This window comes from Geomonas sp. Red276 (genome assembly GCF_054784495.1).
On the sequence record NZ_BLXW01000005.1, the window covers coordinates 1 to 55,607 of the forward strand.

Here is a 55,607-nt window from a genome sequence, read left to right on the forward strand (position 1 = left end):
CCTGACTGGAACTGGAAACGATTCTTCACGGCAGCCTCCTCGGATGGAATGTGCCGTGATTATATGAACCACCTACGACGTAATATGTCGCGCTTGTCTTCCAGCGGAAGATTGGCGCTAATCAGGTAGATATGTAACTTATTAATGCTGTGAGCGCGGAATTGCGCGAATGGAAAAGGGAGGAGCCGTGGAATATGACCCGAAATCCCCATCTGATCCTGCGGAATGGCTCGCATTGGACGAGCAGATTCGGATCAAGCTGGTGGAAGATTATCACAACTCTGCAAACATAACCCTGCCGAACGTGACGCTCCATGCGAGTTTCCACGTCATCGTCGAGAACCGGATTGCGGAAGGTGATGCAGCAACTGTGGGTGCGATCACTCGCCTAATGGGAGCGGGCGTCCTCCGTCATGACGCTGTCCACGCGGTCGCCTCGGTACTCGCCGAACAGATCAACCTCCTTATGAAGAGCAAAAACCCCGATGCGGGAAGCTTCGAGGCCAAATTCGCGACCGGAGTGGCGCGACTAAAACCAAAGGACTGGATAAAACCAGGCAGGTGAATCTGTGGGAGGCGGAGGGGGATGTTCTTGAGTCCGTTAAGTTGGGGGCGGGAGTTTTATGTTGGGAGGTAAAGAAGAAAAATGGAAAGCCACACCTGGATGATTGGGCCCGCAATGTCGGTGTTGGGTGCCTACCTTACATACAGGCGAAAAGACGTTGGGCGATGGATGCAGCAGAGGCGAATCGACGGCCAGAGATCGGTTGATTTAGGTACCTGCGACCTGTGCGGCCAGCCGATGAGAAGGATCAAGACGCTGACCGGAAAAAGGGCAGGTCAGGAAGCTGCCGTTTGCAGGCATTACCCTGAATGCTCCTTTGTGCGGTGGGGGAAATGATCAGGATCGCGAACTTCAAGGGGGGGCCGGTCCGGAAACCGGAAACAAAGCTATCCATATCCTCCTTTCCCAACGTGGGGTGAAGGGAATATCGGGCGAACTTTGTGATAATTGGGGGGGTGTTGAATGAGGTTGGCAAGTAGCGCGGTATATACAGTTGGTCTCCTAGTTCTCCTCATCATCGCCGGTTGCGGAGGTTCTGGCAGCTCGCCAGCTTCCACCTGGCAGGGGGCCGCTCTGGTAGCAGACTCTGCCCGTTATCCGGTGATCGGAGTGGACGGAAATGGGCGCGTACTATCGGTATGGGCCCAACCGGATGGTCTCTACGCCGGCACCTGCACGGCGAATTCCAGCTGGACCGGACAGCAGAAGATTGCCGACTCGGCTCCCGAATGGTCGAATTTGATGCTCGCGGTGAGCCCGAGTGGACAGGCTGTCGCTGCCTGGCTCCAAAACGAGTCGGGGAGTATGAATCTTGAGGCCGTCAGATACGTCCCCGGCTCCGGATGGGGAGCAGTCGAGCATTTGGGATACGTTGGCACCCTCCGAAGTGTCGCTATTGCGGACAACGGTAATGCCTTTATAGCGGCAGAATCTTTTGGAAGCCCGTTAACCGGGTTGACTATAGAGAAGTATTCCTCGACGGCGGGATGGACAAGTGCCCAGATTCCGTACCTTAACAGCACTACCAATGGGTTTCCTAAGCTGTCGGTAAACCGTTACGGAAACGGGTTTGTTATGTGGGAAGAGGGAAGTTCGGGCTTCAACAACGTGTACGTCAGCGCAGTAACCGAAAGCGAGCAAGGCGTGCCCGTGCCAATTGCGAGCATTTACGGGATCCCTGGAACGACCGATATTGCCATTGATGGCAACGGCAATGCCGTGGCGCTCTGGAGTGAGGTTGTTGGTTCCTATTGCCACACCTATGCCTGTGCCTACACCGTTTCCGAGGGATGGGGCGCCGCCGTGCGTCTCGACGGCTTAACTTTCAGTTCTCTGGACCCGGCCTTGGCCGTCGATCAGGCCGGAAACTTCTACGCCGCGTGGGCCCAGGCCGCCGGCGCGGGGCTCTCCGACATTTACTGCACAGTGTTTCGCCCCGCCAGTGGATGGCAAAGCCCTCAGCAGGTGGGGACCCATGGCATGGCTAGGTACCCGCAGTTGGCAGCAGGCCCCGATGGGAAGGTGTGTTGCGCTTGGCAACAATACGACACCGACACCGCGTATCGGGGAGACGCCACTGTGTACGGCAATTATTTCAACGCGGCCAAGGGCGGATGGGGGACGCAGCAACCGCTGAAAACCGTCATCGGCAGTGCCGATGCCCCAGCAGTTTCGGTGGACTCCTCAGGAAATGCCACGGTGATCTGGGCGCAGACCATGTCTTCGGGCAGCACCAGCGGTTACGGCATCTTCTCTAGCAGATGTAACTGAGATAGTAGAGGGTTCAGGCGCTGCCTGGGGGGCATCTTCAAAATTACAATGGCAGCCTCAAATGTGGATTGTGTAGACGTAACCCCTCTGCCCTTTCAAGCCTGGCCCATCGTCCTTCTAAGACCATTCCACTGCAATAATACCGGCTGGAGGAAATCTCCGGCGTCTCACAATATTCCGGGTTGGCATAACCAGAAAGGAGTGTCATTTTATAATTGCCTGCCATCCGGACCGCGGGAAAAGTTTTAGATGGTCAGGCGGAGGTGGCATGTATGACAATGACATCTATCAGTGAAGATTTGGTCATTAAACTGCCAGACAGTACTGTGATTTCGACTGTGAGCCATCCGTGGACCCGAACCCTGAAGGCGCTCATCGAGGACTTCGGCTTTAGATATCTTGAAAGGCCGAAGGTCCTGTGGATTAGAGGCGGCAACCCTGACTTATTTTCCATGTTTCTTAGCTTGATCGAGTCGGTAGGTCTGTATTTCGGGAAAACCAGTGACCTCCCGAGTTTAATTCTGCAGGACGAAGGCCGGGATGGCCGTTTATGGCTGTGTGAAATCGGGACGTGGAAGTGCGCGGTGACGGAAGCGAGAAAAGAGGCGTTGCTGAACCTGGTGAGGATAGCTGATATCCCGGAAGGCAACGTCCGGTTTGTTACCGCTTTCGAGGGGCGGGAGTCACCCGCATTTCTGGAGTTCATAAGTACCATGGCGGTAGATTCCATGGTCTGGTTCCGAACGGAGCCAGACATGCTGGTTACTTTGCAGAGAAGCACTACGAGACAGGGCGCCGTCTGAAGAGGGGCGGCGGCTTGAAAGGAGTTGGTTATGGCAGTCTTGGTTGAAGGGATTTCAGGACGACGCAGGGGGACGTAGCGAAGCAGGTTAAGTTAATCTTTCGCAGTTACTAAACTTTGGACGATCACCAATTATTTAGGTGCCGTGACGATGACTCCCTACCAACTCATATTCCCTGAATCCGAAGATGCGAACATGACCTTGGTTCTTGAACGCAAAACCGGCCGCATTCCCAAAGGAAGATACACCTTCGTAGAGTGCTATTGCACGGACCCAGGCTGCGACTGCCGGCGTACCACGATTTTCGTCATCAACGACAAGTCCAAGCCCAAGGCGGTGATATCTTTTGGTTTCGACCCGGACGAACCACTGGCCGGTCCGTTCCTTGACGACGTCAATGAACAGGCTCCCTACGCTGACGAATTGCTTGACAGTTTCGTGGAGGCTATCAACGGCACACCGGAGTGGCTGTCCCAGATGTACGCGCAGTACCGTTCGGTGCGTAAAAAGGTTGACGGCAAAACCTACCGGGGCAAGCCCTTTCCGAAGCCCGGCTCGATCAAGAGAAGTCCCGTGCCGCCCCCCGCTCTGGATTTCGACATCCAGAGGATGCGGGAGGCGTTGGCGCCCTCGCCGGGGCCATCCCGGCCTGTCGGGAGGGATAAGCAAAAGGTTCCGCGGCAGGTCGAACTTTTCGACGACTTGTTGGACGGATCAACTCCGGATTCGGCGGAGAAGGAAAGCGCCGCCGGCCTTCTCGAACGGTACCTAGCCGGCAGGCACGGCGCTTATGCTGAGGGCGACCGGATCCAGAACGACCTGCACCGCTATCTGCAGACTTGCCGGGAGGCGGGTGACGAACTGGCGCGGCTGCTAGTCGCTTCCTTCCAGGATGAGCGGCGAGGCGAGGCTGCGCTTCGACTGGTATTCGATACCCTGGAAATCCTGCGGGTGGACCTTGAGCGGCACCGGCCGGATTCGAGACGGAGGATGGAGAGCCTGCAGGAGGCGCTAGCCCGGCGGGTATTCCTGGAGCAGGAAGACGCCGACCTTTGCGCCTCAGTCACGGACCTGCTTCGCCAGAGCCGTGTCGAGATTCTCCCCGTGGTCCACCAGGCGAACACCCGACGCATGATGGAAGGGGCAGATGAGACTGATTTTTCCTCCGTGTCGCCCGAGGAGGTCCATGCCGGATTGTTTAAAATCATCGAGGAGGCGTCGGGTTCCTCCCCGTTCGAGGGGGTGGAGGCGCTCCTCAATCTTTTTGGTCTTGGCGAGGCGGGAGTGCAGATATCTCTTGCCGGCGAGATGATCACCGCCCCGAGGCCGCTCATTCGCGAGGTGGGAGCCCTGATGCTGTTCCACCCATCCCCTGAGGTGCGCCGAGGGGTTTCGGGAGTGCTGGCAGGGTGCGACGGTGAATCACTGTCTCCGGAGATATTGCGCAGGCTGATTCTTTCGCGTAACTGGTTCCCGGACGAGGTGAAGAAGAACCTCGATCTTGCCATTGGCAACGCACGGAGGGCGCGGGTGGAGTGCGCCCCGTTGCCCCGCACGCCGTCTTCCCTCAAAGTCTATGCATCGGCGGTAGACGGCGCGGGTGCGCAGTCTTTCCAGGCCATCGTTGCGGACGGCAAGGGGTTCAGCAGTTGTTCGATACTGCTCAAGGACGGTGTTGGCGTGGCCGATGCCTTCGTGATGCCGTTGCCGACCAAGCGCGCCTTGAACGATTTTCTGGCATTGATGAAGGACGAGGCCGGGGGGCTGGAATCGACCGTCGAATATCTCGACCTTCGGTTAAACCATGCCCTGGCTGACGGGATGCGGCAGGGTAACGCGCCCAGCCATTGGCTCGTACGGATTGCCGAACTGCTTGGCCGCAACCAGTGGATGGCGGCGCACCTCGATCCCCGGCGTGAGCTTGCCGCCCTGCGGAAGGAGTTGGCATCGTCGGCGTCGGGCCTGCTGACCCCGCGTGAAGTGAGGGAGTCCCTGGAGGATTCGGCGGACTGGCCCCGCTTCGAGGTATTCGCCTCGTCGTGGTTCGAGGACGACGCCGAGGCGGACGGGGAGATCGAGGCGGCCAGGCAGAATCGGAAAAAGGAGATCGATCCCTGGCTCGCCATCGGGGGGATTCTCAACAATCTGCTTGAGAAGCGCCGGACCCGATGGCTGCAGAGGCTGGTGGCGACGGCCTTGTGGTTGAAATCAGCCAGGAAGGCTCCCGTCCCGTGGCACCAGGTGTTCCACGTTGCGGAGGCCGTAGCGAACGACGCGCTTCCTTTAAAGGAGATCCCGCTTATGCTCTCGGTAGCCGAGTTGAGCCTCACCGCGTATATGGGCCGCCAATCGCAACGGCGCTAGGGACCTCCTGAGGGGGCAGGGCTGTAATCGGACATCTCGAGGGGGGGAGGGCGCGGCGGACGGGGAATCAGTTGAGCACTCGTTCACCGTCTATGACGATCGGCTTTCCCGAGGCGAATGAGTAGAGGACATCGGGGCAGACATCGGCTCCATTGGGCCAAATGATGGTGCCGATCTCGCGGTCCACCGTCACTCGCCGGAAGAAATCAGGTTCCAACAAGGGAGCAAAAACTCCCTCGAATTTGCCTGTCACGAGATCCACGTTGACCGTCGCCGTTAGTCCGTCCTCAAAGGTGATCTTGAGGTTGCGATCTTCCAACGGTTCGACTGCAGTAACGTCGATCATAAACATAGCTTACTCAAGAGGAGGTATCCTTCTCAGGCATTTCGCACTGCTGGTTGGTACGCCAAGGCGGGGCAAGCCGGACTGAAGAGGCTGATCGCCGAGGTAAAGAACGGCGGTGATTTTCCTGCCGCGATGGAATCTACCCTGGCGGCAGATACCGGCCCCTCTGTCAGCGGCAACTAGGATGCCCTCGGGCGTCCCTTCCGAGCCTGTAGGCCGGCAGTCAGCGGTGCCGGATGATGGTCAGCCCTTCCTCGGGGGAGGGGGGGACGAAGTAACGGGTGATTTCGTCGAAGCCGTCCTCGCTGAGGGTGAAGGGGTGGCTGCCGGAGGCATTACGATCACTCAGGCGCGCCTTGCACGTCTCATCCGGGACTTCGAGATAGTGAAGCTCGTGCGGGGCCCCGGCCTGCTCGCTAAGGCCCCTTGCCCACTGCCGGTATGCCGGCGTGTTGGCTGGAAAATCAAGAACCACCGACATCCCTTCCCTGAGGAGGGCGACGATGTGATCGCCGAGTACTTCCCGGACTTTTGCCGTGCAGCGGACGTAATCAGCCAGGTCCCGGATCTCTCCCGGGTAAAGCCGGGCCAGCCAGGCGTCTTCCTCAACCAGCACGGTTCGCTGCTTGGCGGCCAGTCGCCGGGCGAGGGTCGATTTGCCTGCCGCCGCCTTTCCGCAGACCAGGTAGAGGGTGGGAGCGGAGGTGTCGGCGAGGAGCCGGGTGCCGTATGAATTGTCCACCACGCAGCGCCATCTCCCTTCGTCCGTTCGCCTGAACACGTAGGTGGCCTGCCGCTCCTCGACAACCTTCTCGCCGTTAGCGACCCTTCCGTCCAAAAGCGTCTGTGCCAGCACCAGTGCGGTGTCTCCCCCCTCGATAACCACCATTTCCCCTTCGCTCACCTTGAGGCTGTGGTCGAAGTAATCGGCTATTGCGGCAAAGGCCCTGCCGATCTGCTCCTTGCCGGTGGCATTGAGGCCGGGACGGACGACCAGGGTGGCATCCTCGGCGTAGAACTCCATAAGGGATGAGAAATCCTCACGATTGATGGCTTTATCCGCCGCGGCGATGACCTGGGCAAGTTCATGTGACGACATGTGTTTTCCTCCGGTAGGGTGAAGTCTCCCCGGGAGGCGGAAATAAAAAAACCCGCCTCGGTGGGGGCGGGTTGCTGTTTGTATATGGATCGTTACAAACGCGTGCTTATCCCGCCACTCCTCGAATGGCGATAATAATCACGGCAATGTAACGTTCGCGACGGGTCATGCTCGCCAATTTGTCCCAGATCGGTTATATTGTCAACCCTTAACGCGGCTCACCCATCAACGGCTGGTCCACCAGAGGAAACTCCCGCGCAAAGCCGGCGGGATTCTGGGTGGTGCCTTGATAACTTCTAAGGCCGGAGGAGTTGAAACCATGACTGAAGTCGCCTGTGATTTCTATTGCGATAAAATACTGTCCGGAGTCTTGCAGGTTCCGCTATGTTTCGAAAACGAGCGGGTCTTCGCCTTTCACCACACCAATCCCCTCTGGGAGAATCACGTCGTCCTCCTCCCCAAGAAACATGTCGAATCCCTCATCACCCTGGAGGAGGCGGACAATGAGCTGTTGCTGGAGCTCATGCGGGTCGCGAAGATGATCGCCGGGGATTTCATGGACCGCTTCGGGGCGGCCCGGGTATATACGAACCTCGGGGAGTACCAGTCTTCCAAGCACCTCCATTGGCACATCGGGAGCGGCAAACAGCTGAGACCCTACTGATCGCAACTCCTAAGAGCAGGCCATAAGGCCAGGCTCTGGTACCCCGGCGGCAACCGGCGTGCTCAACTTTCTCAAGGATAACCATGACCAATAACGATCTGTTGCGCAGGCTCCGTTACGCGCTGAACCTCAATGGCGAGAGCATCGCCGGCTTATGTGCCCTCGGTGGGCATGAGATATCGCCGGTAGAGGTGCTGAAGTTGCTGAAAAAAGAGGAGGAGCCCGGCTTTGCGGCTTGCGATGACCAGGTGATGGGGGCCTTTCTGGACGGCCTCATCGTCTCCCGCCGGGGGGCGCAGGAGCCCAAACCGGATGCCGCCCCGAAGGTGGCTGTTGTCTTGAACAACAACCTGATCCTGAGGAAGCTGAGAATCGCGCTCGAGCTGAACGAGGAGGCGATGCTGGCGGTAATGGCAAAGGCGGGGGTGAAAATCTCCAAGTCGGAACTGTCCGCGATGTTTCGTGCCAAGGGGCAGAAGAACTACAAGCCGTGCGGCGACCAGTTTCTCCGCAATTTCATCCGGGGCCTGACTCTGGGGGCGTAAAGGAGTGAGCGTGCACTACCTGCTTTTCTATGCTCCCGCGTCCGGCTCGGCAAGTTCTATCGCCAGCGCTTTCTGCCCGGCCAGGGCATTGGCGACCTTGCAGCGTCCGCTGGCCAAAAGCCTTTGCACGGTGCCGCGGGAAACTCCCATGCAGGCACCGGCTTCCTCCTGGGTTTTCCCCTCGCCGTCGCAAAGGTGGAGCGCCTCCATCTCGTCGTGGGCGAGCTCAATAATCTCCAACTCGCCGAGGGGCGTGCCGGCCGGCTTGAATACCACCGGACGGCCGGCACGATAGGGGCAGGTGCAGTTCCTCGGTTTACGGGGACGGGTCATGATCAGTGGGAGCAGCCGTGACCGTGGGCGTGACCGCCGCAGGTGTGTCCCGGCATGAACTCGGGCAGGGCGTTCCTGCTCAACAGCTCGACGTTCTCGGCAACGGTCCCCTGGCTCGCCTGAAAGACCCGGATACCGGCGTTGTTCAGTTTGAAAAGGGCGCCCCCGCCGATGCCGCCGACCGCGATGGCATCGACCTGTTCACCCCCGAGGCCGGCAACCGGGTTGCAGGCTCCGTGCTGATGAATCTGGTCACCGTTGTCGATGGTACGAATCTCGTTGCGGGAAGTGTCTACTACCAGGAATTTCGGGGCGGAACCGAAATGGCCGAAAACGGCGCTCTCCATCCCAAGGTCTTCCAAGACCGGAAAACAGACTTTCATCGATCACCTCCATCAGTAATGTGTATATGCACAAAATATTGCATTCAAAATTCTGAATGTCAATAAAAATTCACAATCGGACCTTGCCCCGGATGAAAAGGTGAACCATGGAAAAAATCGGCAGGAACGACTGCTGCCCATGCGGCAGCGGCAAGAAGTATAAGAAATGCTGCCTCCCAAACGTCGAGGCCAGAGAACAGGCCCGACGCGATGAGGAGTCGGCCGCTCGGCGGGTGCTCGATTGGCTCGGTAAACGCTACTCGGAGGAGATGATGGAGGCCGTCCAGGAGGGATTTTTCGGTGGCTTCGAGGAGGACGAGCTCGCCATCCTGGACGAAATGGGCCCGGAGCTCAATGCCATGGTCGACATGAACATGGGGGAGTGGTCGCTCGCCGACGCGATGATCACGGTGGGTGGGAAGCGGGTTGCCGTCCGCAAGCTGGTCCTCGGAGCGGGTGGTCCCCTGCTACCAGCGCCTGCGCGCCTGTGGTTTCAACAACTGGTCGAGCATCCCATGGGGCTCTACGAGGTGCGAAGAGCGGAGCCCGGCCGGGGACTGGAACTTGCCGACCTGTTGCGCCCGGGGCAGCCGAATACCTGGGTGGACGAGGAGGCCGCCTCGCAATCGCTGCTTCGCTGGGACACGTTCGGGGCCCGGCTCGTCCACAATGGGGACGGATGGGTACTCTCCGGCGCACTGTACCCCCTCGAACGTGAGGACGCGCATGCCTGTCGAGCCGAGATCCTGTCCGAAACGGAAGGGATCGATTGGGATACGGACGAGGGGCGGGAGATCATTTCTACCACCATAATTGATTACTGGCTCTCCCCTTACATCGCGGAGGGGGCCGCTGCCGGCCTTGAGCAGTCGGCAGAGGCGCACCCGCAGTTCATCGACCGCTACCGGGTGACGGACTGGGACGCTTTGGAGGAGGCTTTGGAGGCGCAGCCAGAGGTGCGGGGAAACCGTGAGGACGGGTGGTTGCGGTTGAAAAAGCCCTACGGGTTGGCGGTCGGTTTAAATGAAACCGATGCCGGCGGGATCAACCTCTTCGGAGGAGAAGAAAGCTCGGCAAACGAGGCCCGTGGGTGGTTCGAAGGGCTCGCTGGGGACGCTGTTGTGCATGAACGACGCGAGGTACTGGAATTGGAGGAAGATCTCTTTCCGGAAACGGGGATCTCCTGCCTCCCGCCCGAGGTCGAGTCCTCGGTGGTGAATGACATGATGGCCAACCGTTACCGGCGGTGGATCGACGAGAAACTGCCGTCCTTGGGCGGCCAGAGTCCGCGTGAAGCGGTCGCAACGCCGGAGGGGCGGCGGGGCGTGGTCGAAATGCTGAAAGAGTTCGAGCTGGCCGAGTCCCGCAGGGCTTGGGACGAAGACGCTGAACCCTTCGATTTCGGCTTCATCTGGGAGATCCTCGGCTTGTCCCCCGATGAGGACATCAGAGCCTAAAACGTCGGGAAGCAAGACGTCTCGTGCGCCCTCTCGGGCACTGAACGATACCAAAGCGCGGGGCGATGGTCCGTAGATTGGCGAAAGAGGCGCGTGGGGAACGGAAGCGAGGTGTCGGAGTCGAAAACGTCATTTTCTGAGACGAAGTGACGTTTTTTTCGGCGAAAGTGCATTTTTGTTTCAAAAAACGTCACTTCGGCTCAAAAAGTGTCATTTTTTTCCTCCAAGTGCAATTTTTTTGGAAAAAAATTGCACTTCAGTTCAAAAAGTGACGTTTTTTCAGAAAAAACGTCACTTTTGATTTCGAAATGACATTTTTGAGGGAGAGTTCGCATCCAACGTGAGCCGTTCGCGCGGGAAACATCTTGGATCGGCGGACGCGGGGGGACCCGGCAAAGGTGGCAGGACGGTAGGGGATGCTTCCGGAGGGGGCGGATGGTGCGTGGGAGGGAAGAAGCCCCCAACGGGCCGAATGTCTGCCAGCTGGGGGCTTCAGGTAAAGGGGCTATCAGGCCGGAGGGAGGTTGATGAAGTTCGACCAGGGGCCTGCCTCAGCTTTTCCGCGCATGGCGCGGATTTTGAGCCAATTGTTCTTTGTGCGGTTCAAAAGTCCCTGGAGCGCCATCCCCTTGCAAGATGGGGACGAGGCGATCAGTCTCCAGTTGGCTTCGACGTTGGGGTCCTCGTCGCAGCACCAGACCTGGTAACCTTTGGCCTTGGTGACCTTGTCGACCGAGGCGAACGGCTGGCCGTCAGAAGCGAAGGTGACCCTGAATCCGGTGGGGGACGAGAGAGGGGTGTAGGCCGTCCTGCTTGCCGGGGGGGCGAGCCCCAGGGTGGCGGAAACCGTGGGATCCTTGATGGTGAGGGCCTTGGCAAGCCCATGGAGGATGGCGAGGCCCTGGTAGACGGCATTTCGGTGGGCTTCAAATTCTTCGGCCTTGTCGGTGTTCCCCGACAGCATAGCCGTGTAGCTCGAGGCGTAGTTGTCGTGGATGGCCCGGTACGATTCCGGGGTGGGGACCAGCGCGACGAGGTGGGCGTAAAACTCAGGCGTGAATACCTGGGTAACCCCTGCTGACTTGGTGATAAGCTCGGGATCGCTGTCGTTCTTAAATGGCATGGGCACCTCCATTAAGATTTTTCAATAATGCTAGCTCGTGCGGGGCAATTAGCAACCGGAAAGTTAAACCCGCGGATAAAATTTTTAACGGGACGCCCGGCTCTTCGGGTGGACACAATTTCAGCTGGTTAGGGAGTTTGCCATGGAACTTGAAAATCCTGCAGTCCCGATTGACCATGAAGTGATGCTGGCCGCCATCCGCAGACGCAGGTGGTATCTGGGGGGACTGATCCTCCTTTACCTCCCGGTGACGATGACGGTACTGAGGTTGACGGAATCGGTCAAGGCGACCGGCGCCTTTTTCGGCATCTGGGTGTTGTTCCTCTGCATAGCCATGGCGCTTTATGCCAGCGCCAAGTGCCCGGGATGCGGCAAGACCTTCCACATGAAGAACTCGACCCTTTCGTTCTCCCGCAAGTGCCGCCACTGCGGCCTCGAACTTTGCCGTGGCGACGATAGGAAAGGCTAAGGGGGCGATACGGATCGATCTTCTCGTAACAGATTGAATGAAAGAATGGCGCCGTTATTTCCCGGCGACACTCTCTTTGAGCGGATCGCCCGGGCGGTCTGCCGTGCCGGGTGCCTGCCTCGCAAGGAGCTGTATGAGGCGTGGGAGGTGGCTCGCCGTGTTCACCGGAGGTTTCGGGGCGGGAGGATGGTAGATCTCGCCTCCGGTCACGGGCTGGCGGCGCAGATCCTCCTGATCCTGGACCGGGAGCTAACGGCGGCGGTGGCGGTGGACCGGCGGATTCCCGAATCGGCCGCGAGGCTCGCCACCGAACTTCAATCGGAGTGGCCGGCGCTGACGGGGCGAATGACCTTCAGGGAGATGGATCTCGAAGAGCTTCCCCTCCAACACGATGACCTGGTGGTTTCCGTCCACGCCTGCGGTGGGCTCACCGACCTGGTGCTGGAGCGGGCAGTGGCGGCCCGTTGCCGGGTGGCCGTTCTTCCTTGCTGCCATGACGTAAAAAACGCGGATGACGGCGGGCTTAACGGATGGCTGGACGGCCCGCTGGCGGTGGACGTCACCCGCGCGGCCTATCTCCGCTTGCAAGGATACCGCGTCTACACGCAGACCATCCCCGGCGACATCACCCCTAAAAACCGTCTCCTTATGGGGGAGCCGGTTTCCGTCAGCCGATAATCCAAAAGAACCATTGAAAGCACCGATTGGTAGACGGGAGCTGCGGGGGATTGCCCTCGGCGCAAGGCAGGGAAAGGAAAGCAGTATGAAAATATGGGTGGATGCAGACGCCTGTCCGCGGGTGATCAAGGAAATACTCTTTCGGGCCTCGGAACGGCTGGAGTTGCCGCTCTGCCTGGTGGCCAACCATAGCCTGACCAAGCACGAAACACGCTTTGTCACCTCGGTCCAGGTGGGCAATGGCATGGATATCGCCGACGACTACATCGCCCAGCACGCAGAACTTGAGGATCTGGTCATCACCGCGGACATTCCGCTGGCGGCAAGGATCGTCGAGAAGGGTGGGGTGGCGCTCGATCCGCGGGGGGAGCTCTATACCGACGAAAACGTCGGGGAGCGGCTTGCCATGAGGGACTTCATGACGGAGCTTCGGTCAAGCGGGCTCGCGACCGGCGGCCCGCCCCAGTTCAGCATGACCGACCGCCAGCGCTTCGCCTCTTCCCTCGATCGCATTCTGACCAAGATGCACCAAGGAATTCGGCCTGATTAGGGGGCGTGTCGAGCCGTTGAAGGCGGGGGGGGGAGAGACCGAACCCCGATATTTGACGGCATTCATTGACTGCATCAAGGAGTTATGCTAGGAGGGACGGTCAGGAATCTCACGTATACGCGATGATCTGGTGCTAAGTCCCCCATCCTCACCCCGACCCTCCCCTTGAAGGGGAGGTGAAGTTGCGGAAGAAAGTGGATTCGGGTTGGGGGTTGGTGAGGGCAGGGCATGATGTAAGGAGTGCGCGTTTGCAGGTGGAGGAGACGAGATTGACGGAGCAGGATGCCTATGTGCATGGCCTCCTTTTTGCCGGCAAGGTGTGCGCGTTCGCCGCTTCCACCCCCGACGAGGTGCTGCCGGTCCTCCGCATGGTCGAGCAACGGGTCGCCCAGGGGCTTTTCGCTGCCGGTTTCGTCTGTTATGAGGCGGCGGGCGCCCTCAACGAGGATCTCGCCTGCGCGGCTTGTGATGCAAAAGAGGAGGTGGCCGGCGGATTGCCGCTACTCTCCTTCTCCCTTTACGCATCCTGTACGCCCGCCCCGGTCCCCCCTTGTCCGGATGCTTTCCAGATCTCGGGATGGGAAAGTTCGCTCGACCAGGAGGGTTTTTCCGCCGCCGTCGGGGCCGTGCGCGACTTCATCAAAGCGGGGGATTGCTACCAGGTCAACCTGACCTTCCGCCAGACTTTCGACTTCTCCGGATCCCCTCGAGCCTTCTTCAGGGACCTTTGCCTCGGTCAGCCCACCCCTTACAGCAGCTACCTCGAGTGCGCAAACCACAGGATCGTCTCCGCTTCGCCGGAGCTGTTCTTCTCGCTGGGGAAGGGGGGGCTCCTCACCACCCGCCCGATGAAGGGGACGGCCAGGAGAGGGAGATGGTCCGAGGAGGATGCCACGCTGAAGGAGGCGCTCAGGGAGAGTGCCAAGGACCGGGCGGAAAACCTGATGATCGTGGACCTGCTTCGTAACGACATGGGGATCGTGTCGGAGGTCGGGAGCGTGCGGGTGACCTCCCTCTTCGACGTGGAGAGCCATCCCACCGTGCACCAGATGACTTCCACCATCGAGTCTCAAGTGAGAGAAGGCGTAGGCTTCACGGGAATCCTGGCCGCCCTTTTCCCCTGCGGATCGGTGACCGGCGCTCCCAAGAGGAGAAGCATGGAGATCATAGCCGGTCTCGAGGGACGGCCCCGGGGAGTCTACACCGGCTGCATCGGTTACCTCCTCCCGGGCGGCGAGGCGAAATTCAGTGTCGCCATCCGGACCGCCGTCCTCGACCTCGCCTCCGGGCGCGGGGAAATCGGCGTCGGCAGCGGCATCACCTTCGACTCCGGTCCGCGCTCCGAGTACGCCGAATCACTGTCAAAGGGGCGCTTCGCCCGCGAGCGCCGGCCCGATTTCCACTTGATCGAATCGCTGCTCCATGACGGTAGCTTCTTCCTGTTGGAATCCCACCTGGAGCGCCTGGCCGACTCCGCCGGCTATTTCTCCTTTCCATTCGAAGCGGACAGGGTGCGACAGGCCCTCCTCCACCTGGGGCAGGGTCTCGTCGGAGCCCACAAGGTGCGGGTCGTGCTCTTTCGTGACGGCAAGTTCGCCTGCGAGGCGGCCCCCATCGTCCCGCTTCCGGAGGCGAAGGTCACTTTGTCGGACGCGGCGGTCGGCTCTTCCGATCCGTTTCTCTACCACAAGACCAGCAGGCGGGACCTTTACGCCAAAGAAATGGCGGCCCATCCCGAGGTTGACGAGGTCATCTTCGTCAATGAGCGCGGGGAGGTGACGGAAGGAACGACCAGCAACGTGGTGGCCGTGATCGGTGGCAGCTACCTCACGCCCCCCCTTGCCAGCGGCCTTCTGCCGGGAGTCTTTCGGAGGGCGCTGCTGGAGGAGGGGACCATCGCGGAAGCGCTCCTTACCCCGCGGGACCTCGAGGAGGCTGAGCGCCTCTACCTGATCAATTCGGTGCGGAAATGGCGCCCCGCCCGTCTGCTCCGCTGACCGGAGCAGACCTTTCAAGGTAAAGGGACGCCTGCAGCGCCCTCGCCGTTCCCCCATCCTCACCCCGACCCTCCCCTTGAAGGGGAGGGAGAGTCTGGCTAAGCGGATGATCGGAAGATAGTGAGGGACGAGGCGGAGGTAGTGAGTAATGCAGCGGCCGGCCCGACTCGGCACCGGGAGAGGCACCGACCCCCTTTTATCGAAGGGAACGAGAGAGAACGAGGAGAAAACGAGACGATGCAGACTGGCACCCCCCGCTTCAAGGTCATCCTCGCATTCACCGTAGGTTTGCTGTCCCTCGCCGGACTTGCGGGCCCTGTCCGGGCCGCCGGCGCCCCTTCCTGGGAGGAGCCTTTCTTTTCCCTGAGCGGCAAGAAGCTGGTCGCCGCGGCCAACGGCGCCACCCTGAAGGAGAAGGGAAACATCTCGGTGCTCCTTGACGAAGGGAGCTTCTCCTTCGACAACCAGGGGCGCTGCACCACCCGCTTCCGCCTCGTCTACCGGATCATGAACGAGACGGGACTCGAGCGCTGGTCCAACATAAGCTCCGGGTGGTCTCCCTGGCACCAGGAGCGTCCGGTCTTGCGGGCCCGCGTGGTGACCCCGGACGGCGTCGAGCATCTCCTTTCGCCGCAGACCGTCAGCGACGCCCCCGAGCGGGAAGATTCTCCCGAACTTTTCACCGACCGCCGGGTGGTGCGCGCCCCCCTGCCGGCGACCACCGTCGGTGCGGTCGTCGAGGAGGAGGTCACCACCACCGAGAATTCTCCCTACTTCGCCGGCGGCCAGGTCAACCGTTTCGTCTTCGGCCGCAGCGTCATCACCCACAAGACCCGGCTGACCCTGGAATTCCCCACCGACCATCCCGTGAAGTACGTGGTACGCCTGCTTCCCGAAATGAAACCCGACCAAAGCGAGGAGAACGGCCGCACCCGTCTCGTCTTCGAGACCGGAGCCCTGGAGGCCGACAAGCCGATCGAGACCGACATGCCTGCCGACCTCCCCCGCTGGCCCGAAGTCGCCTTCACCACCGGGCGAAGCTGGGGCGAGGTGGCCACCGAGTACGGAAAGGTGGTCGACCGCCAGCTCGGCGGTTCCGACATCTCTCCCCTGGTCAGGAAGCTGATCGGCGATACCAACCGGCGCGAGATCATCGTCGAAAAGCTGCTCGCCTACGTCCGTAACGATATCCGCTACTCCGGCATCGAGTTCGGCAACGGCACCATCGTGCCCCGGCTGCCGGAGGCCACCCTGGAACAGGGGTACGGCGACTGCAAGGACAAGGCGACGCTCCTCGTCAAGATGCTGCGGGGGGCCGCGGTCCCCTGCTTCGTGGCGCTGATCCGGGCCGGCTCGGCGGATGACGTCGATCCCGCCCTTCCCGGCTTGGGGGCCTTCGATCATGCCATCGTCTACATCCCGGGAAGCCCCTCGCTCTGGATCGATCCCACCAACCAGTTCAGGCCGGCCGGCGAGCTCCCGCTGGAGGACCAGGGACGGTGGGCCATGATCGCCGGGCCGGGGTTTCCTTCCCTGATCGCCACCACCGCATCGAAATCCCAGGACAACCGGGAGATGGAGACCAGGGAATTCTTCCTCGCGGAAGACGGCCCGGCGCGGGTGATCGAGACCACCCGGGCCTACGGTGCGGTGGCCGCCGGCTACCGCGACGATTACAGCGCCGCCACCGAGCAGGTGCTCCGCAAGCAGATGGAAAAGTACATCAACGAGACCTACCGGGCCTCGAAGCTGGACGACCTGAAGGTTTCCGACCTGAAGGATCCCGCCCGGCCGGTGACCATCCGCCTGGAGATGAAGCAGGCCGACCGCGGCTTCACCGACGACAAGACGGCCGCGGTCGCCATCTCCCCGTCGATCGTGACCACCCGTCTGCCGGGGACCCTCATCGGCGAGGAGAAGGAGGGGCGCCAGGGCCCGGATCAACTCCGCGTTCACGACTTCCAGCTCCCCGAGCCGCACATCTGCGACATCAGGTACCGGATCATCCCGCCCCCCGGGTACCGGGTGCAGAGCCTTCCCGATTCCGGCGCCGTCGCGCTGGGTACCATGACCTTCACCAAGGAGTTCGCCCAGGAGGCGGACGGCAGCGTCACCGGGCGCCTTCGTCTCGACACCGGGAAGCGCCGGCTGACGGCGGCGGAATTCGAGGCCACCAAGAAGGCGGTCATGGACCTGCGCGGCGAGGACTCGCTCTACGTCCTCTTCGAGCACACCGGCCAGGCGCTCATCGCGGCCGGTAAGGTGCGCGAGGCGCTGGCCGAATTCCGGCGGTTGATCAAGCTGCACCCCGAGGAGGCGCTCCACCGTGCCCAGCTGGCCCACGCCCTGATCAAGCTCGGCATGGGGAGCGAGGCCCGCAAGGAGGCGGAACGGGCGGTCGATCTCGAGCCCGATTCCTACCTCGCCCACCGCACCCTCGCCTACGTTCTGCAGCACGACCTGGTCGGGAGGCTGCGCGGGAAAGGTTTCGACCGCAAGCGTGCCATCGCCGAGTACCGGCAGGCCAAGAAGCTCAACCCGGCCGATCTCCTGACGCGGGCCGACCTCGCCATCCTGCTGGAGTTCGACGACAGCGGGAGGCGCTACAGCCCGGACGGCGACCTCGCGGGGGCCATCAGGGAGTACCAGGCGATACGGAAGGAACTGAAGAAAAAGGAGTTCGACAGCAACCTCGTCGTCTGTCTTTTGAAAGCGGGGCGGTGGAAGGATCTGAGGGAGCTGGCGCTCGCCCTCGAACCGACGGAGGGGAACGAGGCGCTAGTGATCGCGGCAACCGCGGTCGAGAAGGGGACCGCCGCGGCCCTGAAGGAGGCGAGGAGCAGGGTCGCCAACGCGACGAGCCGCCAAAGCTGCCTGGACGGGGCGGCCATCGAGCTGGCCAAGCACCGCCTGTACCGCGACGCGGCCCTCCTGCTCGACGAAGCGGCCAAGGGAAGCCCCAACGCCGCGACCCTGAAGAGAAAGAGCGCCACGCTGAAAAAGGTGAAACTCTTCGATACCTCGCTTACCGCCGCCAAGGGTCCCACCTCGGTGTTCGACGAGCTCTTCGCCGTCATCAGCGACCCGAAAACCGGGAAGGAAGCCATCCTCTCCCTCTTCTCGCAGGTACCCTACGACGAGCTGAAGAAGGAAAGCGGCAAGGCGCTCGACGAACTGGTCAACGCCTTCAAGGGGAAGGTCTGGGAGAATGCCGGCGGCAGCGAGCGCTACCTGGCCGAAGTCGCGGCGGCGGTGATGGATTACCGCGTCGAGGGGGACGACCGGAGCGGCTACCGCATCGACGCGACCGGTCCCGGCGTTCCCGAGGAATCCCGCTTCCGTCTCTACGTGGTCAGGGAGAAGGGACGCTACCGCATCCTCGCCGCGGAAGGTGAGCTCCCGGTCCTGGCGCTGGAGGCCCTGGCGCGGCTGGATCGCGGCGATCTCGACGGCGCCGGGGTCGTGCTTAACTGGGCGCGGGACGAGATCACCGCCACCAGGGGGGACGATCCGCTGGGCGAGCATCCTTTCCGGCTGGTCTGGGGGCGGGGCGGTTCGGGCGGTAGCGATGGCGAAGCGATCCGGCTCGCCTCGGCGGTGCTCCTTTCCAAGGCCCCCGGCAAGTGGGTGATCCCCTACCTCGTGTCGAGACGGGGGACGGCGAAGGGAGACACGCTCAAGGCGATAGACGAGGCACTGCTCGTCGCCTATGCGGTAAAGGATAAGGACAAGGATCTCATCGCCCTGAGCGACCGGCTGGCGGCGAGCTATCCCGCCTCGAGGGTACCGTACTACTACGCCTCGATGGCCGTCTACCACCAGCGCCGGTGGGATGAGCTGCAAGCGAGGGCCACCCGGGAGTTACAGCGGGACCCGAAGAATACCCTGGCCGTCAGCCACCTGGCCAGGTGCGCCTCCAGGCGGGGGGATTTCGAACTGAGCGCCAGGCTCTACCGGACCCTCGACGAGACCGGCCTGGCCGGTTCCACCGATTACAACGAGCTCGCCTGGCTGGGGCTTTTCCGGAAGGCGGACCTCGCGGAAAGCGTGAAGTACGGCGAACGGGCGGTAACCCTGTCGGGCGGAAAGGTGAGGCCGCTATTGCACACGCTGTCGTCGCTGTATGCCGAGGCCGGAAAGCCGTCCGAAGCCCGGGAAACGATCATCAAATCCATCGACGGCGACGACGACGAGCTCGAGCCGGGGGACTGGTACGTCTTCGGGCGGATCGCCGAGGAGTACGGAGAGATCGAAGAGGCCAAGGCCGACTACCGAAACGTCGTCGAGGCCGACCCCGGCTCCATCATCGGCAACATCTCCTGTTACGTGCTGGCCCAGAAGCGGCTCGCCCAGATGGAAGGGCGGTAAATTCCCAAGGGGACCGGATTCCCCATAACGCAGCTACGGCGCCGGCAATCTCCGCAGGAAAGGGGAAGATTGCCGGCGCATTGTATTTAACAGCCTTTCTCCGCTACCTCATGCCACTCCACCCCGTCCCGTCTCCCGCCAAAAGGCTTCGAATCGGGAGGAAACCTGCAGCGCCTTAGCCTGACCTTCGTCTACTGATCTCCCTGAAGCTTCCCCAAGCCGATCATCGCGCTGGCTTTTTTGCGGGATTTTGGCTAATTTGCGGAGGAAGCGCCGGCGGCCCGGAAGGCGGCCGGCAACATCGTGGGGAGACCGTTACCGATCGGGCCAGGAGAAGGCGTTGCCAAAGGACGAGGAAGCACCGAAGAAACATCCCTGCCCCGACTGCAAATTTTGCCAGTGGTGCTCGGATGACCGCTGCAGGATCTGCCGCCCCGGGAAGGGGTGCGCGCGGAAGCTTTCCCTGGCGGAGCAGATCGAGCTCTACGAGAGGCTCAACTCCGAAAAGGAAAAAAAGCGAACGGAAACGGGGGAGGAGTAGCGGCGTTATGTGCAAGCATTGCGGGAATCCCGGGACGGTGCATCGCATCCCGACCATGGTTGCCGGGGTGGACGGCTGCGGGGCGAAGTGGCTGGCGATCGCACAGGAGCCGGGAAGGCGCCGGTACGTGGCGAAGGTGCTTCGCTCGGAGGAGTTGGCCGACCAGAGCTGGGACCTGATCGCCATCGACATCCCGATCGGCCTGCCGGATCACGGCACCCGGGAGGCGGACTGCGAGGCCCGCCGGTTCATCAAGCCCCGGGGCGGCAGCGTCTTCCCGGCCCCCATCCGGCCGGCATTGGCGGCCTCCTCCTGGCGGGAGGGGTGCGACATCACCGAAGCGGTGGACGGGCGCCGCATCTCCCAGCAGACCTTCGGGATCCTCCCCAAGATCCGCGACATCGACCGCTTCGTCAGGTCCACCAACCTGCGGGACCGGATCTTCGAGGTGCACCCGGAGGTCTCCTTCGCCGTCTGGAACCAGGGGCCGATGCAGTTTGCCAAGCGCGATCCCCAGGGGCACCAGGACCGGCGGGCCCTGATCGCGCGCCACTTCGGGGAGGACGCCTTCGAAAGTGTCGAAGCCCAGGTCAGGGGGGAGAAGGTCGCTCCCGACGACATCGCCGATGCCTTCGCGGCCCTGTGGTCCGCCAACCGGATCCTGATCGGGGCCTCGGGCCGCTTTCCCGCCGGCCCCCGCTTCGACTCCCACGGTCTTCCCATGCACATCTGGTACTAGATTCTAAGAGTAGCGTTGCCGGCGGCTTGTACGATTTTGGTGGACCGTTTGCTACCGTGAGGAGGGGAGACGTGCCGGACGAGGGTTTGAGGCTGCTATTCAGGGGGGAGATTGCGGCGGGGGCCGACCCGCTGCAGGTCCAGGGCCAACTGGCCCGCCTGCTCAAGCTGGACCCCGAAAAGGTGAAGTTACTGTTCGACGACGGCCGGACCACGGTCGTCAAGAGCAACCTCACCCGCGACGATGCCGAAAGGTACAAGGGGATGTTCGATGCGACCGGCGCCGTCTCCATCATCGATGAGCCTCACACTCCGGCTCCTCTCTATCCCCTTCCACCGGTAACTTCCACCCCCTACGCCGCGGCCTCGGCCCCAAGGGAAGTTGCCTCCGCCTCAAAGGACGTTGCTCCCCCCTCAAAGGAAACGGTCTTTCCTGGCCTAAAGGAAGCTGCCTCCGCCCCAAAAGACGCCGTCTCACCCGGCCCCCCGCCGGCGTCCCTTCTCCACCAACCGCCTCCGGCTCCCCCCTCCGGCACGTCACCGATCCTTCTCGACCGCTCCAACACCGTGATACCGGGTACCCGGGCCTACGGGGTCTTCTCGGTGCTGATCCTGCTTTTGGGCGGAGGTCTTCTCTGCTTCGGCCTCTTCAAACTCTTCGACACGGTAAAATTTGCCACCGTTTCGGCCAGCGCCACGGGAACGGTGACGGGCTTCAGCGCAAGCAGGGGGAGCGGCACGAAAGGCTCGACCACCTTCGCACCCGAGGTCGCCTTCCGCGCCCCGAGCGGCAGGTTGATCAGGTTCCGCTCGCAGCTCAGCACCAACCGGATCACCAACAAGGTCGGCGAAAAGGTCCCCGTCAAGTACGATCCGGGTGACCCGCATCACGCCGAGATCGACGGTTTCCTCCCGATGTGGGGGCTCCCCATCATCCTGCTGGCGATCGGCATCGCCTGCACGTGGGGGGGGAGCACCATGGCGGTGTGGCAGCGGAGGGCGAGGCAGCCGCTCTTCGGGGCAGCGCACCTGGAAACGGTGGCCTGCCCGCGCTGCGGCTTTACCCAACCGGCGACCAAGTTATGCAGGGTCTGCCGGGCCGGCATCGTCCACTACAACGAGGCCCTCCGGCGGGCCGCCGGCTTTCCGGGCAATCTCACCGGCAAACAGCGGGTGGTGTTCGCACTCGTCATGATGGCGGTGGCGCTTTTCGCGATAGGAAGCTGCGCCGCCAGGTGGCAGCAGTTTTCCACCGGGACGTCCGGCGGCGACGTGCCGTACGCCTGGAGCGACAGCCGGCACCAGTACGAGATCACGGTGCCGGTGGATTGGCAGGCGCACTCCACCGCCGATGTGGCTAACGCCTTTCCGATCCTCAGGTCGGAGCCGGCCCCCATGTACCAGTTGGTGATCACCTCCAAGGCCAACCCCGCCACGGTGATCGCCCTCGGGCCTGCAGGGATCCCGGCGGAACGGCTCGGGACCGACGGCTGGGAGGGGATCGGCGCGGAGGTTACCGCCAACCGGAAAAAGGTCTTTGCCGATGTGGTGCAGCACAACGGGCTTACCCTGCATCGGTTCGGCTACGAGACTACGTTGGGCTACCGGGAAGACGCCTTTTTCGAGGCGGAGAAGGACGTCATCCTGGTCCGCTTCGCCGTCCCGAACAACGCCGGGAACATCGAGGCGGAGATCTCGCGGGCGCGAAGCGCAGTGATGACGAACCTCACCGGCACGTAAGGAGTCCGAGCTCCCTCTAAAGGTGGCCGGAGGCATCTCATCTATACCCCTCGCCCCTTCAGGGGAGAGGGTGGCCGAAGGCCGGGTGAGGGAGGTTTATCCCCTGCCTGAACCGCCCCCTCACCCTGGCCCTCTCCCCCGATGGGGGCGAGGGTACATGAAAAGGGGAAAGGGTGGCCGAAGGCCGGGTGAGGGAGGTTTTTCCAGGGGTGAGAGCTGGGAATAGTGGTGGATCAGGCGTAGACGGAGAACCCGCCCTGCTCCTTGGACTGGGCGGCTTGCTGGGCGATCATGTTCACCATCTGCATCTGGGCGTCGGCGGCTTTCTTCACCATCGACATGGTGGCGGCCTGCTGGGCCATGGCGAGCTGGTTGGCTACGCCGGCTGCTGCTATCTGAGTGACATCCATGGTTGGACTACCTCCGTTACTGTCGGTATCGGCAGCAGGCGGTTCCAGCTTTAGGCGGATTCGGTGAGGGGCGGCGGTGCGAAGCCAACTCTGGCTAAAATCCCCCCCGTCCCCCCTTCGTTAAAGGGGGGGACAGGGGGCGGGGCATTGGTCGCGTGAATGGGCCTCGAATGGAAGACGGGGCATTTGACAGGGTGTGAAAGGAGCTTGCCATGACGGTGAAAACGGGATGGACGGGGCGGTTTTTCGAGGATTTCGAGGTGGGGGACGTCTACCGCCATCCGCTGGGGAGGACGGTGACCCAGACGGACAACATCTGGTTCACGCTGCTGACCCAGAACACGGCTCCCATTCACTTCGACGAGTACTACGCGGGCCAGACGGAATGGAAGAAGCCGCTGGTGGATTCCACCTTCACAGTGGCGCTGGTGACCGGGCAGAGCGTCACCGACATCTCCCAGAACGTCTTCGCCAACCTCGGGTGGGACGAGATCCGGCTTCCCGCGCCGGTCTTCGAGGGGGACACCATCTATTCCCAATCGGAGGTCCTCGAGAAGCGGGAGTCGAAATCCCGCCCCAATATCGGGATCCTAACCGTGAAGACCATCGGCTTCAACCAGGAGGGTACCGTGGTGGTCACCTTCAAGCGCACCCTGATGGTCTTCAAGCGTGGCTTCGGGCCGAGCATCGCCCAGCCCAAGCTGGCAACTCCGGCCTCCCGGTAAGCCTTCTACGTTATCCGGGGCGAACTGTGACAAAGGGTGGGGAAGCTGGGCGTAAGAGTTAAAGAGTGTCAGAAAATAGCAACGCAGGTGGAATAGGGCGATCCATCCGGGCGCCCTTTTTCTTTTTCAAGAGAAAGAGTGAGGTTTAACGGCACGCATATTGGTAGCTATTAATCTCATAATATTTCCTGAAAGTATCTGAGCACTGACTGTAAAAAAATTCACAGTGTGAATTATTTTACAATCGTATGTAAAGGCCTGTATTTCTGAAATAAAGTCCAGACTGAAAGAGTGCGCTGTAAAAATTCTCACACTGAAGAGGCAATCCGGCCCGGCTCCTATCATACGTAAAAACGATGAGTTAGCCTCTGGCACGACTATTGTAACTAACAGCCATTCTTTCTTTCATTCCACACCACGCATTGGAGAGCGCCGTGAGAAAATCACTGACGTTGCTGAGTACCCTCCTTACCGGATTGTTCCTGTTCCACTTCTCCGTATTCGCGGCTGACACCGCAGCTCCCGAAGCCCCCAGGCCGAAAGGGGCGATCGCGGGGACCGTTACCGCGGACTCCGGCACGCCCGCGACGGGTGTCAAGGTCGAGGCGATCACCTGTGCGGACGACCTGGTCGCCGCGTCGGCGCTCTCCGACAAGGAAGGCGCCTACACCATCCCGGCGCTGGCCGACGGCTGCTACCGCGTGAGGTTCAGCGGCGCCGGCTTCGAATCGTCCTGGCGCGGCAAGCCCCAGTACCGTGACACCGCCGAGGAGGTCAAGGTCAACGGGGGACCGGTCACCGGGATCGACGCCGCGGTCTCCCCCTCGGACACCACCATCGCCGGGGTGGTCAAGGCGGCGGACGGGACCCCGCTGCCGGGAGCCTGGGTGACCGCGGTGCTCCCTTCCGAAAAATCGGAGGTGTCGTTGAGCGACGGGATGACCGATGCCAAAGGGGCCTACTCGGTCAACGTCTCTTCCGGCAAGCACGTGGTGCTCTTCGCCAAGAAGGGGTATTCGACCGAAATCTACGGGGGCTCCCTGACCAACCCCGCCAGGGTGGAAGCCCTCGCGGACAAGCCTGCCGTCGGGATAAACGGAACCCTTACCCGCGGCGGCTCGATCACCGGGAGCGTAAAAAACGAGGCGGGAAAAGGTTTGGCGGGGATCATCGTGGCGGCCATCGCACCGGGTTCTACCTCTCTTCCGGTCGGGAAGCGAACCGACGGGGAGGGTAACTTCGTCCTCGACGGCCTCGCGACGGGCAAATACTGGCTGATGTTCAATGACCAGGAGGAGACTTACCTTCCCCAGTGGTACGACGGCAAGACGGGCCCGGACGGGGCCACCGTACTCTCGGTAACCGCACCGAATGCCACCACCGGAGTCCGCGCGGTCCTCCGTATCGGCGGCAGCATCTCCGGCAGGGTCACCGACCCGGCCGGGAACCCGGTGGCGGGGGCCTCGGTAACCGTCGAGTCGACCAACGCGAAGGAGAACGGCTTCGGCTACGCGGTCACCGACCCCTCCGGCAACTACACGGTACATGGACTCGCCGGAGCGAAGTACCAGGTATCCTTCCGGGCGCGCGGGGGAACTCTCCTTTCCCGCTACTACCGCGACTCGGCGACCAAGGATGCTGCAACCCCGGTCGAAGTGGTGGCCGGCCAAGCCACCTCCAACATCGACCAGACGTTGCCGCAGGGAAGAACGATCACGGGGAGCGTGAAGAACGGATCGGGGGAGCCGGTCCCCGGGGCCGCGGTGCAGGTCCTTCCCGCCGAGAAGGAGAGCAAGGTGGAGCCGGTCTTCGGGCAGGCGGACCAAAACGGAGCCTTCACCGTGGCGGTGCCGGACGGCAACTACCTGGTCCAGGTCAGGGCCCAGGGGTACCTCCCCCAGTGGTCGGGAAACCGGGCCGAGAAGAAAGACGCGGCGATCATCACCCTCTCCAAGGATCAGGCCACCAGCCAGGCCGATTTCGTCCTGGTCCGCGGCGGGTCGATTGCCGGTACCGTCAGGAACCGGGCCGGGGCCCCGATAGCGGGGGTGAGGGTCTCGGCCGCCGATGCCGCGACCGGCGAGCGGGGCGATTCGGCGACCTCCGATGCGGAGGGGAAATACGCCATCCTGTCGCTCAAGGTGGGGAATTACCGCCTCACCGCCGACGGATCGTCGGCCGGGTACGTCGAGACCAAGCTTCCCCAGCCGGTGGCGGTCGCCGAGACGGGGGCCCAGGCCGACAACGTCGACTTCGTCCTGGTCCAGGGCGGGGAGATCTCGGGGAGGGTGACCGACCCGGACGGCAACCCCATCCTCTGGATGTCGGTGGCCGCCTACGACCCGACCACCTGGGACGAGATCGGGAGCACCTCCACCGAGATGGACGGCCGCTACCGGCTGGCCGGCCTGCCGGAAGGGAGGTACAGCATCCGTTTCGAGCAGTACGGCTCGAAGTACCCGGTGCAGTGGTACAGGAAGAAATTCAAGCGGGAGGAGGCGGCCCAGGTCGAGGTCTCCGGCACCGCGGCGGTCACCGGGGTCGATACCGTGATGGTTCCCGGGATGGCCCTGAGCGGAACGGTAACCGATGCCAACGGCGGCGCCCTGGCCGACGCCAAGATCGAGGTCTACGGCGGCAGCGAAGACGAGCCTTTTGCTACCACCAACACCGACGCCAGCGGAAAATACACGGTGGGCGCCCTGGCACCCGGATTCTACCGGCTCCGCTTCAGCCACGACGGGTTCGTCCCGAGGTGGACGGGAGGGAGCGACCGCAGGTCGGCAACCCCGGTGCGGGTCGGCGATTCCGACCTGGCGGGGATCAATGCGGCGCTGGTGAAGGCCTCCGGGACCTTCTCCGGAAAACTGATGAATCCCGAAGGGCACAAGGTCGGGCAGGCGTGGCTCACCGTCTTGGACGCCGCCAGCGGGGCGGCGGTGGCCGACGAGCGGATCTGCGAGTGCAACGGCCTCTTCGATACCCCGGTTCCCGGCGGGTGGTACCGGATCCGGGTCGAGCGGCATGGGCAGGTCTTCTGGTACCGCGGGACCAGCCAGGAGGACGCGGCGACGCTGCCGGGCTCGGGGGAGATCGCCGGGCTCGACATGGTGATCGACGATGCCGGCGTGAAGAACAAGCAGGCGCAGGATCAGAGCCGGCAGCAATAGGCCTGGCCTCACGCGGGGATGCCCCGCTATCTGAGAGGGAGGGGTGAATGAGGATACGATTGCTGGCGGCCGTGGTCACGGCGGCACTTGCGGTCCCCCTGGTGGCCCAGGGGGAGATGTACAAGTGGGTGGACGACAACGGGGTGGTGACCTTCAAGGATTATCCGCCCCCGGCGTCGAAGAAAAAGAAGCGGAAGGTGAAGACCTACTCCGACAGCGATTTCGATCCGGCACCTGCCCACGCCCCGGCGCCCGCGCCGCAGCCGCCTGCGTCCGCTCACCCGGTGCAGGCCGCCGCGCCCGTCAGGAAGCTCTCGCCCACCCCGGCCGCCTCCCACCGGTTCACCGGCACCGTCGAGATGTACGTCACCTCGTGGTGCGGGTACTGTAAGAAGGCCCGCCGGTACCTGGACAGCAAGGGGATCCCCTATGTCGCCTACGACGTCGAGAAGGACTCCGCCGCCGCCCAGCGCCACCGGGAGCTGGGGGGGCGGGGAGTGCCGCTGATCGTCATCGGTTCGAAGACGCTCTCGGGGTTCTCGGAACAGGCGATCGACTACTACCTGGAGAACAGCATGTAGTCCCGGCCGTTAGGGGGAGGGCCGGGCAGCGACCAGGAACGGGGAATTATTAGATGTTTGAAGGCATTCGTGATAAAGATGGAGCCTTTGCTGCTCATTGACGGGAGGTGTACTTCATGACAGGTCTCATCGTTGTCGGTGTCATTGCAGTTATTTTGGGGTTCGTGCTGGTATCCGCGTATAACCGCCTGATCTCGTTGAAGGGGCAGACCCAGAATGCCTGGAAGCAGATCGACGTGCAGTTGAAGCGCCGCCACGACCTGATCCCGAACCTGATCAACTCGGCCAAGGGGGCCATGGAGTTCGAGAAGGAGACCATGGAGGCGGTGATCGCCGCCCGTAACTCCGCAGTAAAGGTGGCCGCCACCGCGACCCCGGAGACCGCTTCCCAGCTGGCTGCCGCCGAGGGGACGCTGACCACCGCGCTCAACCGGTTCATGGCGGTGGTGGAAGCCTACCCGGACCTCAAGGCGACCGGGAACATCTCCCAGCTCCAGGAGGAGCTCTCCTCGACCGAGAACAAGGTGGCCTTCGCCCGCCAGGCCTACAACGACACCGCGACCGAGTACAACGTCACCCAGCGGCAGTTCCCCACCGTCCTCATGGCCGGCGTGGCCGGCGCCGCCCCCGCCCAGCTCTGGGAGATCACCGAGGAGTCCGACCGCGCCGTCCCCACGGTCAATCTCTCCCTGCACTAGTCCGGTAACGACGCATGGCAACTTTTACCGATCTTCAGGAGAGAAACCGCCGCAAGACCAGGGTCATCGTGGTCTGCTTCGTACTGTTCTTCATTTGGCTCGGGGCGGGACTGGATCTGGCGCGCTATTACTGGAGCGGCGGCAACACGAGATTCATCCAGCACTATTACGGCCTCTTTTTCCGCTCCCATCCCCAGGTCACCACCGGGGCCGGGCCGGTGCACCAGGAGAAGCATTTCCAGCCGCTCTTCACGCTGCTCGTGGGGGTGGCCGGGATCGGCATCGCCTGGTGGAGCCTTTCCAACGCCTCCGAAAACGTGCTGACGGCGATGTGCGCCCGCCGGGCCGACAAGAAGATTTCTGGCGAAGAACAGATGCTGATCAACGTGGTGGAGGAGATGTGCATCGCGGCCAGCATGCGCCCTCCCAGGGTCTGGATCATCCCCGACCCCGATCCCAACGCCCTCGCGGTGGGGCTTAAGGAGGGGGACTACCACGTCGCAGTCACCGAGGGGCTTTTGCGGGTTTTGAACCGTGACGAGATGCAAGGGGTGATCGCCCACGAACTCGCCCACCTGAAAAACCAGGACACCAGGCTGATGACGGCACTCACCGTGCTGGTCGGGCTGGCGGCGCTCATCTCGGAGTTCGTGTCCAGAAACCGGTACTGCTCGGTGGAGGTAAGGGGCGGAAACGACGACGACAACAAGTTGGGGGGGCTCATCTTCGGCCTCTGGTTCTTCACGGTCCTGCTGGCCCCGCTGGCGACGCAACTGATGGCCATGCTGGTGAGCCGCGAGAGGGAATACCTGGCGGACGCTTCCTCCGCCCAGTTCACCCGCAATCCCGAGGCGCTGGCGGCCGCGCTGGACAAGATATCTTCGGCGGTTGGCCCGACCTCCCTGGTGAAGCCGGCCAGCGCCCATCTCTGCATCGCCTCCCCGACCGCCGCCGACCTGAGCTACGACTGTGAAAGCGACTGGTTCGCCACCCACCCCCCCATCAAGAGCCGCATCCACCGGCTGAACAGCATCGGGGCCAATTGGAAGGCGAAGGCGGCCAGGGAATCGGCCGCGGCGGGGCGCGCGTGAGAGAGGAAACGGTAAGGAATGAATAGCGAGACGCGGGCGTTCAAATACCTGGCGGGGTACTCGGAAGAGATTCAAAGTAAGGTGGCGCAACTGGTGGACGGGGGGGAGCTGAACCAGCTCCTCTTGAGAAAGTATCCGGCGCCGCACGATGTCAGGACCGATGCGGCCCTCTATGCCTTCACCATGCAGATCAAGAACGATTACCTGCGGAAGTCCCAGCCGATAGCCAAGGTGATCTTCGACCCGGCCATCACGGACGTCAACCGCGCGCTCGGTCTCCACTCCTTCGTGTCGCGCGTGCAGGGGGCCAAGCTGAAGGCCAAGCACGAGATCCGGGTGGCCTCCATCTTCAAGACCGCACCGGTCGAATTCCTCAGGATGATCGTGGTGCATGAGCTCGCCCATCTGAAGGAGAAGGAGCACAACAAGGCCTTCTACAACCTCTGCGAGCACATGGAGCCGGACTACCACCAGCTGGAGTTCGATACCAGGCTGTACCTGACCCACCTCGATGTCGCCGGGCCCCTCTACCCAGGGTAGCCCGGCTTTTTTCTTCCCCCACCCCCTGGCCCCCTTCCCTCTCGAGGGGAGAGGGGAGAGGGGGCGTTACTGGTGCATGGACGGCATCGGCATGTAGTCGTTGTGGCAGACGTAGCAGTTCCAGATCCAGTAGGTGTCGCCCTGCAGCTGCATCGGGATGCCGTTGTCGGCGGGGTTGGCGGAGGTGTACTCCGCGTGGGTGCTGTTGTGGCACGCCTCGCAGTAGATCTTGCCGTTCATCTCGGAAGCAGGTGAGTTCAGGAAGCGGGAGTTGCGGTAGAGGGTGTTGGCGTTTTCCTGGTGCTTCCCGTCGTGGCAGTCGCTGCAGCGTGGCTCCTGGAGCCAGGGCTGGCGCCCCGCGGTGAGGCTCGCGGTCATGGCGGTCAGGTCCCCGTGGCAATCTTTGCACTCCTTCCCGACGTGGTACATCTCGCCCCGCAGGCACCTCGTCTGGGGACCGGGGTGGCAGTTGTAGCAGTCGGGGGTGTTGGGATCGGCGCTGACGTTCACCTTGTCCTTGTGGAATCCGTGCATGGCCAGGGAGAGGTTCTTGATTCCCGGCTGTCCGCTCAGCCCGAGGGCGTTGTCGCCGTGGCATTCGGCGCAGAGGTGGAGGGTGCCGCTGGCGCGGTCGGCGACCAGGTGGGTGCCGCTGTTGGTGTCGTGGCTCTGCAGGATGTTGAGGAAGGTGTTGGTCGCCCCGTGGCAGTTCGAGCAGTTGAGCTCCGTCGAAACGGGGGCGACCACGCTGGTGGTGGCCAGAACCGCCCCGCTGGAACTGTCGGTGACGGTGATGACGGCCTTGCCGTAGGGATCCCAGGTGCCGTTGTCGTCGTAGGGGGTGATGGGGATCCCGGTGGCGACGAACCCGATCCCGTTGGCGTCGCGGGACATGGTGCCGGCCAGCGGGGTCCCGGTGATGCCGCGGTTGGGGGTGGTGTTCCACCCGTAGGACCTGAACCGGTACCGGCTGGTGTAGTTCCAGAAGTTGGTGTGGAGGGTCGAGTCGGTCTTGTCGGGGAAGGCGTAGCTGACGGTGACGCCGGTGGTGACCACCCCCTCGCCCCGCTTGAACACCTGGGCGTGCAGCGTGTTGAACGGGGGGAGGATCATGAAGTGCGAGTAGTCGTCCTGCGCGCAGTGCATGCCGAGGTCGTTCCAGGCGAGGATGACGTAGGACATGCCGGCCGCGGGGATCTGCTGGGCGGCGGGGACGTTGTCGTAGTTCTGGTAGGCCGCGTGAGCGGCGGATAGGTACCAGTCGATGGTGGTGCACGAACCGGCGGCCACGTTGCAGCAGCGGGAGGTCGCTTCGTATCCGCTGGCGGAGGCGGTGAGGGTATAGCTGCCGGGCTGGCGAACGAGGCTGAAATGGCCGGTGGCATCGGTCGTCGCCGTCGCCGTCGCGGTGCCGTCGCTCACGATCACTCCGGCCAGCGCCGCGCCGGTGGCGGCGTCCTTGACCACCCCGGCCACGGTGCCGGTGGAGCCGGTCGCGTTCGAGCCGCTTCCGCCACCGCTACAGGCACAGAGCCCGGCGATAACGAGAAAGAGTGCAGCCATCCTCACAAAAAAGCCACAGCCTGACAATTTCATGCTCAACCTCCATCGGAAACGATTGATTCTGTATCGGGATAACCGTATTAGATAATTACAATAGTGCTCGGTGTGAGGATGAGAAAGTATGGGGAAATACTATTAGAGGTCGGGAAACTGTCAAGTTTTTACCGCGCAGTCATTGGGTAACTCTGCTAAATCATTATTATTAAATTCCCGTGCGGCATAGGTGCAGGTTCGACTGTATTTCGTCCGGGAACTGTGTTAAGAATCGGTAACGACCGATAGACGACACGCGGGAGCGCATGTGGGGGAGGGCGAGATTTCCATGGGCAAGGTCCGGCTGGAGAAACGGGAGAGGATAGCCTACATCACGCTGCAGCGTTCGGAGGCTCTCAACGCGCTCGACGACGAGTTGAACCATGAGTTGTACGAGGCGTGGAAGGAATTCGCCGCCGACACCTCGGTGGACCTGGCGATCGTGACGGGGGAGGGGAAGGCCTTCTGCTCGGGGGCCGATCTCAAGACCTTCATTCCGAAGTGGGAGAAGGCCAACGTCGCCGACGTCAAGAACAACGCCCGGGGCATCGGGATCGCGGGGGGGATTACCCGGGGGCAGCACCGGATCTACAAGCCGGTGATCGCCGCCGTCAACGGCTACGCGATCGGCGGGGGATTCGAGCTCGCACTGGCCTGCGACATCCGGATCGCCTCGGAGCGGGCGAAGTTCGGCGTCTTCGAGGTCCGCTACGGCCTGCACCAGGGGGACGGCGGCCTGGTACGCCTGATGGCGATCGCCGGGATGGCGACCGCGCTGGAATTGACCCTCACCGGGCGGGAGGTCGACGCCGAGGAGGCCTACCGCCTCCGGCTCGTCAACAAGGTGGTTCCCCACGACGAGCTGATGGAGACCGCCGAGCGCTACGCCGCCATGATCCTCGCCAACAGCCAGCAGGCCATCCGCTCCGCCAAGGAAACCATCCTCAACATCACCGGCCTCTCCATCGACAAGGCCCTCTACCTGGAAAGCATGAAGGCCTACTCCTGCCTGGGAGATTTCACCGAGGCCCGCGAGCGCCTGGCCGCCTTCGCCAACAAGAAAAACCCGTAACCCCCCTTCGCCAAGGCTACGGGGGGCACGCCCCTTTCCCTTCCCAGGGAGGGTGGGATTTTCAGTGCAGGGCCGTCTTCTTGATGATCCCGCCGGCGGCGTCGGCCAGCGGGTGGATGACGACGAAGGCCGAGGAATCGACCTCGTCGACCACGTTTCTGACCCGCCCGATCTCCAGCCTGGTCACCACGCAGTACAGGATCTGTATCTCCTTCCCCGTCATTCCCCCTCTCCCGTGGTAGATGGTCACCCCGCGGCTCAGCAGCCGGATGATCCCCTCCCTGATCTCGTCGCTCTTCTCCGACATGATGATGATCGCGTTGTACTCCTCGATCCCGTGGAGGAGGAAGTCGACCGTCTTGGAGGCGGCGATGTAGGTGAGGATCGAGTAGAGCGCCTGATCGACCCCCATGACGAAGACGGCGCTGCCGAAGATGAAGATGTTGAGGATGAGGATGACGTCCCCGACCTTGAGGATGTGGCTTCCCTTGCTGATGAGGAGGGCGGCGATCTCGGTGCCGTCCAGGACGGCGCCGCCGCGGATGGCGAGCCCGATGCCGGCCCCGATGAAGAAGCCGCCGAAGACGGCGGTCAGTACGCTGTCCGGGGTGACGTCGGGGTAGCTGACGAACTTCAGGGCGAGAGCCAGCCCCCCGATGGCGAGGGCGCTCTTCAAGGCGAAGATGCCGCCGATCTGGCGGTACCCCAGGGCGATGAAGGGGAGGTTGATGACCGGGATCAGGATGGCGAGCGGCCAGCCGAGCGCGTTGGAGAGGAGCATCGAGATGCCGGTGACGCCGCCGTCGATGAAGTGGGACGAGACGAGGAAGCCCTTGATTCCCATCCCGGCGGAGAGGATCCCCGCGACGACCAGGGCGATGTTCAGAAGTTCCCGCAGCAGCTTTTTCATGACACTACCCTAGAATCTGGTCGCCAGGCTGAGGTGGAAGGAGATGTCGGGTGCCCGGTCGACGGTTACATCCTCGGAGACGCCGAGGTCGAGCGAGGTCTTGTCGGTGAAGGCGATGGTCCCCCCCATGATGAGGATGGCGGATATCGCGTTGAGCTCGACCAGGTCGCTCTCCTTGTAGAAAGGTGAGTGCGACGAGAGCTGCAGCTTGAAGGCGATGGAGTCCCAGGGGCTCCATCCGGCCCCGATGCTCCCGAAGCCGGCGAAGTTGCGCTGCTGATCGGCCAAGACGCTCCCCCGGGTCAGCGCCATCGCCCCGAGCGCCCCGAAGAAGGCGCCGGTGCCCGCGTCCCCGAGATCGAAGTCGTGATCGGCGGTCACCCAGAGGGCGAAGTCGGTACTGCCGCTGCCGGAAAGGTCGCCCGGATCCCCGGTGGGGACCTTGAGCTCTCCCCGCAGGGCCACGGCGCTGGCGGCATCGCGGAAGAGCTGCGTCGCCGCGGTGAGCCGAAGATCGCCCAGGCCGGCGTGGGAGCCGGTGAAGAGGAGCCTGGCGACGCCGTCCTTCTCGTACTGGTATAAAAGCCGGTTGCGCGGGTAGGCCGATCGGGTCCCGTTGGGTAGATGGAAGAAATGGTGCCATCCCTCGAGGAAGCCGTCGAGGACGCCGCCGCTTTGGTAGACGCCGGGTAGCTCCAGTCCCGCCTCCCACCGCTCGGAGAGGCCGCGGTAGCAGGAGAGGGTCCCGCGCACCGCCTCGCCGTCCAGCATGATGCTCTCCCGCTGGGTAGCGTCGTGGGCGAAGTCGTTGGACCAGTCCACCGCGAACCGGCACTCGGTTTCCCGGGGGCGGAGAAGCTTGGCCCTTCCCGGGGCCGGGAGCCCGAAGATCTGCACGAGCGGACTCTGGTCGAAGGTCGCAAAGGGGGTGATCTCGGCGGCAAAGGCGGGAGACCGCATGGCAGAGAGGAGTACGAGGGAAAACGCTATGAGAGCCAAGCTAAGCTGTGCGGGACGGTTCATAGTGGTCACGAGGCATGAGGTTTCGTTGTAAGGGGAAAGAAATAGAGTCGAGGTGGGCGGCAGTCAGGAAATTATGCCGTTGCATAATCCCTATGACAAGGGGTGGCGGGCAATTTAGCGGACCGGCCGCGGTAAAAATCCCCCCTGTCCCCCCTTCGCAAAGGGGGGGACGTCGGTTAGGCGGCTTTCCCGGGATTGCCGGATGGCTCAGATCATTTCCCAGCCGAGGAGACCCCCGCCGATGTCGAGTTCGGCCATGACGGTATCGCCTGCCTTGGCGCCGATCGCCTCGATCGCACCGAGGGTCAGGATCGCTTTCCCGTCATAGAGGTGATCGCTGTCGCTGGTGATGATGGTGACCGGAAACTTCTTGCTGACCTTGGTGGTCATGTTGGTGAGCTTCACCTTCCTGAAAGTGCCGGTCTTGAAATGGTCGCTCAACTGGACCGCGGTGGAGCGGTTCATGGCCACCGACGCGAGCATGCTGGCCCAGTAGGTGCTGGCTGTCTTCTCCTGCACGAGTACGGAGAGCCCGAGCCCCTTTCCTACCACCGGAATGGCGGCCGGGGCCTGCGGCTGGTACGCGGGGGCGGCCATCGGAGCCGCCAGAGGGGGAGCCTGGGGTGCCGCCTGCGGGGCCTGGGCGGCGCTCTCCCGGGCGGCCACCAGCCGGTCCAGCCGCTTGGCCGCGACGTTCAGCGACATGGTCAAAAGGGAAAGATTGATGTCCTTTTGGCAGAGCAGGAGCAGGTACGACTTGGTGAGGGTCTTCACCAGGACCCGGACGTCGTTGAAGCGGAGATCGAGGAATTCGAGGCCTCCGGTGGAGTGCTCCATGGCCAGCGCGCAGTCGGTGATGGCGAGGGCCGCCTCCTCGAGCATGGGGAGATCGTACAGCGGAGGAAAGGCCTGCTCGCTCACCTTGCCGTCGTCGCCGCAGACGAAACACCCCATCACCCCGGGGACACTGTTTATTTGTTGCATGACCGCCAACATAACCGTTCCTCCTGAGCTACTTCCTGGTAGCGAACATCTTGCGGATGTCGTTCTCGACGCTCACCGCGGAACTCCCCTTTTCCACCGCCACCCCGAGATAGCTGCTCTTGGAGTCGAAAAGGAGGAGGTGCTTGCCGTTGCCGTGGGCGACCGCCGATTTCACCTCTCCCAGGGCAAGCGCCCCGCCGATGGTGTTGCCGATCATGGCGAGGAAGGTGGCCTCGGCGGCCAGGGTCTCCCCGTCGAAGCTGCTGTCGTCGATCGGGGTGCCGTCTTTGCCGACCAGGATGGCGTATTCGACGCCGGAAATGGTGCTCACCGCCCCTGCCACACTCTGCCTGGCCTTTTCAACCGGTGGTGCGGCGGCTGTCACCGCGGCCGGCGCTTCCTTGGGCGCCTTGTTGTCCTCGTCCATCAGTCGCATTGCCTCCAACAGTAAATGGTTGAGGGTGGCCTTGATGGTATAGGCGGTGGTGGTCACCTTGGGCTGGAGATGGAACTTGCCTCCGGGCCAGCGGATGATCTGGTAAAAGGCCTGCTCGCCCGAAATATCCCCCTGCTCGGCGTGGATGACCTCCCCGTCCCGGAAAAAGATGCTCCCCGCACGGACGCCGTACTCGAGCGTCATGCACCCGGTGAAACGGTTATGGCCGTTCATCTGGATGACATCGGCAAGGGTGACGCCGGTCATGGCCCCGACAAAGCCGTCCGCATGATCCTGTAAGCGATCTTCGGCTGTCATAACATCCTCCATTTTGAAAGCATTCCACCGCAGTGACCCAAGGAGGTGGCGGAACCGGGACAAAATTATAACGCAGTTATACTAAGTGTCAACAGCAGACTGATTAGAAGTCGCGATTTAAACGATGGACTTTTGTTTTTGACATGTTAGGCGTGTTTTATTTCGGGACGGTTGTTTTGACCAAGGGGCGGGGTCCATCAAAAAAGGGGTATCGGATGAAAGCGTCCGCAGACGCCGCGGTCCACGCGCGCAGCGCCGCCCCGTTCGGCGTTCGTGGCGGCTGATAGCGGACTGCAGAAGGCGAGGCGGCCAGCATCGAGTAATATTCTACAACTCAGGGAGGAGGCCGGATTGGTTATGGAATCCGGCTCCAGGCGCGCGAGGAGGGCGGGATGAGATTCCTGCAGCCGCTCGCTTTCCTTCTGCAAGTCTATGGTCCCGGCGGCGCTTTTGGAGAAAATCTGAGGAAGAGAGGGCGCGGGGCGTGGGATATTCGACAAGCCTCGTGCCGCAGGCGGTTGGCCAGGAAAAATATTTGATGTGAAATCGACGGGTTATAGTTTTGGAAACGCGCTGGCACGCAGATGGCAGTAAGGGTAGGCAACGGGCAAAACGTCCGAATCTACCTTTGAAGGAGAAGCGATATGAACAAGGGATTGATTGCAGCGGTAGCTCTGGCGGTTGGGGTCCTTTCGGTGGGCGCGGTGAGCGCGTCGGCGGCAAACTCCTGCTGCGACACCGGCAACTGCCCCCAGTCCACCACGGCACCGCAGTTTAACAAGGACACTGCCAACCTGAGGCGCGAGCTGAAGGCCAAGGATCTGGAGCTGCGCGGTCTCTACGCCCAGGACACGGTGGACCCCCACCAGGTGAGCGCTCTCGAAGCCCAGATCAAGGAGCTGAAAGGCCAGATCAGGCAGGCCGCCGGGAAGTACAACATGCCGAATTGCTGCCAGGGGTAACGGGCGGCGCGGTGCGAGAGGGAGGGCCCCCAAGAGCCCTCCCTGAGCCACACCTCCTCTGTCTGCCGGTAAACCTGCCGTTTCCCCCCCGTCTCAAAGTCCTCGAAACACCCTAGATGGCCCCGACTCCTAGAAGCAGGCGCGCACGACGCCGCCGTCGACCCGCAGCGCCGCGCCGTTGGTGGCGGCGGATAGCGGGCTGCTCAGGAAGGCGACGAGCGGCGCCACCTCGTCCGGGGTGGCGAAGCGCTTGAGAAGCGAAGTCGGGCGGACGGTCCGGAAGAATTCCTGCTCGAATTCGGCCAGCGGCTTTCCGGCGCTGACGCTGGAAACGAACTCCTCGACCCCCGCGGAAAGGGTCGGGCCGGGGAGGACGGCGTTGGAGGTGACCCCGGTGCCGGCCAATCCCTCGGCGATACCCCGCGAGACCGCCAGCATCGCGGTCTTGGTCATCCCGTAGTGCACCATTTCCACCGGGATCTGGATACCGCTTTCGCTGCTGATGAAGATGATCCTTCCCCAGTTGCGCTGCTTCATCCCCGGGAGGTAATGGCGGGAGAGGCGGACGGCGCTCAACACGTTCACCTGGAAGATGTGCATCCATTCCTCGTCGCCGATCTCCTCGAACGGCTTGGCCTCGTAGATGCCGAGGTTGTTGACCAGGATCTCGACCTCGCCAAAACGGCGGACCAGGTCGCTGGCGGCCGCGGCGGTGGCCAGGTCGCCTGCGAATCCTTCCAGCCGCGCCTGCGGGAAGAGCTCCTTTATTCCTCTGATCGCATCGCTTACCGACCCCTCTTTTCTCCCGTTGACGATGACGCGGGCCCCTTCGGCGGCCAGCGCTTTGGCTGTCGAAAAACCGATCCCCTTGGTGGAACCGGTCACCAATGCGAGTTTCCCCTGTAGTTGCAGATCCATAACTTGATCCTCCTGATTGTTGTTAACACCTGGTGACCTCACTCTCCCCCATAATAATATTCATTCACTCCCTTCGGGGGAGGGGCTTAAGCCCCTCACCCCTCCCCCTCTCCCGGAGGGCGAGGGACAATCCATGAATGGACGAGGGGAGGTGATCCCTTGGTCGGTTAAATTGTGGATGCAAATGAAAGGTTGGCAAGTGAAGCCGTCAATTGAGCGGCAGGGGGAACGAGTAAACCTTGTCCTTGCCACGGGCTATGTGCTAAAAACACCGGCAAAGGCTGGGCGAAGGGCTTAATGCCGCTGGAAATGGCGCTGAGGCAGAAGGCCAACGGTTAAGGAGGGCAGGCCATCAGGGAAACTGTCGATGACATCTGGCGCCACCTGGGACGGGCCGTCATCTGCATCACGACCAACGGCCAGGTCTCGAAGAAGGGGAGTGCCGTGCTCGGGCGCGGCTGCGCGAAGCAGGCGCAGGAGCGCTTCCCGGATCTTCCCCTTCGGCTGGGAGCGCTCCTCGCGAAAGGCGGCAACCATGTCCATATCCTCGGAGACGGTCTGGTCAGCTTTCCGGTCGAGGAGACCCCCTGGTCCAACCCGGAGCTCCGCCTCATCCGGCAGTCGGCTAAGGAGCTGAGGGCGATGGCCGATCTCAACGGCTGGACGGAGATCATCGTCCCCCGGCCGGGATGCGGCGGGGGTGGGCTCAACTGGCAAGACGTGCGCCCGCTCCTGGAGGGCCTTTTCGACGACCGCTTCACGGTGGTTACCGCCAGCGAAGAGCGTGCGCGTCCTTGGCAGGTCTAGAATAAGGATGCAATCTATGAACGACCGGCAGATAGAGTGCGGCTGCTTGTTCAGCGAAGGACTGAGACTGTTCCGATGGCCAACTCTGTCACTACTGACATGAAGCCCGCCGGTACTTCAATCATCTTTGTCGACGATCGGGACCGGGTTCTGCTCCTTTTGCGGGACGACCGCCCGGACATCCGCTATCCCAACCGGTGGGACATCCCGGGGGGAAGGGGGGAGGAGGGGGAGACCCCCGAGGAGACCATCGTCCGGGAGATGAAGGAGGAGATCGGGCTCGAGCTTACGGGGGCGGAGCTCTTCGAGCGGCGCGAATTCCCCGACCGGATCGAGTACACCTTCTGGAAAAGGGCGAACCTCGTCATCGGGGAGATCGACCTCATGGAGGGGCAGAAGCTTCGCTGGTTCACCCGGGAGGAAGCGGCGGCGACCGAACTTGCCTTCGGGTTCAATCCCACCATCGATCGATTCTTTCAAGCGCTTCCCTCAATGTCGCGGGCGGCTTCGCATGAAGTAGGCACCAGACAGAGAGGAGAACGTGACCACGATGACGCAGAAAAAGAATGACCGCTATGTGACCTTCAAGGGGATCGACGGCGACGGCAATGCTAAAAGGGTCGTTGCCCTGCTGAGACGCCACATCGACGACCCGCAAAAGAGCAACCTCTTCTGGGAGAGATTCAAGGAGAAGCTCGCCGCGGCGGCCGATCCGGAGGCGACCGGCGGGAGGCACCTGGACGAGCTCTTCCTCGTCCATTCCTACCTCAACAACATCCGCGAGCTGTTCGAGGAGTACGGGGACCGGGAGGCCCTGGAGCTCCTCGACCAGCTCGAGACGGAATCCTGCTAGCGGGACGAAAAGGAGCAGACATGAAGCCGATCGAACCGGCCACCCTCGCTTCCGGCAACGCCATCTCCCTCTTGCGCACCCTCGACATCCACCTGCGCGAGATCGGCGACGACTACGCCATCATGGAGGTGACGGTCAGCGACATCCACCGCAACTACTTCGGCTGCGCGCACGGCGGGCTCATCGCTACCCTGATGGACACGGTATCCTTCTTCCCGCGGCCACTGCTTCCTTCCGGAAGACTCTGCACCACCACCAACCTCAACGTCACCTACGACCGCCCCGCCGGCGTGGGTGACGTCCTGACCGCCCGCTCCCAACTCGTTCACCACGGCAGGAGGATGGCCAGTCTCAACATCACGGTCACCAATCAGCACGGCAAGCTCGTGGCTCACGGTACGGCAAGCCTGATGCTGACCGCGTCATAGCCGTGCCATCCTTGCCGATGGTGACTGTTCCCGCCGCCGCTGAAAGCAAAACACCCGCCGCAATAGCACCGCCCATCCATAAAATTTGATTTTTCTAATCTGTATGGCACTCTTTATCCATCCGCTCTGATAACAGATCCACAATTGAATAACCGGTGATGACCTTGGAAACGCCACGGGCAAGGAGGTGGAGGATGCCTTTACACCGTCTGCAGTTTCATGTCACTCACGACTGTCCGGTCAGCTGCCGTGAGTGCGAGACGAAGTCCGGCCCGTGGAACGGTCCCTTCCTGGACGCACCCTTCATGATCGAGGTGATCGACGAGGCGTGGGTACTGGGATGCCTGAGCACCGTGGTCTTCGCGGGGGGAGAGCCGCTCCTCAAGCGCTACGAGATCGAACAGGTCCTCCTCCACGCCAAGAAGAGGGGGCTGAGGAGCCGGGTGGTCACCAACGCCTATTGGGCGGCCAGCCCCAAGGGTGCCTTCCATACCCTCTTCGACCTCCAGCAGGCGGGCCTGAGCGAGGTGACGCTGACCTGCGACGACATGCACCAGGAGCTGATCCCGCTCGACTACATAAGGAACGCCTTCCTGGCCGCCCGCGAGCTCGGCATCCCGGTGCTGATCTTCATGAAGTCGGCGCACAACTCGGTCATCACCCCCGAGTACCTCTCCGTATTGCTGGAGACCAACCTGCACGGCAGCGGCGAGGTCGGAGGCGATCTCCTGAAAGAGGGTGAATACCTGGCCTACCCGGATCCCGCGGCCTGGAACGCGCCCCGTAACGGCACCCAGATCCTGATGATCGTCTCCCCCACCAAGGACGCGCGGGTCTGCCAGGGGGTGAAGGCCCTGCCGGTGGCAACCCTGCCGCTGGGAAATCTGGGCTACCAGACCCTGGTAGACGTGCTCGGGCTCAGGCAGACGGCCCACTGATAGATGCGCGTTTCGCCGCCTCGAGGGGCGGCTGGTTGCCGCGCTCTTCCGGGTCGTCTGCCATGGCTCACTTTCCCCCGAAAACGGCCGCGTCGGCACCACCTACCGCCCGGGTCAGTAGTAGCTTCGCAAGGTTGTGCTGGTAGAGGCTGGAAAGCTCGGCCTCGTGGGCGGCGGCCACCGACTGCTGGGCCTGGACCACCGCGAGGTTGTTGTCGATCCCGGCGGCGAAGCGCTCCTGCGCCTGGGCCAGCGTGGCCTCGGCGAGCTCGGTGTTCCTGGTGGCAAGCTGGACCTGGCGGGCGGCCGCCTGCATGTCGAGGATGGCGGTCCGCACCTCGTACTCGATCCTTCCCCGCAGATCCTCCAGCTCGTCGCGGCGCTGCTTCACCAGGGCCTCGGCCCGCAGCACGTCCCCGTGGATCTTCCCCCCCTCGAAGATCGGAAGTGTCAGGCTCCCCACGATGTGGTAGGTCTCCTTCATGGTGGAGAGGGTGAGACCGGTGGCGCCGTAATCGGCATCGAGCACGAGGGCGGGAAGCCGCTGGGCGAGGGCGGCCGTGTGGGTCGATTCGGCGGCCTTCACGAGACGCTCGGCGGCCCGGTAATCGTCGCGGGAGGCGAGGGCGCGGGTGATCAGCTCATGAGCGGGGAGGACGAGGACCGGCTCGAAGGGAGCCTGGTCGGTGAGGGTCACTTCCTCCCCGACGGGGAGCCCGATCATCCGGTTGAGGGTGAGCTTCTGCTTGGCGAGGTCGTTCTCCGCCACGATCAGCTGCTGGGTCCTCGCCAGCACCTCCACCCGGGCCCGCAGCTCGTCGATCCCGGGGGTGACGCCGGCCTTGTGGAGCTCGACGGCGCGGTCGAGGATGGTGTTGGCGGTGACCAGCTGGGCCGCCACCGTCTGGACCCGGGCCTCGGCGGTCAAGGCCTGGAGGTAGGCGGCGCCGACGGCGACCACCACCAGCTCGCGGGCATCCTTTTCCGAGTAGCTCGCCGCCGCGACCTCGTGGCTGGCGGCGCGCGTCCGCTCGATCGCCTCCAGGTCGAAGATCCGCTGAGTGAGGAAGATCCTGCCGTCGTAATAGTTGAAGGGGCCGACTACGGAGGGGACGCCGGGGACCGAGATGCCGGTGATGGCGAGGCTTTCCTTGAGGTGATGGACGCTTGCCGAGGTGATGAGGTTGGGGAGGAGCCTGCTGAGCTCCACCCAGCGCCGGCCGCGGGCGGATTCGATCCCCTCCCGGGTCAAGAGCAGCCCCAGGTTGTTGGCGAGCCCGATCTCGATGGCCCGTTGCATGGAGAGGGGAAGCAGTTCGTCGGCGGCGACCCGGGGGCCGCGCGGGAGGCTGCCGCTGAACTCGGGAGCGACGTTGACCGCCGGGCCGGGAGGGATAATGAGTCCGGTGTAGGTGGACTCCTGGGCGTAGGACGAAGGGATGGCTAGGAGCAGGACGAGCAAAGCGGCCCACAGCATCGGAAAACGATTGGATGGTATCAGGCGCCTCAGGTGCATCAGCCGGAAACCTCCCGCGGGGGAAATCCTGACTCACCACAGCTACTTAACTACCATGAATCCTTTCTGCCGATCCCAGCGGTACCCTTTGCCGTTCCAGATGTCCTCTATGGTCTTCCAGTCGAGCCCGAGCCCCTTCATGTCTTCGCAGATGAAGTAGGCCGGCATGATCTCGTTGTCGTCGATGACGCTGTCGCCGTTGGCGTCCGCCCAGTGCCAGTTGCCGATCCGGACCGCGTCGCTGCCGCCGATGGTCTCGGTCCGGGTGTCGTTGCCGGTCCTGATCACGATCTCCCCCTTGAACCTCCCGGTCGCCGAGAGGGGGGAGTCGGGGACCCGGACCGTGTAGGAGAGCACCACCGGGGAGTTGCCGTGGGGGACCAGCCACTTCATCGAGGTGCCCGAGGCCGAGGTGGCCGGCATCGAGCTGAAGATCCGGAACCCGGCCGGGGCAGACTCCTTGACGATGAAATTCACCGGCTCGCCCGGAGGCCGCGAGAGCTTGATCTGGACCGGGATCAGCTCGCCGGGCGCAGCGAAGGACGGGGCCCAGCGGACGGCGACCGGCGGGGCGGACGGCCGGCGCGTGAAGAGGTATCCGGCCACCAGGACCGCTACCAGGACGGCAGCCAGCAGGAGCCGGGGGAGCTGGCGTTCGCGGGCGGGCTCGGGCGGGGGAGGGGAAGTCTCTTCGGCCGGCTCCTCCTGCCGCAGGATCTCCTCCAGCCCGACCTCCAGCGCCTGGGCCAGCTTCTCGGCGTTGTCGCGCTTGATGGTCGGATAGCGGTTGTTCTCCCAACGGGAGATGGTGTCGGTGGTCACCCCGACCACGCTAGCCACGTACAGCTGGGTCAGTTTCTTGGTCTCGCGAACGTTCCGGATCCTTGTTCCGTCGATGGCGACACTGGGGGGTGGAGTTCTATCGGGCCTGTCGGAAGCCTGGTCCATCTCTAAGGTTTCTCCTCCCGTCATTTCAGCACATTGGGGACCCGACATCGGGTCACACTGCTATAGATGTCGATACCCAGAGCGTACACGCAATGGTAGTTTTTGCTACAGTTCGCAGCAAAATTTACCAACCTGAAAGGAGCAGTACCATGAAAAAGTTTATCGCCTCTCTTGCAGTGATCGCCTTCAGCGCTTCCATGGCCATGGCCGCCGACGTAATGACATTCCCCGCCAAACCCGGTAACGTCACCTTCCCTCACAAGAAGCACCAGGAGATGCTCAAAGACTGCAAGATCTGTCACCAGAAGGGCCCCGGCAAGATCGAAGGGTTCGGCAAAGAGTTCGCCCACTCTACCTGCAAGGCCTGCCATGCAGAAAAGGGAGCCGGCCCCACCAAGTGCTTCGACTGCCATAAGAAGTAAGGCACCTTGGTTAAATCCAGCCCGCCTCCGCCTGAACCGATCCAGTGTCGCCTAAGCTCCTCCAGCTAGGATCGAGAAGGGGGGGGGACTGGGGCCACTCCTGAGCGAGCCGCCTGACGACCCCTCCCCTTCAAGGGGAGGGACAGGGTGAGGATGGGGGTGGACCGGTAAAAGAGAGAGCCTCGGCACGCTGCGCGCCGGGGCTCTTCCTTTTTCAACGCGATGGGCGACGGGAAAACCACCCTCACCCGGCCTTCGGCCACCCTCTCCCCTGAAGGGGCGAGGGTAGGGGAGTGCAGGGCCTTCGGCTCACCCCTGAAGGGGGGAGGGGATTTGGAGGCTAGATCCCGCCGCCGCTGTGCATCTTTCCGGTGCAGCAGGGCTTCGTCTCAGTGCTCACCGCCTCCTGGTGGGCCGGGCCGGACGGGCAGCCGAGCAGGTGATGGAAGGCGGCGGTGCCGCGCAAGGCGGTGGTGACTCCGAGCAGGATCAGGATGGCCCCTCCCGCCTTAGGCGCCCAGCTCCTCAGGTGCAGCTTGGTAATCCGGGTCACTGCCCCCAGGGTCAGCAGGGGTATGGAGGTTCCCACCCCGAGGGCGAACATGGTGGCCGTCCCGCTCATCACCGAGCCGGTCTGCAGGGCGTAGGCGAGGAAGGCAACCACGATCGGGCAGGGGAGAAAGCCGGTGGCCATGCCGAGCGTGAGGGCGGCGCCGGGGGAATTCCCCTTGAAGAACCTGCCGCTGAAGGATGCGATCAGGCCGGCGCAGGAGCTGAACGGGCCGGTGCCGCGGATCGGGAGGAGCCCAAGAAGGCTCAGCCCCATCAGGATGATGACTCCACCGGCAAGGTAGGTGAGGAGGTTCCGGAAGAGGGGGTTGTTGAAGAAGAGGGAGGAGAGAAAGCTTCCCGCATAGCCGGCCACGGCCCCCAACAGCGTGTAGGTGAGGATCCTCCCCCCCTGCCAGAGGAGCTGTCCGGCGATCATCCGGTTGCGGTCTTTTTCCTGGGAGAGGTGGAGGACGAAGCCGCCGCACATCCCGAGGCAATGGGCGAAGGCAAGGAGGCCGCCGGCGAAGCCGATCCAGAGGTTGTGGCTGACCATCTGCATGATGATGGGTCCTTTCTGTGGCTAATGGAGATGAGGAGCTCTTCGATTACATTAGATTAACAGGAACTTTGCAGAAGTCTCCCGCTGCCGACCGTTTTTTATGGGTTCATTCAGGTGGGGACCGGCTCCGCCAGGTGCCTGTCCCCTTGGGTTTGGAGGAAGGCGGCCGGGTTGAGATAGCGTTCCGCCAGGGGGACAGGCACCTACGGAGCCAGTCCCCTCTGCCTTCCGGCGGAGAGCGAACGGACGTGGAGGGCCAGGTACCAACGGTATTCAGGGGGGACTACCCGCTCCAGGACCGGTTCATGTCCCACCCCGGTCAGCATGGCGCGGACGACTTCGCCATCGCGGAAGCCCGCAACGTGCGCGCTCCTGAGATCGGCGGGGCGGGGGACGTAGCTTTCACCGACGGGGCCGTCACCGGCGCCGGTGTCGCCGTGACAAAAGACGCAATAGTAGAGGTAGTAGACCTGGGCGGCGGCCAGGTTTTGCGGGGTTGGAGGGAGCGGGTTTTTCAGCAGGGGCGCCTCCCCGGGAGATGGGATGCGGGCGGGAACCGTCACCGTTACGCTGTCGGCGGGGCGCTGCGGCATGATCATCTGGAACTCGCGCAGGTGGTGCTGTACGGTCATGCGCGGCCCCTCGTACAGCACGAAAAGGAACAGGGCGCCGAACAGCAGCGGGGGGATGACGATGGCCCCTATCAGCAGCTTCTTTTTCACTTTCTGGCTCCTTGCGGCTTCAACTCCGCCGGTACCGGGTTCTGTGGCTGGGCCTCGGGGAGGGGCGGTATCTGCCGTGGCAGCTTGCGCGCCACGGGTGGCGTCCTGGTTGAGTAGGGGGAGTCCGCCGGGGTGTCGGCGAACTGGCCGAAGTCCCAGTAGCGGGGAGCGTCGGGCACCACCACGTACACTATCCAGCCAAAGATCATGATCGCCGCGCTGAAGGCGATGATGATCAGCCAGCTGGCCAGGACGGAGATCTCCTGGTCCTCGTCGAATCGGGGAAATTCCATGTCGGCCTCACCAGTTTGGCGGATTAGCGCTCTTGGACATGACGGTGGCGATGGTGAAGATGGCGCTTCCGAGCACGATCAGGATCAGCACCCAGGGGACGAAGCTAAGCAGCCAGCGGAAGAAGTTGGGAGGCGCGGTCACCTCGATCTCCTCCGCCTTCTTCTCCACCCCGCGCGGGTGCCACATCGCCTGGTAAATGAGGCAGAAGAGGAGCGCCAGCGCGATGCCGGCCAGAAGGGTCGCCACGATCCACTGGTTTTGCTGGACGTAGATGTACAGCATCATGGCTGCGGCCTCCCGCTTTTGGTAGCCAGCGCACCCTGCTCGTCACCATCCTTGGGGATCCCGCTTTCCAGCGGGAGGTACCGGGCCCGGTCCTGGTCCTCGAATTGGCCGGAACGGATGGCCCAGAGGAAAAAGCCCCACAACCCCCCACACATGAGGAGAAAGAAGAGCGCCCACATCACCAGAAAGGTCGTTCCCTCGAAGGGGCTTGGCATCAGGTTCTCCTTTCACCGGTGGCCACGCCGGGCAGTCTGCATGCGGCACTGCAAGACAAATTTCCACTAATTCCCCCTTCATCAAGGGGGACCTCAAATACATCTCCCGAGGAACCTTCGGCGGGTCATCGGGCGGCCGGGGCCCCGGCGGGCAGGGCCGGCGGCTTGTACGGGTTTTCCCACTCATCCTCGTAGGAGGCGTCGATCCCCCTCGGTTCGATGTTGGCGTCGGTGTAGCCGACGAAGTAGACCCCGAGGTAGTTCGCCAGCTCCCAGATCTTCTCGGACTCCAGGTGCTTCTTGAAGTACGGCATGCCGGTGCCGGTGATGCCGTTCATGATCTGGTAGTAGAAGATCCCGCCGATGTACCGGTTCTCGACCAGGTGCCGCCTAAGGGTGGTGAAGTTGAGCGGCGGCGGGAAGACGTCTTTGGCGGCCGGCCCCTTGCCGTCGCCGATCGGGCCGTGGCAGTTGATGCAAAACTCCTGGTAGATCAGCTTCCCCCGCTGCAAGGCGGCCTGGGTGGCGGGATACGGGTTCGGCATCCTGCGCCAGACTTCGGGGACCTGGCTGTGGAGCCACTCGACGTTCTGGTCCGGCCCGGAGTTGTAGGCGGCGACGGCCAGCTCCTTCCACTTCTTCTGGCGCCGCTCCCGCCGGTCCGCCGCTTTCCCCCCCAGCGCCTGCACGTAGGCGGTCAACTGCCTGATATCCTTCTCACCCAGGAACTCCCAGGAAGGCATCAGCGAAATCGGGCTCGTGTAGCGGGGGTTCTTGAAGTGGGCAAGGTGCCAGTCGTCCGGGTGCTCCCCACCCTCCTGCGAGAGGTCGGGGCCGGTCCGCTCGCTCCCCAGGATCGCCGGTTCCACCCCGACGTAGTCGCCGCTCTGGGCGATCCTCTCGGCGCCGATGTCCCAGTCGCTGTTCCTGATGAAGAGCGAGTGGCAGTAGCTGCAGCCGTTGTCGACGTAGAGCCGGTGGCCGGCCTCCTCTTCGGCGGAGAGGGGGCGCCAGATCTCGGAGGGGGTCTCCTTCATGGTCATGGAGGGGATACCGACGATGATGAAGCTGGAGGCCCAAAAGACCATGAGCGCGCCGATGATGAGCAGGGCCGGGGTCATTTTCATGCCGCTTCCTCCGCCCGTTGCAGCTCCTCGGCCGAAAGCTCTTCGCCGCGCCACAGGGTCATCGCCAGGTTGTACAGGCCGACGAAGGCGGCGGTCAGGATGAAGATCCCGAGCGCGGCGCGGCAGATGAAGTAGGGGGCGAGCTCGGGGAGCACCCGGTAGACGGTCTCGCCGTTATGCCAGGCGCCACCCTGGATCAGGCCGGCGGTGGTGAGGACCAAGAAGAAGCCGGTGAGGCCGACGGTGATGAGGCCAAACTGCAGGCTCACCAGCTTTTCGCTGTAGAGGCTCTTCCCGGTGACGAGCGGGATCAGGTGCCACATGGTGCCGAGCGCGATGTAGCCGCCGAAGCCGAGCATGGCGATGTGGGCGTGCCCGACCGTCCAGTTGTTGAAGTGGGTCACCCGCTGCATGAAGGGAAGCGACTGCAACGGCCCCTGGATGCAGGTGACGATGTACCAGACGATCCCTCCCATGACGAGCCTCGCCGCCGGATCGCTCCAGACCCTCCCCCCGAAGAAGCGGGCGGTGAGCCAAAGGTTCAGGACGACGATGGAGACGGGGACGATCATGGCCACCGAGTCGACCACCGACACCGTCTTCAGCCAGTTGGGGATCGGGGACTGGAGGACGTGGTGCCCGCCGATGTGGGTGTAGAGCGCCACCAGGAACCAGAATCCCGCCAGCGAAAGGGTGTGGGAGTTGAGCGGGGCGCGGGCGGCGCGGGGGATGACGAAGTAGGCGGCGCCGGTGGCGAGCGGGGTGATCAGCAGGCCGGGGAGGTTATGGCCCCAGAACCAGAGGAAGAGGGAGTCGATGAGCCCCGGCATGGCCCCGGTGGAGGGATGCCACATCACGTTTCCCAGCGGATAGTTGCAGGCGGTCCATAGCAGGGCGGCGACCAGATACCAGACCGAGACGTAGAGCTGCTTCTCGCGCCGGTGGGCGATGGTCATCACGATATCCACGATCAGGCAGAGCACGGCGATCATAAGGGAGACGTCGGCCCAGAAGACGTACTCGCTGTATTCGCGCCCCTGGGTGTAGCCGAACGAGAAGCAAAGCGGGCCGCTCGCGATGGTGATGTTCCAGAAGACGAAGCCGACCCAGGCGAGCGGCTCAGACCAGAGGCGGGTCCGCAGGAGGGCGGGAACGTAGTAGAGCCCGGCGCCGATCAGCATGGTCCCGGTGAAGCCGTAGAGCATGGTGTTGACGTGGATGGGGCGCTCGCGCCCGAAGACCAGCGCCGGGATGTTGGAGAAGAATTCGGGGGAGACGAAGTGGATGGCCGAGACCATGCCGTAGAGGGCGCCGACCACGAACCAGGCGGCACCGGCCAACATGAAGGCCAGCGAGGCTCCCTGCGGTTTCTGGATGAACTTGATCATCACGGGTCCTTTCTCGATAACTGCCCGGCGCTCTAAATGGTGGGACTGGCTACCGGTGACAGGCGAAGCAGTCATGGGTTGCGTGGTGGTCGCGGTGACACTGGATGCAGAATCCCATCTCGAACTTCTTCGCCTTCACCACCCGGTCCATCCGGGAGACTTCACCATGGCACCAGCTGCAGTCGAAGCCGCGCTGGATGTGCATGGAGTGGTTGAAATAGACGAACTCGGGGAGCCAGTTGACCCGTTCCCAGACCACCGGGATATTGTGGTCGTAGTGGTAGCGGAGCTTCCTGATGAACGGGTGCTCGACGATGATCCGCGAGTGGCATAACAGGCAGGTCTGCAACGGGGGGATCCCCGCCCGCGAGGAGTACGTCACCCCCGTGTGGCACATCAGGCAGCTCAGCCGCTTATAGGTGACGTGAACCCGGTGACTGAAGGGGATCGGCTGGCGCGGGCCGAGGCCGGCCGGGTAGAGGGCCCCCAGGTCGACCAGGGCCGCCACCACCGCCAGCACGGCGATCACCACCGCGGCCAGGTCGGCCCAAAGCGGACGGCTCCGCTTCCTCGCTTGCTTGTCTTCGGCGCGGTCCCGCCTCATGGCCGTCCCTCATCACCTTCGCCGGCCACCGGTCGTTGGGGGAGGTAGCGGTGGAACATCTCCATCCCGAGTCCCAGGATGCCGAGGTTGGCGGCGGCCAGGGAGAGCTCGCTCAACCCGAGGGAGAGCCTCACCTGGAAGGTCGGCGCCACCAGCCACCAGCGCTCGATCCACATCCCCACCAGCACGAGGAGGCAGATCCCTCCAAGCGACCACCGGGTACGCTTGGCCTTGATGGTCAACAGGAGCACCAGGGGGCCGAAGTAGACCAGGCCGAGCAAAAGGTAGCTCACTCCCCGCCACGATGCGTTGTTCATGCGCGGCACGAGGAAGCGGATCTCCCTCGGGAGGTTCTCGTACCAGAAGGGAAGGAGGTGGGCGTACATCAGGTAGGTGCTCATCAGGCTGAAGGCGACCACGAGCTTGCCGATGTCCTGCAGCTGGTCCGGTTCCGCCTGCGACCCGAGGGTGGCCAGCAGTCCCCAGCAGGCGATGGCGATGTACAGGCCGGACATGAAGAAGTACCCCCCGGCCAGGTTGCTGTGCCAGTGGGGATCGAGCCCCATGACCAGGTCGAAACCCAGGAGCGAGAAGGTGAGGGCATAGACCAGCACGAGCACCGGCCCGGAGATCCGCGAGCGGCCGTGGCGGCGCCGGTGGAGGTAGAGGGCGGCGGTGGCCCAGAAGATCAAAAGCACGGTGAAATCGCGGCCGAAGAGAAAGGAGTTGTTGAGCCAGCCGCCCTGCGCGAACTGGCGCTGGTACCAGGGCGCCCAGGCAGGGCTCCCGATCCAGAGGACGACCAGGATGGCCAGGGAGGGGACGGCAAAGCCGATGCCCGCCGCCGGGAGGCGGTCGATCCCGAGGTGCCAGCGGCCGTTGCAGCTCTCGACCACCGCCGGCCAGACCACCAATCCCCCCGACAGCGAGGTGAAGAAGAGGAAGTTGATCAGCAGGGCGCGCCAGGCCCGCTCCGGGTCGGCCCCGTTGAGAAGCAGCGCCCAGAGACCGCACCCTCCCACCGCGAGGAGGAACCAGAGCACAACCCGGGCCGAGGCCGGAAGCGGGGGGTTACTGGTGGACATGGAATTCCTCCGGTAAGGCCGGCATCATCAGCTCCTTGAGCTTCGCCACCTCGTCGGCCGGGCAGCTCACCAAAAGACCGAAGCGGTCGCGGCTGAAGCGGTCGTCGTAGAAGGGGGCGGTCTTCAGCCGGTACAGCCGGGAATAGAAGATGAGGGCGGCCAGGTTGAAGAGGCTCCCGAGCAGGATGGTTCCCTCGAAGCCGATCACGCAGAAGGGAATCCAGGCCAGCGGCGGCTTTCCCCCCACGATGAGGGCGTTGACGAGGGCCGTTCCCCCGGCCAGCCAGAAACCGCCCAAAAGCCCGCTGATGCCGCCGATGAGGGTGATGACCCGGACCGGGCTCTTCGGCTGGCGGAGGACATCTTTGAGCTCCTCGATCTTCACCGGGGAGAAGGTTTCCATCACCCCGAAGCCGGCGTTGCAGGTTCTCTCGACCGCCTCCAGGAGCCGGCGGGGGCTGCGGAATACGGCCAGCACGCAGGGGGAGAGGGGATCGATGGCCTGGTGGACGATATTCAGGCACTCCCTGCCGGGCGCCATCTCCTCCTCGGCGACCTTCTCCTTCAGTTCGCTCAGCGGGACGGTCGGCAGCAGCTTCGTGAACCCGAAGAACCAGAAGAAGAAAAAGCCGAAGGATCCCAGGGTGATGCTGAGCTCCACCCAGGTCGGCAGGTAGCTTCCCCAGTTGTGGGGGAGAAAGTCGTGGGCGAGCGAGGTGAAGATGATCATCAGGCGCTCGAACCACATCCCGAGGTTTATGAAGAGCGAGATGACGAAGAGGGCGACGATGTTGGTGCGGACCTTCTTGAAGACGAAGAGAAGCGGAATGACGACGTTGCAGACCACGCAGAGCCAGAACATCCAGTCCACCGGGCCGGCGATCCGCCATTTGTAGAACTGCCACTCGACCAGGTCTCCCGAGTACCAGGAGATGAACCCTTCCACCACGTAGGCGTAGCCGACGATGGAGCCGGTGAGGATGATGGTCTTGGCCACCGCCTCGAAGTGGCGGACCTTGATGAGCCTCTCCAGGTGGAGGAGCTTGCGCATCGGGATGACCAGGGTGAGCACCATGGCGAGACCGGAGTGGATGGCGCCTGCCACGAAGTAGGGGGGGAAGATGGCGCTGTGCCACCCCGGGAGAAGGCTCATGGCGAAGTCCCAGGAGACGACCGAGTGGACCGAGACCACGAGCGGCGTGGCCAGGGCGGCGAAGAAGAGGTAGGAGCGGCCGTAGTGGTGCCATTGGGAGCCGGTGCCGGACCAGCCGAGGCTCATGGCGCGGTAGAGCCTGGTGCGGAAGGCGACGGGGCCGTGCCTGTCGAGGTAACGGTCGCGGGCGGCGGCCAGGTCGGGGATGAGTCCCACCAGCCAGAAGATGAGGCTCACCGTGAAGTAGGTGCCGACCGCGCAGACGTCCCAGACCAGGGGGCTCACGAAGTTCGGCCAGATCTGGCGCTGGGACGGGTAGGGGATGATGTAGTAGAAGGCCCACAGGCGCCCGAGGTGGATGAGCGGGAAGAGGCCGGCGGTCATGACGGCGAAGATGGTCATCGCCTCCGCCGAGCGGGAGACGGCGTTACGCCAGTCGGCCCGCAAGAGGTACAGGATGGCGGAGATCAGGGTCCCCGAGTGGGCGATCCCGACCCAGAAGACGAAGTTGGTGATGTAGACCGCCCAGCAGACCGGGCGGTTGAGGCCGGTGACCCCCATGCCGAACTGGACCTGGTAGGTCCAGCAGAGCGCTCCCCACCCGATAATCGCGGCCAGAAAGGCGAGGGCGAGGAAATAGGGGATCCCCGGCTTCTGCATCGCCTGGAGAACGTCGTCGTTGATCTCACCGTATCCGAGGTCCGCCACTGTATTCTCCCTGTTACTTACCCTCGCCCCTTTTAGGGGGGGGCCGCAGGCCGGGTGAGGGTGGTTCAAAGTTGTAGGGTGGAAACCCCGTGAGCTCCCGGACCACGGCACCCTCCCGTTCAAGGGGAGGGACAGGGTGAGGATGGGGTTACCCGTCGATATCCACCCGCCTGAGGAACGTCACCGCCGGCTTGGTGTTCAGCTCCTCCAGCAGGTGGTAGCGGCGCGGGTCGGTCCGGGTGAGCCGGGACACCTCGGAGTTGGGGTCGAGGAGGTCCCCGAAGGTGTAGGCCTTGGCCGGGCACGACTGCGCGCAGGCCGGCTGGATCTCGCCGTCGCGGACCGCCCGCTTCTCCCGCACCGCCCGGTACTCCGCCTGCCGGATCCGCTGGACGCAGAAGGTGCATTTCTCCATCACCCCCCGCGTCCTGACCGTCACCTCCGGGTTCAGCTGGAGGTCGAGCGGTTTGTGCCACTTCACGTTGCACCAGTTGAAGCGCCGCACCTTGTACGGGCAGTTGTTCGAGCAGTAGCGGGTCCCGATGCAGCGGTTGTAGATCTGGGCGTTCAGCCCCTCCTCGTTGTGCATGGCGGCGAAGACCGGGCAGACCGGCTCGCAGGGGGCGGCGTCGCAGTGCTGGCAGAGCAGCGGCAGCCAGCCGAGGCGGAGCGGGCTCCCCGGCTTGCGGTAGGGGGCCACCCGCAGCCAGGCCATCTCGCGGCCGTTACCCACCTTCTCCCGTCCGATCACCGCGACGTTGTTCTCCGCGTAGCAGGCCACCGCGCAGGCCCCGCAGCCGATGCAGCGCTGCAGGTCGACCACCATCGCCCACCGGTGCTTGGTGTACTCGCGCTTTGCGTACATGTCCTTGTCATTACGGTACCCCTCCGGCAGCGGAAGGATCAGCTCGTCCCCCTGGCCGGGGGCCATCTTCGAGAGGCGGGAGAGGGGGACCCACTGGGCGATCTCGCGCCCGATCTGGCTCTTGGTGGGGGCGGTCCTGACCAGGCAGTCGCCGGTCGCGGGACCGACCCGGCGGATCCGGCAGCGTCCGAACGGCGAGGCTCCCGCCGCCCCCGGCAGGAGCTGGAACGGGTTGGCGCCGATCCCGGCCGCGTTCCGCCCGAGGGCGCCGTGCCCCTCTCCGAAGGCGATCCCAGCCATCCCGTCGGAGATCTCCTGGGTGATCCGGACCGGCGCCTGGAGGCTTCCGAAGCTGGTGACCAGCTCGGCGAGGTCTCCGGAACGGATGCCGAGCGACTTGGCCCTCAAGGGGTGGAGATCGATCCAGTTCCCCCAGACGATGAAGGTCACCGGGTCGGGGGCCTCCTGCAGCCATCCCCGGTTGGCCAGGCGTCCGTCGAAGAGCATGATCGAAGGCCAGGCCCAGATCTCCACCGTGTCCGACTGCGCCGGTACCGTGACCGGGGGGGCGAAGGAGACGGTGCCCATCCCCGAGGCGGCCGGCATGGCGCCCCCCGGCAGGGTGCCCTTCCAGACGCCGCCGTTTCTGAGCGCGGTGGTCCAGAAGGATTCCTCTCCCCCGCTGGTCACCACCCCGCTCCAGCGCCTTTTCAGCCATTGCTCGAAGCTGGCCGGCGCCTCCCCGGTGCCGCGGGTGAGCGGTTTGCCCGCCCGGCGGGCGAGGTCGAGGAGGATGTCTCCCGGCGATCGGGTATCGTAGAGCCTCCCCATGGTCGGCTGCATGATCCCCTCGATCCCGGCGGAAGGTGCGTAGTCTCCCCACGACTCCAGCGGGTAGTCGGCGGGGAGGACCCAGTGCGCCCGTTTGGCCGTCTCGTCCATCATGGTGCCGAGGTAGACGACGGTCCCGACCCGGCCGAGCTGGGCGGTCACGCCGGGACGGGTGAAGACCGGGTTGCAGTCGTGGATGAAGAGGACGTCCTGCGGGCCGAGCGAGGCGAGCAGCGAGGTCACCTCCGCCTCGGTCGCGGTGGTGCTCAGGGCATGGGGATGGGTGAAATCGACGGCATCGGTCCGGGCCGCGTAGTTGAGGAGTCCGGCGCAGAGGGCGGCGTCGACGGCGGTGGCGCCGGTGGCGCCGGTGGCGCCGGTGGGCCCCGCGAGCGCCACCGGGGAGCGGGCGGAGATGAAGGCCCGGGTCAGCTCCTCGAGGGCGTGCGGGGATATCGAGGTCACCGGCCCCTCGGCCGCCAGCAGCGCGTCGATCTGCCGCCGGACCGCCGTGAGGTCGTTCTTTTGCCACCCCTTCTCGATGATGATCCGGAGCATGGAGGCGGCCAGCACCCGCTCGTGGCCGGCCGGGACCTGGATGAAGGTATCCGCATTGGCGGCCGTCATCGAGAGGCGGGGACCGGCGTAGGCGAAGCGGCTCATGCTCTTTCCGCCCCGGTAGGTGTGCATCACGGCGAACTGGGAGGCAAACGACACCGGCGAGACCCAGGTCTCCAGGTAGTCCGCCGACAGGCTCAGGATGAAGTCGCTCGTTTCCAACCGGTAGTTCGGGATGACCGCTCTTCCGAAAAGCTCCTGGTGGGCTACCCGGAGTGCCTCGTAATTAAATGGTTCGTAGAAGAGGATCCGGTTTCCCCCGAAGGCCCCGGCGAATCCCTTCATGACCTCGGCCAGCGATCCGGTCTGCAGGTTCGACACGATGGCCGCCCTTCCCCCGCCTTTGAGCGATCCGGCCACCGCCTGCATCGCCTCTTCCCACGACGCCTCGCGTTCACGCTCCCCCTTCACCCGCCGCACCACCCGCGTCAGCCGGTCCGGATCGTAGAGCCCCTGGAGCGACGACTGCCCCCGGGCGCAGAGCCCCCCCCGGTTGACCGGGTGGTTGGGGTTTCCTTCCGCCTTGGTCACCCGGCCGTCGCGATGCCACAGCTGCATCCCGCAACCCGCGGGACACTCCCGGCAGGTGGTGGCGAAAAGGGACCACTCTCCGGGGCGGATGTCCTCCGGCGGAATGACTTGCGGGATCAATTTATTGATGGCCTTTCTCGGGGCGTTGGAGGCCAGCGCGAAACCGGTCCCGCCGGTCAGCCACATGAAAG

At 63.3% G+C, this 55,607-nt stretch carries 54 protein-coding genes (1 of these 54 running past the window's edge); 29 read left to right on the forward strand and 25 right to left on the reverse strand.

The genetic code is table 11. The features are described 5' to 3' along the window. Positions 1 to 187 precede the first annotated feature (187 nt). The 4 genes from ACYVL5_RS05020 to ACYVL5_RS05035 all read left to right on the forward strand — a co-directional run bounded on the left by ACYVL5_RS05020 (position 188) and on the right by ACYVL5_RS05035 (position 5,502). A complete protein-coding gene (locus ACYVL5_RS05020) occupies positions 188 to 565 on the forward strand; it encodes a hypothetical protein (protein ID WP_460594458.1) in 378 nt (125 codons plus the stop codon). An 804-nt stretch (positions 566 to 1,369) separates the two neighbouring features. Then, positions 1,370 to 2,335 carry a hypothetical protein gene (locus ACYVL5_RS05025; protein ID WP_460594459.1) on the forward strand — a complete coding sequence of 322 codons (966 nt, stop codon included), beginning with the start codon at positions 1,370 to 1,372 and terminating at the stop codon, positions 2,333 to 2,335. A 272-nt stretch (positions 2,336 to 2,607) separates the two neighbouring features. Continuing rightward, positions 2,608 to 3,138, forward strand: coding sequence for a BsuBI/PstI family type II restriction endonuclease (locus ACYVL5_RS05030; protein ID WP_460594460.1), 531 nt, complete (start codon positions 2,608 to 2,610; stop codon positions 3,136 to 3,138). A 195-nt stretch (positions 3,139 to 3,333) separates the two neighbouring features. Then, positions 3,334 to 5,502: a hypothetical protein gene (locus tag ACYVL5_RS05035; protein WP_460594461.1), complete on the forward strand. Its 2,169-nt coding sequence runs from the start codon at positions 3,334 to 3,336 to the stop codon at positions 5,500 to 5,502. Between the two features lie 67 nt (positions 5,503 to 5,569). On the opposite strand, the gene ACYVL5_RS05040 is transcribed toward ACYVL5_RS05035, so the two are convergent. Both ACYVL5_RS05040 and ACYVL5_RS05045 read right to left on the reverse strand, forming a co-directional pair. Next, complete coding sequence (locus tag ACYVL5_RS05040) at positions 5,570 to 5,854, reverse strand: DUF2442 domain-containing protein (protein ID WP_460594462.1); 285 nt, start codon at positions 5,852 to 5,854, stop codon at positions 5,570 to 5,572. 217 nt (positions 5,855 to 6,071) lie between these two features. After that, positions 6,072 to 6,947, reverse strand: a complete 876-nt coding sequence (locus ACYVL5_RS05045) for an AAA family ATPase (RefSeq protein ID WP_460594463.1) — start codon at positions 6,945 to 6,947, stop codon at positions 6,072 to 6,074. A 319-nt stretch (positions 6,948 to 7,266) separates the two neighbouring features. Between ACYVL5_RS05045 and ACYVL5_RS05050 the strand changes: the two genes are divergently transcribed. Both ACYVL5_RS05050 and ACYVL5_RS05055 read left to right on the forward strand, forming a co-directional pair. Further along, the gene (locus tag ACYVL5_RS05050; protein WP_460594464.1) at positions 7,267 to 7,611 is read left to right on the forward strand and encodes an HIT family protein; all 345 of its coding nucleotides are present in this window, start codon (positions 7,267 to 7,269) and stop codon (positions 7,609 to 7,611) included. 83 nt (positions 7,612 to 7,694) lie between these two features. Next, positions 7,695 to 8,156 (forward strand): YehS family protein, encoded by a 462-nt coding sequence (locus tag ACYVL5_RS05055; RefSeq protein WP_460594465.1) that lies wholly within the window; start codon positions 7,695 to 7,697, stop codon positions 8,154 to 8,156. Between the two features lie 27 nt (positions 8,157 to 8,183). Here the strand turns inward: ACYVL5_RS05055 and ACYVL5_RS05060 are convergent, their stop codons facing one another. Beyond that, positions 8,184 to 8,489, reverse strand: a complete 306-nt coding sequence (locus ACYVL5_RS05060) for a DUF134 domain-containing protein (RefSeq protein WP_460594466.1) — start codon at positions 8,487 to 8,489, stop codon at positions 8,184 to 8,186. Between the two features lie 2 nt (positions 8,490 to 8,491). Beyond that, positions 8,492 to 8,872 carry a NifB/NifX family molybdenum-iron cluster-binding protein gene (locus tag ACYVL5_RS05065; protein WP_460594467.1) on the reverse strand — a complete coding sequence of 127 codons (381 nt, stop codon included), beginning with the start codon at positions 8,870 to 8,872 and terminating at the stop codon, positions 8,492 to 8,494. Positions 8,873 to 8,979: 107 nt separating this feature from the next. On the opposite strand from ACYVL5_RS05065, the gene ACYVL5_RS05070 reads away from it, so the two are divergent. Then, positions 8,980 to 10,329: an SEC-C metal-binding domain-containing protein gene (locus tag ACYVL5_RS05070; protein ID WP_460594468.1), complete on the forward strand. Its 1,350-nt coding sequence runs from the start codon at positions 8,980 to 8,982 to the stop codon at positions 10,327 to 10,329. Between the two features lie 508 nt (positions 10,330 to 10,837). On the opposite strand, the gene ACYVL5_RS05075 is transcribed toward ACYVL5_RS05070, so the two are convergent. Next, the gene (locus ACYVL5_RS05075; protein WP_460594469.1) at positions 10,838 to 11,452 is read right to left on the reverse strand and encodes a hypothetical protein; all 615 of its coding nucleotides are present in this window, start codon (positions 11,450 to 11,452) and stop codon (positions 10,838 to 10,840) included. A 142-nt stretch (positions 11,453 to 11,594) separates the two neighbouring features. Here ACYVL5_RS05075 and ACYVL5_RS05080 point away from each other — a divergent pair, with 142 nt between their 5' ends. The 8 genes from ACYVL5_RS05080 (at position 11,595) to ACYVL5_RS05115 (ending at position 22,533) form a co-directional block, all read left to right on the forward strand. Next, positions 11,595 to 11,921: a hypothetical protein gene (locus tag ACYVL5_RS05080; RefSeq protein ID WP_460594470.1), complete on the forward strand. Its 327-nt coding sequence runs from the start codon at positions 11,595 to 11,597 to the stop codon at positions 11,919 to 11,921. A gap of 186 nt (positions 11,922 to 12,107) precedes the next feature. Then, positions 12,108 to 12,599: a methyltransferase gene (locus ACYVL5_RS05085; RefSeq protein ID WP_460594471.1), complete on the forward strand. Its 492-nt coding sequence runs from the start codon at positions 12,108 to 12,110 to the stop codon at positions 12,597 to 12,599. 85 nt (positions 12,600 to 12,684) lie between these two features. After that, positions 12,685 to 13,149: a YaiI/YqxD family protein gene (locus ACYVL5_RS05090; RefSeq protein ID WP_460594472.1), complete on the forward strand. Its 465-nt coding sequence runs from the start codon at positions 12,685 to 12,687 to the stop codon at positions 13,147 to 13,149. Between the two features lie 269 nt (positions 13,150 to 13,418). Next, positions 13,419 to 15,146, forward strand: a complete 1,728-nt coding sequence (pabB, locus tag ACYVL5_RS05095) for an aminodeoxychorismate synthase component I (protein ID WP_460594473.1) — start codon at positions 13,419 to 13,421, stop codon at positions 15,144 to 15,146. Between the two features lie 237 nt (positions 15,147 to 15,383). After that, entirely contained in the window at positions 15,384 to 19,514 is a 4,131-nt protein-coding gene (locus ACYVL5_RS05100) for a DUF3857 domain-containing protein (protein WP_460594474.1), read from the forward strand. A 340-nt stretch (positions 19,515 to 19,854) separates the two neighbouring features. Further along, complete coding sequence (locus tag ACYVL5_RS05105; protein ID WP_460594475.1) at positions 19,855 to 20,055, forward strand: hypothetical protein; 201 nt, start codon at positions 19,855 to 19,857, stop codon at positions 20,053 to 20,055. Positions 20,056 to 20,062: 7 nt separating this feature from the next. After that, complete coding sequence (locus tag ACYVL5_RS05110; protein WP_460594476.1) at positions 20,063 to 20,794, forward strand: DUF429 domain-containing protein; 732 nt, start codon at positions 20,063 to 20,065, stop codon at positions 20,792 to 20,794. Between the two features lie 71 nt (positions 20,795 to 20,865). After that, a complete protein-coding gene (locus ACYVL5_RS05115; RefSeq protein WP_460594477.1) occupies positions 20,866 to 22,533 on the forward strand; it encodes a DUF3592 domain-containing protein in 1,668 nt (555 codons plus the stop codon). 233 nt (positions 22,534 to 22,766) lie between these two features. On the opposite strand, the gene ACYVL5_RS05120 is transcribed toward ACYVL5_RS05115, so the two are convergent. Continuing rightward, positions 22,767 to 22,943, reverse strand: coding sequence for a hypothetical protein (locus tag ACYVL5_RS05120; protein WP_460594478.1), 177 nt, complete (start codon positions 22,941 to 22,943; stop codon positions 22,767 to 22,769). A 212-nt stretch (positions 22,944 to 23,155) separates the two neighbouring features. Between ACYVL5_RS05120 and ACYVL5_RS05125 the strand changes: the two genes are divergently transcribed. From ACYVL5_RS05125 to ACYVL5_RS05150, 6 genes are all read left to right on the forward strand, one after another. After that, complete coding sequence (locus ACYVL5_RS05125) at positions 23,156 to 23,668, forward strand: MaoC family dehydratase (protein ID WP_460594479.1); 513 nt, start codon at positions 23,156 to 23,158, stop codon at positions 23,666 to 23,668. A gap of 434 nt (positions 23,669 to 24,102) precedes the next feature. Next, complete coding sequence (locus tag ACYVL5_RS05130; protein ID WP_460594480.1) at positions 24,103 to 26,838, forward strand: carboxypeptidase regulatory-like domain-containing protein; 2,736 nt, start codon at positions 24,103 to 24,105, stop codon at positions 26,836 to 26,838. Positions 26,839 to 26,885: 47 nt separating this feature from the next. Beyond that, positions 26,886 to 27,419, forward strand: a complete 534-nt coding sequence (locus tag ACYVL5_RS05135) for a glutaredoxin domain-containing protein (protein ID WP_460594481.1) — start codon at positions 26,886 to 26,888, stop codon at positions 27,417 to 27,419. A gap of 116 nt (positions 27,420 to 27,535) precedes the next feature. Further along, positions 27,536 to 28,117 (forward strand): LemA family protein, encoded by a 582-nt coding sequence (locus ACYVL5_RS05140; protein WP_460594482.1) that lies wholly within the window; start codon positions 27,536 to 27,538, stop codon positions 28,115 to 28,117. 14 nt (positions 28,118 to 28,131) lie between these two features. Next, a complete protein-coding gene (locus ACYVL5_RS05145; protein ID WP_460594483.1) occupies positions 28,132 to 29,208 on the forward strand; it encodes a M48 family metallopeptidase in 1,077 nt (358 codons plus the stop codon). 18 nt (positions 29,209 to 29,226) lie between these two features. Further along, entirely contained in the window at positions 29,227 to 29,748 is a 522-nt protein-coding gene (locus tag ACYVL5_RS05150) for a M48 metallopeptidase family protein (RefSeq protein ID WP_460594484.1), read from the forward strand. Between the two features lie 66 nt (positions 29,749 to 29,814). Here ACYVL5_RS05150 and ACYVL5_RS05155 read toward each other — a convergent pair whose 3' ends face one another. Beyond that, the gene (locus ACYVL5_RS05155; RefSeq protein WP_460594485.1) at positions 29,815 to 31,344 is read right to left on the reverse strand and encodes a carboxypeptidase-like regulatory domain-containing protein; all 1,530 of its coding nucleotides are present in this window, start codon (positions 31,342 to 31,344) and stop codon (positions 29,815 to 29,817) included. A gap of 289 nt (positions 31,345 to 31,633) precedes the next feature. Here ACYVL5_RS05155 and ACYVL5_RS05160 point away from each other — a divergent pair, with 289 nt between their 5' ends. After that, on the forward strand, positions 31,634 to 32,416 hold the full coding sequence (locus ACYVL5_RS05160; RefSeq protein WP_460594486.1) for an enoyl-CoA hydratase/isomerase family protein: 783 nt from the start codon (positions 31,634 to 31,636) through the stop codon (positions 32,414 to 32,416). A gap of 61 nt (positions 32,417 to 32,477) precedes the next feature. On the opposite strand, the gene ACYVL5_RS05165 is transcribed toward ACYVL5_RS05160, so the two are convergent. The 4 genes from ACYVL5_RS05165 to ACYVL5_RS05180 form a co-directional block, all read right to left on the reverse strand. Beyond that, the gene (locus tag ACYVL5_RS05165; RefSeq protein ID WP_460594487.1) at positions 32,478 to 33,326 is read right to left on the reverse strand and encodes a YitT family protein; all 849 of its coding nucleotides are present in this window, start codon (positions 33,324 to 33,326) and stop codon (positions 32,478 to 32,480) included. Positions 33,327 to 33,335: 9 nt separating this feature from the next. Further along, positions 33,336 to 34,349 (reverse strand): DUF3187 family protein, encoded by a 1,014-nt coding sequence (locus ACYVL5_RS05170; RefSeq protein ID WP_460594488.1) that lies wholly within the window; start codon positions 34,347 to 34,349, stop codon positions 33,336 to 33,338. A 207-nt stretch (positions 34,350 to 34,556) separates the two neighbouring features. Beyond that, positions 34,557 to 35,333, reverse strand: coding sequence for a roadblock/LC7 domain-containing protein (locus ACYVL5_RS05175; RefSeq protein ID WP_460594489.1), 777 nt, complete (start codon positions 35,331 to 35,333; stop codon positions 34,557 to 34,559). A gap of 28 nt (positions 35,334 to 35,361) precedes the next feature. After that, positions 35,362 to 36,087, reverse strand: coding sequence for a DUF4388 domain-containing protein (locus tag ACYVL5_RS05180; protein WP_460594490.1), 726 nt, complete (start codon positions 36,085 to 36,087; stop codon positions 35,362 to 35,364). A 644-nt stretch (positions 36,088 to 36,731) separates the two neighbouring features. Between ACYVL5_RS05180 and ACYVL5_RS05185 the strand changes: the two genes are divergently transcribed. Then, positions 36,732 to 37,049, forward strand: coding sequence for a hypothetical protein (locus ACYVL5_RS05185; protein WP_460594491.1), 318 nt, complete (start codon positions 36,732 to 36,734; stop codon positions 37,047 to 37,049). Positions 37,050 to 37,178: 129 nt separating this feature from the next. On the opposite strand, the gene ACYVL5_RS05190 is transcribed toward ACYVL5_RS05185, so the two are convergent. Beyond that, positions 37,179 to 37,967 carry an SDR family NAD(P)-dependent oxidoreductase gene (locus ACYVL5_RS05190; protein ID WP_460594492.1) on the reverse strand — a complete coding sequence of 263 codons (789 nt, stop codon included), beginning with the start codon at positions 37,965 to 37,967 and terminating at the stop codon, positions 37,179 to 37,181. Between the two features lie 444 nt (positions 37,968 to 38,411). Here ACYVL5_RS05190 and ACYVL5_RS05195 point away from each other — a divergent pair, with 444 nt between their 5' ends. From ACYVL5_RS05195 to ACYVL5_RS05215, 5 genes are all read left to right on the forward strand, one after another. Continuing rightward, positions 38,412 to 38,774 carry a macro domain-containing protein gene (locus ACYVL5_RS05195; protein ID WP_460594493.1) on the forward strand — a complete coding sequence of 121 codons (363 nt, stop codon included), beginning with the start codon at positions 38,412 to 38,414 and terminating at the stop codon, positions 38,772 to 38,774. A 75-nt stretch (positions 38,775 to 38,849) separates the two neighbouring features. Next, positions 38,850 to 39,344 carry an NUDIX hydrolase gene (locus ACYVL5_RS05200; RefSeq protein ID WP_460594494.1) on the forward strand — a complete coding sequence of 165 codons (495 nt, stop codon included), beginning with the start codon at positions 38,850 to 38,852 and terminating at the stop codon, positions 39,342 to 39,344. Beyond that, positions 39,325 to 39,627, forward strand: coding sequence for a N(2)-fixation sustaining protein CowN (gene cowN, locus ACYVL5_RS05205; protein ID WP_460594495.1), 303 nt, complete (start codon positions 39,325 to 39,327; stop codon positions 39,625 to 39,627). The genes ACYVL5_RS05200 and cowN overlap by 20 nt, the downstream gene beginning before the upstream one ends. Positions 39,628 to 39,647: 20 nt before the next feature. Beyond that, positions 39,648 to 40,055: a PaaI family thioesterase gene (locus ACYVL5_RS05210; RefSeq protein WP_460594496.1), complete on the forward strand. Its 408-nt coding sequence runs from the start codon at positions 39,648 to 39,650 to the stop codon at positions 40,053 to 40,055. A 194-nt stretch (positions 40,056 to 40,249) separates the two neighbouring features. Next, positions 40,250 to 40,993: a radical SAM protein gene (locus ACYVL5_RS05215; protein ID WP_460594497.1), complete on the forward strand. Its 744-nt coding sequence runs from the start codon at positions 40,250 to 40,252 to the stop codon at positions 40,991 to 40,993. A gap of 67 nt (positions 40,994 to 41,060) precedes the next feature. Here the strand turns inward: ACYVL5_RS05215 and ACYVL5_RS05220 are convergent, their stop codons facing one another. Then, entirely contained in the window at positions 41,061 to 42,509 is a 1,449-nt protein-coding gene (locus ACYVL5_RS05220; RefSeq protein ID WP_460594498.1) for a TolC family protein, read from the reverse strand. A gap of 42 nt (positions 42,510 to 42,551) precedes the next feature. Next, complete coding sequence (locus ACYVL5_RS05225) at positions 42,552 to 43,457, reverse strand: helix-turn-helix transcriptional regulator (RefSeq protein ID WP_460594499.1); 906 nt, start codon at positions 43,455 to 43,457, stop codon at positions 42,552 to 42,554. Between the two features lie 149 nt (positions 43,458 to 43,606). On the opposite strand from ACYVL5_RS05225, the gene ACYVL5_RS05230 reads away from it, so the two are divergent. Continuing rightward, on the forward strand, positions 43,607 to 43,879 hold the full coding sequence (locus tag ACYVL5_RS05230; RefSeq protein ID WP_460594500.1) for a cytochrome c3 family protein: 273 nt from the start codon (positions 43,607 to 43,609) through the stop codon (positions 43,877 to 43,879). 340 nt (positions 43,880 to 44,219) lie between these two features. Here ACYVL5_RS05230 and ACYVL5_RS05235 read toward each other — a convergent pair whose 3' ends face one another. From ACYVL5_RS05235 to ACYVL5_RS05285, 11 genes are all read right to left on the reverse strand, one after another. Further along, positions 44,220 to 44,990, reverse strand: coding sequence for a sulfite exporter TauE/SafE family protein (locus tag ACYVL5_RS05235; RefSeq protein ID WP_460594501.1), 771 nt, complete (start codon positions 44,988 to 44,990; stop codon positions 44,220 to 44,222). 203 nt (positions 44,991 to 45,193) lie between these two features. After that, positions 45,194 to 45,712, reverse strand: coding sequence for a c-type cytochrome (locus ACYVL5_RS05240; protein ID WP_460594502.1), 519 nt, complete (start codon positions 45,710 to 45,712; stop codon positions 45,194 to 45,196). Beyond that, on the reverse strand, positions 45,709 to 46,005 hold the full coding sequence (locus ACYVL5_RS05245) for a hypothetical protein (RefSeq protein ID WP_460594503.1): 297 nt from the start codon (positions 46,003 to 46,005) through the stop codon (positions 45,709 to 45,711). The genes ACYVL5_RS05240 and ACYVL5_RS05245 overlap by 4 nt, the downstream gene beginning before the upstream one ends. A 7-nt stretch (positions 46,006 to 46,012) precedes the next feature. Further along, positions 46,013 to 46,291: a hypothetical protein gene (locus tag ACYVL5_RS05250; RefSeq protein WP_460594504.1), complete on the reverse strand. Its 279-nt coding sequence runs from the start codon at positions 46,289 to 46,291 to the stop codon at positions 46,013 to 46,015. Next, complete coding sequence (locus tag ACYVL5_RS05255) at positions 46,288 to 46,506, reverse strand: cbb3-type cytochrome oxidase assembly protein (RefSeq protein ID WP_460594505.1); 219 nt, start codon at positions 46,504 to 46,506, stop codon at positions 46,288 to 46,290. The genes ACYVL5_RS05250 and ACYVL5_RS05255 overlap by 4 nt, the downstream gene beginning before the upstream one ends. 125 nt (positions 46,507 to 46,631) lie before the next feature. Continuing rightward, positions 46,632 to 47,633 (reverse strand): cbb3-type cytochrome c oxidase subunit II, encoded by a 1,002-nt coding sequence (locus ACYVL5_RS05260; RefSeq protein ID WP_460594506.1) that lies wholly within the window; start codon positions 47,631 to 47,633, stop codon positions 46,632 to 46,634. Then, the gene (locus tag ACYVL5_RS05265) at positions 47,630 to 49,021 is read right to left on the reverse strand and encodes a heme-copper oxidase family protein (protein WP_460594507.1); all 1,392 of its coding nucleotides are present in this window, start codon (positions 49,019 to 49,021) and stop codon (positions 47,630 to 47,632) included. The genes ACYVL5_RS05260 and ACYVL5_RS05265 overlap by 4 nt, the downstream gene beginning before the upstream one ends. Positions 49,022 to 49,070: 49 nt before the next feature. Further along, entirely contained in the window at positions 49,071 to 49,625 is a 555-nt protein-coding gene (locus ACYVL5_RS05270; RefSeq protein WP_460594508.1) for a cytochrome c3 family protein, read from the reverse strand. Continuing rightward, complete coding sequence (locus tag ACYVL5_RS05275) at positions 49,622 to 50,710, reverse strand: hypothetical protein (protein WP_460594509.1); 1,089 nt, start codon at positions 50,708 to 50,710, stop codon at positions 49,622 to 49,624. The genes ACYVL5_RS05270 and ACYVL5_RS05275 overlap by 4 nt, the downstream gene beginning before the upstream one ends. Further along, entirely contained in the window at positions 50,697 to 52,571 is a 1,875-nt protein-coding gene (locus ACYVL5_RS05280; protein WP_460594510.1) for a quinol:electron acceptor oxidoreductase subunit ActD, read from the reverse strand. The genes ACYVL5_RS05275 and ACYVL5_RS05280 overlap by 14 nt, the downstream gene beginning before the upstream one ends. Positions 52,572 to 52,719: 148 nt before the next feature. Then, positions 52,720 to 55,607, reverse strand: the 3' portion of a protein-coding gene (locus ACYVL5_RS05285; protein WP_460594511.1) for a 4Fe-4S dicluster domain-containing protein. Its footprint extends 13 nt past the window's final position; the window shows 2,888 of its 2,901 coding nt (coding positions 14-2,901); its start codon lies beyond the right edge, outside the window; the stop codon is at positions 52,720 to 52,722.

What these genes read in the sequence shown, in the direction of transcription:
- ACYVL5_RS05025 (WP_460594459.1), top strand. Translation starts at nt 1,370, where the DNA reads ATGAATCTTGAGGCCGTCAGATACGTCCCCGGCTCCGGATGGGGAGCA.
- ACYVL5_RS05030 (WP_460594460.1), top strand. Translation starts at nt 2,608, where the DNA reads ATGACAATGACATCTATCAGTGAAGATTTGGTCATTAAACTGCCAGAC.
- ACYVL5_RS05035 (WP_460594461.1), top strand. Translation starts at nt 3,334, where the DNA reads ATGACCTTGGTTCTTGAACGCAAAACCGGCCGCATTCCCAAAGGAAGA.
- ACYVL5_RS05040 (WP_460594462.1), bottom strand. Translation starts at nt 5,854, where the DNA reads ATGTTTATGATCGACGTTACTGCAGTCGAACCGTTGGAAGATCGCAAC.
- ACYVL5_RS05045 (WP_460594463.1), bottom strand. Translation starts at nt 6,947, where the DNA reads ATGTCGTCACATGAACTTGCCCAGGTCATCGCCGCGGCGGATAAAGCC.
- ACYVL5_RS05050 (WP_460594464.1), top strand. Translation starts at nt 7,267, where the DNA reads ATGACTGAAGTCGCCTGTGATTTCTATTGCGATAAAATACTGTCCGGA.
- ACYVL5_RS05055 (WP_460594465.1), top strand. Translation starts at nt 7,695, where the DNA reads ATGACCAATAACGATCTGTTGCGCAGGCTCCGTTACGCGCTGAACCTC.
- ACYVL5_RS05060 (WP_460594466.1), bottom strand. Translation starts at nt 8,489, where the DNA reads ATGACCCGTCCCCGTAAACCGAGGAACTGCACCTGCCCCTATCGTGCC.
- ACYVL5_RS05065 (WP_460594467.1), bottom strand. Translation starts at nt 8,872, where the DNA reads ATGAAAGTCTGTTTTCCGGTCTTGGAAGACCTTGGGATGGAGAGCGCC.
- ACYVL5_RS05070 (WP_460594468.1), top strand. Translation starts at nt 8,980, where the DNA reads ATGGAAAAAATCGGCAGGAACGACTGCTGCCCATGCGGCAGCGGCAAG.
- ACYVL5_RS05075 (WP_460594469.1), bottom strand. Translation starts at nt 11,452, where the DNA reads ATGCCATTTAAGAACGACAGCGATCCCGAGCTTATCACCAAGTCAGCA.
- ACYVL5_RS05080 (WP_460594470.1), top strand. Translation starts at nt 11,595, where the DNA reads ATGGAACTTGAAAATCCTGCAGTCCCGATTGACCATGAAGTGATGCTG.
- ACYVL5_RS05085 (WP_460594471.1), top strand. Translation starts at nt 12,108, where the DNA reads ATGGTAGATCTCGCCTCCGGTCACGGGCTGGCGGCGCAGATCCTCCTG.
- ACYVL5_RS05090 (WP_460594472.1), top strand. Translation starts at nt 12,685, where the DNA reads ATGAAAATATGGGTGGATGCAGACGCCTGTCCGCGGGTGATCAAGGAA.
- ACYVL5_RS05100 (WP_460594474.1), top strand. Translation starts at nt 15,384, where the DNA reads ATGCAGACTGGCACCCCCCGCTTCAAGGTCATCCTCGCATTCACCGTA.
- ACYVL5_RS05110 (WP_460594476.1), top strand. Translation starts at nt 20,063, where the DNA reads ATGTGCAAGCATTGCGGGAATCCCGGGACGGTGCATCGCATCCCGACC.
- ACYVL5_RS05120 (WP_460594478.1), bottom strand. Translation starts at nt 22,943, where the DNA reads ATGGATGTCACTCAGATAGCAGCAGCCGGCGTAGCCAACCAGCTCGCC.
- ACYVL5_RS05125 (WP_460594479.1), top strand. Translation starts at nt 23,156, where the DNA reads ATGACGGTGAAAACGGGATGGACGGGGCGGTTTTTCGAGGATTTCGAG.
- ACYVL5_RS05135 (WP_460594481.1), top strand. Translation starts at nt 26,886, where the DNA reads ATGAGGATACGATTGCTGGCGGCCGTGGTCACGGCGGCACTTGCGGTC.
- ACYVL5_RS05140 (WP_460594482.1), top strand. Translation starts at nt 27,536, where the DNA reads ATGACAGGTCTCATCGTTGTCGGTGTCATTGCAGTTATTTTGGGGTTC.
- ACYVL5_RS05145 (WP_460594483.1), top strand. Translation starts at nt 28,132, where the DNA reads ATGGCAACTTTTACCGATCTTCAGGAGAGAAACCGCCGCAAGACCAGG.
- ACYVL5_RS05150 (WP_460594484.1), top strand. Translation starts at nt 29,227, where the DNA reads ATGAATAGCGAGACGCGGGCGTTCAAATACCTGGCGGGGTACTCGGAA.
- ACYVL5_RS05155 (WP_460594485.1), bottom strand. Translation starts at nt 31,344, where the DNA reads ATGAAATTGTCAGGCTGTGGCTTTTTTGTGAGGATGGCTGCACTCTTT.
- ACYVL5_RS05160 (WP_460594486.1), top strand. Translation starts at nt 31,634, where the DNA reads ATGGGCAAGGTCCGGCTGGAGAAACGGGAGAGGATAGCCTACATCACG.
- ACYVL5_RS05165 (WP_460594487.1), bottom strand. Translation starts at nt 33,326, where the DNA reads ATGAAAAAGCTGCTGCGGGAACTTCTGAACATCGCCCTGGTCGTCGCG.
- ACYVL5_RS05170 (WP_460594488.1), bottom strand. Translation starts at nt 34,349, where the DNA reads ATGAACCGTCCCGCACAGCTTAGCTTGGCTCTCATAGCGTTTTCCCTC.
- ACYVL5_RS05175 (WP_460594489.1), bottom strand. Translation starts at nt 35,333, where the DNA reads ATGCAACAAATAAACAGTGTCCCCGGGGTGATGGGGTGTTTCGTCTGC.
- ACYVL5_RS05180 (WP_460594490.1), bottom strand. Translation starts at nt 36,087, where the DNA reads ATGACAGCCGAAGATCGCTTACAGGATCATGCGGACGGCTTTGTCGGG.
- ACYVL5_RS05185 (WP_460594491.1), top strand. Translation starts at nt 36,732, where the DNA reads ATGAACAAGGGATTGATTGCAGCGGTAGCTCTGGCGGTTGGGGTCCTT.
- ACYVL5_RS05190 (WP_460594492.1), bottom strand. Translation starts at nt 37,967, where the DNA reads ATGGATCTGCAACTACAGGGGAAACTCGCATTGGTGACCGGTTCCACC.
- ACYVL5_RS05200 (WP_460594494.1), top strand. Translation starts at nt 38,850, where the DNA reads ATGGCCAACTCTGTCACTACTGACATGAAGCCCGCCGGTACTTCAATC.
- cowN (WP_460594495.1), top strand. Translation starts at nt 39,325, where the DNA reads ATGACGCAGAAAAAGAATGACCGCTATGTGACCTTCAAGGGGATCGAC.
- ACYVL5_RS05210 (WP_460594496.1), top strand. Translation starts at nt 39,648, where the DNA reads ATGAAGCCGATCGAACCGGCCACCCTCGCTTCCGGCAACGCCATCTCC.
- ACYVL5_RS05215 (WP_460594497.1), top strand. Translation starts at nt 40,250, where the DNA reads ATGCCTTTACACCGTCTGCAGTTTCATGTCACTCACGACTGTCCGGTC.
- ACYVL5_RS05220 (WP_460594498.1), bottom strand. Translation starts at nt 42,509, where the DNA reads ATGCACCTGAGGCGCCTGATACCATCCAATCGTTTTCCGATGCTGTGG.
- ACYVL5_RS05225 (WP_460594499.1), bottom strand. Translation starts at nt 43,457, where the DNA reads ATGGACCAGGCTTCCGACAGGCCCGATAGAACTCCACCCCCCAGTGTC.
- ACYVL5_RS05230 (WP_460594500.1), top strand. Translation starts at nt 43,607, where the DNA reads ATGAAAAAGTTTATCGCCTCTCTTGCAGTGATCGCCTTCAGCGCTTCC.
- ACYVL5_RS05235 (WP_460594501.1), bottom strand. Translation starts at nt 44,990, where the DNA reads ATGCAGATGGTCAGCCACAACCTCTGGATCGGCTTCGCCGGCGGCCTC.
- ACYVL5_RS05245 (WP_460594503.1), bottom strand. Translation starts at nt 46,005, where the DNA reads ATGGAATTTCCCCGATTCGACGAGGACCAGGAGATCTCCGTCCTGGCC.
- ACYVL5_RS05250 (WP_460594504.1), bottom strand. Translation starts at nt 46,291, where the DNA reads ATGATGCTGTACATCTACGTCCAGCAAAACCAGTGGATCGTGGCGACC.
- ACYVL5_RS05255 (WP_460594505.1), bottom strand. Translation starts at nt 46,506, where the DNA reads ATGCCAAGCCCCTTCGAGGGAACGACCTTTCTGGTGATGTGGGCGCTC.
- ACYVL5_RS05260 (WP_460594506.1), bottom strand. Translation starts at nt 47,633, where the DNA reads ATGAAAATGACCCCGGCCCTGCTCATCATCGGCGCGCTCATGGTCTTT.
- ACYVL5_RS05265 (WP_460594507.1), bottom strand. Translation starts at nt 49,021, where the DNA reads ATGATCAAGTTCATCCAGAAACCGCAGGGAGCCTCGCTGGCCTTCATG.
- ACYVL5_RS05270 (WP_460594508.1), bottom strand. Translation starts at nt 49,625, where the DNA reads ATGAGGCGGGACCGCGCCGAAGACAAGCAAGCGAGGAAGCGGAGCCGT.
- ACYVL5_RS05275 (WP_460594509.1), bottom strand. Translation starts at nt 50,710, where the DNA reads ATGTCCACCAGTAACCCCCCGCTTCCGGCCTCGGCCCGGGTTGTGCTC.